This window comes from Rhodococcus sp. GQ147, from assembly GCF_059759155.1.
In genome coordinates this window covers 1-57671 of the sequence record NZ_JCAXDU010000011.1, presented here as the reverse complement: position 1 = coordinate 57671, position 57671 = coordinate 1, and the positions used below count along the sequence as shown (strand labels likewise).

55 protein-coding genes and 1 tRNA gene (1 of these 56 running past the window's edge) are annotated in these 57671 nt (G+C 68.3%); 39 read left to right on the top strand and 17 right to left on the bottom strand.

Going from position 1 to position 57671, the window contains the following annotated elements:
- On the top strand, positions 1-809 hold the 3' portion of the coding sequence (locus AC6CID_RS14195) for an NAD(P)(+) transhydrogenase (Re/Si-specific) subunit beta (protein ID WP_006552917.1). The gene continues 616 nt to the left of window position 1, outside the view; only the last 809 of its 1425 coding nucleotides appear in the window; its start codon lies off the left edge, out of view; its stop codon occupies positions 807-809.
- Between the two features lie 43 nt (positions 810-852).
- On the opposite strand, the gene AC6CID_RS14190 is transcribed toward AC6CID_RS14195, so the two are convergent.
- Genes AC6CID_RS14190 through pdhA form a run of 4 tightly spaced genes read right to left on the bottom strand, consistent with a single transcriptional unit; the run spans position 853 to position 5436 of the window.
- Positions 853-2022, bottom strand: a complete 1170-nt coding sequence (locus AC6CID_RS14190; RefSeq protein ID WP_081263462.1) for an MFS transporter — start codon at positions 2020-2022, stop codon at positions 853-855.
- Between the two features lie 31 nt (positions 2023-2053).
- Positions 2054-3349 carry a dihydrolipoamide acetyltransferase family protein gene (locus AC6CID_RS14185; RefSeq protein ID WP_498354101.1) on the bottom strand — a complete coding sequence of 432 codons (1296 nt, stop codon included), beginning with the start codon at positions 3347-3349 and terminating at the stop codon, positions 2054-2056.
- A 9-nt stretch (positions 3350-3358) separates the two neighbouring features.
- Positions 3359-4342, bottom strand: coding sequence for an alpha-ketoacid dehydrogenase subunit beta (locus AC6CID_RS14180; protein WP_006552547.1), 984 nt, complete (start codon positions 4340-4342; stop codon positions 3359-3361).
- Complete coding sequence (pdhA, locus tag AC6CID_RS14175) at positions 4339-5436, bottom strand: pyruvate dehydrogenase (acetyl-transferring) E1 component subunit alpha (protein ID WP_220666825.1); 1098 nt, start codon at positions 5434-5436, stop codon at positions 4339-4341. Before pdhA ends, AC6CID_RS14180 begins: the two co-directional genes overlap by 4 nt.
- 166 nt (positions 5437-5602) lie before the next feature.
- Here pdhA and AC6CID_RS14170 point away from each other — a divergent pair, with 166 nt between their 5' ends.
- The gene (locus AC6CID_RS14170; protein WP_019288945.1) at positions 5603-6091 is read left to right on the top strand and encodes an Lrp/AsnC family transcriptional regulator; all 489 of its coding nucleotides are present in this window, start codon (positions 5603-5605) and stop codon (positions 6089-6091) included.
- Positions 6092-6095: 4 nt separating this feature from the next.
- Here AC6CID_RS14170 and AC6CID_RS14165 read toward each other — a convergent pair whose 3' ends face one another.
- Positions 6096-6569, bottom strand: coding sequence for an acyl-CoA thioesterase (locus tag AC6CID_RS14165; protein ID WP_024103679.1), 474 nt, complete (start codon positions 6567-6569; stop codon positions 6096-6098).
- 184 nt (positions 6570-6753) lie between these two features.
- Between AC6CID_RS14165 and AC6CID_RS14160 the strand changes: the two genes are divergently transcribed.
- Positions 6754-7593, top strand: coding sequence for a sulfurtransferase (locus tag AC6CID_RS14160; RefSeq protein ID WP_006552551.1), 840 nt, complete (start codon positions 6754-6756; stop codon positions 7591-7593).
- A gap of 527 nt (positions 7594-8120) precedes the next feature.
- On the opposite strand, the gene AC6CID_RS14155 is transcribed toward AC6CID_RS14160, so the two are convergent.
- From AC6CID_RS14155 to AC6CID_RS14145, 3 genes are all read right to left on the bottom strand, one after another.
- A complete protein-coding gene (locus tag AC6CID_RS14155) occupies positions 8121-8939 on the bottom strand; it encodes a shikimate 5-dehydrogenase (protein ID WP_217579944.1) in 819 nt (272 codons plus the stop codon).
- A 317-nt stretch (positions 8940-9256) separates the two neighbouring features.
- Positions 9257-9928, bottom strand: a complete 672-nt coding sequence (locus AC6CID_RS14150) for an HNH endonuclease family protein (protein WP_006552554.1) — start codon at positions 9926-9928, stop codon at positions 9257-9259.
- A 70-nt stretch (positions 9929-9998) separates the two neighbouring features.
- Positions 9999-10922, bottom strand: coding sequence for an NADP-dependent oxidoreductase (locus AC6CID_RS14145; protein ID WP_217579943.1), 924 nt, complete (start codon positions 10920-10922; stop codon positions 9999-10001).
- Between the two features lie 49 nt (positions 10923-10971).
- Here AC6CID_RS14145 and AC6CID_RS14140 point away from each other — a divergent pair, with 49 nt between their 5' ends.
- The 8 genes from AC6CID_RS14140 to AC6CID_RS14105 all read left to right on the top strand — a co-directional run bounded on the left by AC6CID_RS14140 (position 10972) and on the right by AC6CID_RS14105 (position 20842).
- A complete protein-coding gene (locus tag AC6CID_RS14140) occupies positions 10972-13779 on the top strand; it encodes a DEAD/DEAH box helicase (RefSeq protein WP_064061218.1) in 2808 nt (935 codons plus the stop codon).
- A complete protein-coding gene (locus tag AC6CID_RS14135) occupies positions 13780-14550 on the top strand; it encodes an SWIM zinc finger family protein (RefSeq protein WP_006552557.1) in 771 nt (256 codons plus the stop codon). It begins immediately after the preceding gene.
- A gap of 108 nt (positions 14551-14658) precedes the next feature.
- Positions 14659-15210 (top strand): DUF1360 domain-containing protein, encoded by a 552-nt coding sequence (locus AC6CID_RS14130; protein ID WP_498354100.1) that lies wholly within the window; start codon positions 14659-14661, stop codon positions 15208-15210.
- 194 nt (positions 15211-15404) lie between these two features.
- Positions 15405-16937, top strand: coding sequence for a CoA-acylating methylmalonate-semialdehyde dehydrogenase (locus tag AC6CID_RS14125; RefSeq protein ID WP_120282091.1), 1533 nt, complete (start codon positions 15405-15407; stop codon positions 16935-16937).
- An 11-nt stretch (positions 16938-16948) separates the two neighbouring features.
- Entirely contained in the window at positions 16949-18103 is a 1155-nt protein-coding gene (locus AC6CID_RS14120) for an isobutyryl-CoA dehydrogenase (RefSeq protein WP_088899327.1), read from the top strand.
- Positions 18100-19164 carry an enoyl-CoA hydratase/isomerase family protein gene (locus AC6CID_RS14115; RefSeq protein WP_006552561.1) on the top strand — a complete coding sequence of 355 codons (1065 nt, stop codon included), beginning with the start codon at positions 18100-18102 and terminating at the stop codon, positions 19162-19164. The genes AC6CID_RS14120 and AC6CID_RS14115 overlap by 4 nt, the downstream gene beginning before the upstream one ends.
- Positions 19161-20069 carry a 3-hydroxyisobutyrate dehydrogenase gene (gene mmsB / locus AC6CID_RS14110; protein WP_498354099.1) on the top strand — a complete coding sequence of 303 codons (909 nt, stop codon included), beginning with the start codon at positions 19161-19163 and terminating at the stop codon, positions 20067-20069. The genes AC6CID_RS14115 and mmsB overlap by 4 nt, the downstream gene beginning before the upstream one ends.
- On the top strand, positions 20066-20842 hold the full coding sequence (locus AC6CID_RS14105; protein WP_498354098.1) for an enoyl-CoA hydratase: 777 nt from the start codon (positions 20066-20068) through the stop codon (positions 20840-20842). The genes mmsB and AC6CID_RS14105 overlap by 4 nt, the downstream gene beginning before the upstream one ends.
- Before the next feature lie 76 nt (positions 20843-20918).
- On the opposite strand, the gene AC6CID_RS14100 is transcribed toward AC6CID_RS14105, so the two are convergent.
- The 4 genes from AC6CID_RS14100 to AC6CID_RS14085 form a co-directional block, all read right to left on the bottom strand.
- Entirely contained in the window at positions 20919-21446 is a 528-nt protein-coding gene (locus AC6CID_RS14100; RefSeq protein ID WP_006552564.1) for a MarR family winged helix-turn-helix transcriptional regulator, read from the bottom strand.
- Positions 21447-21518: 72 nt separating this feature from the next.
- Positions 21519-22667 carry a sulfotransferase family protein gene (locus AC6CID_RS14095; RefSeq protein ID WP_019288956.1) on the bottom strand — a complete coding sequence of 383 codons (1149 nt, stop codon included), beginning with the start codon at positions 22665-22667 and terminating at the stop codon, positions 21519-21521.
- A gap of 12 nt (positions 22668-22679) precedes the next feature.
- Complete coding sequence (locus AC6CID_RS14090) at positions 22680-23471, bottom strand: SDR family oxidoreductase (protein ID WP_498354097.1); 792 nt, start codon at positions 23469-23471, stop codon at positions 22680-22682.
- Entirely contained in the window at positions 23468-24634 is a 1167-nt protein-coding gene (locus AC6CID_RS14085; RefSeq protein ID WP_498354096.1) for a hypothetical protein, read from the bottom strand. Before AC6CID_RS14085 ends, AC6CID_RS14090 begins: the two co-directional genes overlap by 4 nt.
- Before the next feature lie 82 nt (positions 24635-24716).
- Between AC6CID_RS14085 and AC6CID_RS14080 the strand changes: the two genes are divergently transcribed.
- The 6 genes from AC6CID_RS14080 (at position 24717) to AC6CID_RS14055 (ending at position 31075) form a co-directional block, all read left to right on the top strand.
- Complete coding sequence (locus AC6CID_RS14080; protein WP_033097987.1) at positions 24717-25658, top strand: IclR family transcriptional regulator; 942 nt, start codon at positions 24717-24719, stop codon at positions 25656-25658.
- A gap of 115 nt (positions 25659-25773) precedes the next feature.
- Complete coding sequence (cysD, locus tag AC6CID_RS14075; RefSeq protein ID WP_039587744.1) at positions 25774-26706, top strand: sulfate adenylyltransferase subunit CysD; 933 nt, start codon at positions 25774-25776, stop codon at positions 26704-26706.
- Entirely contained in the window at positions 26706-28541 is a 1836-nt protein-coding gene (gene cysC / locus AC6CID_RS14070; RefSeq protein ID WP_039587743.1) for an adenylyl-sulfate kinase, read from the top strand. Before cysD ends, cysC begins: the two co-directional genes overlap by 1 nt.
- Complete coding sequence (locus AC6CID_RS14065) at positions 28538-29665, top strand: 3'(2'),5'-bisphosphate nucleotidase CysQ (RefSeq protein ID WP_418345594.1); 1128 nt, start codon at positions 28538-28540, stop codon at positions 29663-29665. The genes cysC and AC6CID_RS14065 overlap by 4 nt, the downstream gene beginning before the upstream one ends.
- 52 nt (positions 29666-29717) lie before the next feature.
- Positions 29718-30716, top strand: a complete 999-nt coding sequence (locus AC6CID_RS14060; protein ID WP_498354095.1) for an MBL fold metallo-hydrolase — start codon at positions 29718-29720, stop codon at positions 30714-30716.
- Positions 30713-31075 (top strand): nuclear transport factor 2 family protein, encoded by a 363-nt coding sequence (locus tag AC6CID_RS14055; protein WP_039587738.1) that lies wholly within the window; start codon positions 30713-30715, stop codon positions 31073-31075. Before AC6CID_RS14060 ends, AC6CID_RS14055 begins: the two co-directional genes overlap by 4 nt.
- Positions 31076-31142: 67 nt before the next feature.
- On the opposite strand, the gene AC6CID_RS14050 is transcribed toward AC6CID_RS14055, so the two are convergent.
- The 3 genes from AC6CID_RS14050 to AC6CID_RS14040 form a co-directional block, all read right to left on the bottom strand.
- Positions 31143-31218: transfer RNA gene (locus AC6CID_RS14050), tRNA-Arg, on the bottom strand.
- 120 nt (positions 31219-31338) lie between these two features.
- Positions 31339-32046, bottom strand: a complete 708-nt coding sequence (locus tag AC6CID_RS14045; RefSeq protein ID WP_033097983.1) for a DUF305 domain-containing protein — start codon at positions 32044-32046, stop codon at positions 31339-31341.
- Positions 32047-32048: 2 nt separating this feature from the next.
- The gene (locus tag AC6CID_RS14040) at positions 32049-32870 is read right to left on the bottom strand and encodes a thioredoxin-like domain-containing protein (RefSeq protein ID WP_064061232.1); all 822 of its coding nucleotides are present in this window, start codon (positions 32868-32870) and stop codon (positions 32049-32051) included.
- Between the two features lie 155 nt (positions 32871-33025).
- Between AC6CID_RS14040 and argS the strand changes: the two genes are divergently transcribed.
- From argS to prfA, 8 genes are all read left to right on the top strand, one after another.
- A complete protein-coding gene (argS, locus tag AC6CID_RS14035) occupies positions 33026-34678 on the top strand; it encodes an arginine--tRNA ligase (RefSeq protein ID WP_064061233.1) in 1653 nt (550 codons plus the stop codon).
- On the top strand, positions 34675-36096 hold the full coding sequence (gene lysA, locus AC6CID_RS14030; RefSeq protein ID WP_024103697.1) for a diaminopimelate decarboxylase: 1422 nt from the start codon (positions 34675-34677) through the stop codon (positions 36094-36096). The genes argS and lysA overlap by 4 nt, the downstream gene beginning before the upstream one ends.
- Positions 36097-36134: 38 nt before the next feature.
- A complete protein-coding gene (locus tag AC6CID_RS14025; protein ID WP_006552579.1) occupies positions 36135-37421 on the top strand; it encodes a homoserine dehydrogenase in 1287 nt (428 codons plus the stop codon).
- Positions 37418-38509: a threonine synthase gene (thrC, locus tag AC6CID_RS14020; protein WP_006552580.1), complete on the top strand. Its 1092-nt coding sequence runs from the start codon at positions 37418-37420 to the stop codon at positions 38507-38509. Before AC6CID_RS14025 ends, thrC begins: the two co-directional genes overlap by 4 nt.
- Positions 38510-38546: 37 nt before the next feature.
- Positions 38547-39476: a homoserine kinase gene (gene thrB, locus AC6CID_RS14015; protein WP_033097981.1), complete on the top strand. Its 930-nt coding sequence runs from the start codon at positions 38547-38549 to the stop codon at positions 39474-39476.
- Between the two features lie 391 nt (positions 39477-39867).
- Positions 39868-41961, top strand: a complete 2094-nt coding sequence (rho, locus tag AC6CID_RS14010; RefSeq protein WP_072740568.1) for a transcription termination factor Rho — start codon at positions 39868-39870, stop codon at positions 41959-41961.
- 122 nt (positions 41962-42083) lie between these two features.
- Positions 42084-42317 carry a 50S ribosomal protein L31 gene (gene rpmE, locus AC6CID_RS14005; protein ID WP_230810617.1) on the top strand — a complete coding sequence of 78 codons (234 nt, stop codon included), beginning with the start codon at positions 42084-42086 and terminating at the stop codon, positions 42315-42317.
- 87 nt (positions 42318-42404) lie between these two features.
- The gene (prfA, locus tag AC6CID_RS14000; protein WP_498354094.1) at positions 42405-43484 is read left to right on the top strand and encodes a peptide chain release factor 1; all 1080 of its coding nucleotides are present in this window, start codon (positions 42405-42407) and stop codon (positions 43482-43484) included.
- A gap of 27 nt (positions 43485-43511) precedes the next feature.
- Here the strand turns inward: prfA and AC6CID_RS13995 are convergent, their stop codons facing one another.
- Positions 43512-43985: a hypothetical protein gene (locus tag AC6CID_RS13995; protein ID WP_006552585.1), complete on the bottom strand. Its 474-nt coding sequence runs from the start codon at positions 43983-43985 to the stop codon at positions 43512-43514.
- A 184-nt stretch (positions 43986-44169) separates the two neighbouring features.
- Between AC6CID_RS13995 and prmC the strand changes: the two genes are divergently transcribed.
- The 13 genes from prmC to AC6CID_RS13930 all read left to right on the top strand — a co-directional run bounded on the left by prmC (position 44170) and on the right by AC6CID_RS13930 (position 55408).
- A complete protein-coding gene (gene prmC, locus AC6CID_RS13990) occupies positions 44170-45093 on the top strand; it encodes a peptide chain release factor N(5)-glutamine methyltransferase (RefSeq protein ID WP_064062108.1) in 924 nt (307 codons plus the stop codon).
- Between the two features lie 51 nt (positions 45094-45144).
- Positions 45145-45807 (top strand): L-threonylcarbamoyladenylate synthase, encoded by a 663-nt coding sequence (locus AC6CID_RS13985; protein WP_024103704.1) that lies wholly within the window; start codon positions 45145-45147, stop codon positions 45805-45807.
- A gap of 19 nt (positions 45808-45826) precedes the next feature.
- Entirely contained in the window at positions 45827-47032 is a 1206-nt protein-coding gene (locus AC6CID_RS13980; protein ID WP_498354093.1) for an MraY family glycosyltransferase, read from the top strand.
- An 11-nt stretch (positions 47033-47043) separates the two neighbouring features.
- Complete coding sequence (locus AC6CID_RS13975) at positions 47044-47523, top strand: Cg1360 family ATP-synthase-associated protein (RefSeq protein WP_006552589.1); 480 nt, start codon at positions 47044-47046, stop codon at positions 47521-47523.
- A gap of 328 nt (positions 47524-47851) precedes the next feature.
- Positions 47852-48631, top strand: a complete 780-nt coding sequence (gene atpB, locus AC6CID_RS13970; protein ID WP_170318521.1) for a F0F1 ATP synthase subunit A — start codon at positions 47852-47854, stop codon at positions 48629-48631.
- A gap of 90 nt (positions 48632-48721) precedes the next feature.
- Complete coding sequence (locus AC6CID_RS13965; protein ID WP_006552591.1) at positions 48722-48970, top strand: ATP synthase F0 subunit C; 249 nt, start codon at positions 48722-48724, stop codon at positions 48968-48970.
- Positions 48971-48983: 13 nt separating this feature from the next.
- Positions 48984-49547: a F0F1 ATP synthase subunit B gene (locus AC6CID_RS13960; RefSeq protein WP_006552592.1), complete on the top strand. Its 564-nt coding sequence runs from the start codon at positions 48984-48986 to the stop codon at positions 49545-49547.
- A 5-nt stretch (positions 49548-49552) separates the two neighbouring features.
- Positions 49553-50368 (top strand): F0F1 ATP synthase subunit delta, encoded by an 816-nt coding sequence (locus AC6CID_RS13955; protein ID WP_024103705.1) that lies wholly within the window; start codon positions 49553-49555, stop codon positions 50366-50368.
- A 60-nt stretch (positions 50369-50428) separates the two neighbouring features.
- Positions 50429-52072: a F0F1 ATP synthase subunit alpha gene (gene atpA, locus AC6CID_RS13950; protein ID WP_006552594.1), complete on the top strand. Its 1644-nt coding sequence runs from the start codon at positions 50429-50431 to the stop codon at positions 52070-52072.
- Positions 52073-52120: 48 nt separating this feature from the next.
- Entirely contained in the window at positions 52121-53104 is a 984-nt protein-coding gene (locus AC6CID_RS13945; RefSeq protein WP_006552595.1) for a F0F1 ATP synthase subunit gamma, read from the top strand.
- Between the two features lie 6 nt (positions 53105-53110).
- Entirely contained in the window at positions 53111-54559 is a 1449-nt protein-coding gene (gene atpD / locus AC6CID_RS13940) for a F0F1 ATP synthase subunit beta (protein ID WP_016692470.1), read from the top strand.
- 6 nt (positions 54560-54565) lie between these two features.
- Entirely contained in the window at positions 54566-54934 is a 369-nt protein-coding gene (locus tag AC6CID_RS13935) for a F0F1 ATP synthase subunit epsilon (protein WP_006552597.1), read from the top strand.
- A 39-nt stretch (positions 54935-54973) separates the two neighbouring features.
- Complete coding sequence (locus AC6CID_RS13930) at positions 54974-55408, top strand: DUF2550 domain-containing protein (RefSeq protein ID WP_024103706.1); 435 nt, start codon at positions 54974-54976, stop codon at positions 55406-55408.
- Between the two features lie 10 nt (positions 55409-55418).
- Here the strand turns inward: AC6CID_RS13930 and AC6CID_RS13925 are convergent, their stop codons facing one another.
- Positions 55419-55991: a cob(I)yrinic acid a,c-diamide adenosyltransferase gene (locus AC6CID_RS13925; RefSeq protein WP_019288973.1), complete on the bottom strand. Its 573-nt coding sequence runs from the start codon at positions 55989-55991 to the stop codon at positions 55419-55421.
- A gap of 58 nt (positions 55992-56049) precedes the next feature.
- On the opposite strand from AC6CID_RS13925, the gene murA reads away from it, so the two are divergent.
- Positions 56050-57330 carry a UDP-N-acetylglucosamine 1-carboxyvinyltransferase gene (gene murA, locus AC6CID_RS13920; protein ID WP_019288974.1) on the top strand — a complete coding sequence of 427 codons (1281 nt, stop codon included), beginning with the start codon at positions 56050-56052 and terminating at the stop codon, positions 57328-57330.
- Positions 57331-57671: the final 341 nt, after the last annotated feature.

Below are 57671 nucleotides of genomic sequence, written 5' to 3'. Positions count from 1 at the left end.
CCGGTCTGATGGGTCTGTTCGTCGTGCTGCCGATCGGTGGCGCCGACATGCCGGTCGTCATCTCGCTGCTCAACGCCCTGACGGGTCTGTCGGCAGCAGCTGCCGGTCTCGCGCTGAACAACCAGGCCATGATCGTCGCGGGCATGATCGTCGGTGCTTCGGGCACGATCCTGACCAACCTCATGGCCAAGGCCATGAACCGGTCGATCCCCGCGATCGTCTTCGGCGCCTTCGGTGGCGGCGAGGCGGCCGCCGGTGTGGCCTCGGCGTCGGGTGGCACGGTCAAGGCCACCTCGGCCTCGGACGCCGCCATCCAGATGGCGTACGCCAACCAGGTCATCGTCGTTCCCGGCTACGGTCTGGCCGTCGCCCAGGCGCAGCACGCCGTCAAGGAGATGGCAGCGCTGCTCGAGGACCGCGGTGTCGAGGTCAAGTACGCGATCCACCCGGTCGCCGGTCGTATGCCCGGCCACATGAACGTCCTGCTCGCCGAGGCCGACGTCGAATACGACGCGATGAAGGAGATGGACGACATCAACGGCGAGTTCGGCCGCACCGATGTCACCATCGTCATCGGCGCGAACGACGTCACCAACCCGGCTGCCCGCCTGGACTCGACGAGCCCGATCTACGGCATGCCGATCCTCAACGTCGACCAGTCGAAGTCGGTCATCGTGCTCAAGCGCTCGATGAGCTCCGGTTACGCCGGTATCGACAACCCGCTGTTCACCGCCGACAACACGTCGATGCTGTTCGGTGACGCGAAGAAGATGGTCTCGGAGGTCACCGAGGAACTGAAGGCCCTGTAGGCCTTCCGGACCTGTCGCTGCTCCGTCACGGCGCCCACGCGGATCACCGCGTGGGCGCCGTCGGCGTCAGTACGGGAGCCAGCAGTGCGGCGAGGAGCACGCATGCGAGCGGTACGACCATCGCCGTCGTGAGGGAGGTCGCCTCGGCGATCCACCCGATGCACGCAGGGCCGGCCAGGAAACCCAGATAACCCAGACCGACGACGCGGGACATGTTCGCGCCGGGGGATCCCGAATCGAGATTGCCCGCGGCGCTGAACAGCTGCGGGAGGGCACCGGACAACCCCAGGCCGAACAATGCCCATCCGGCGAGTGTGAGGACCAGCCACGGCGACAGTGCCACGGCGCCGATCCCGACCGCGGCGACCAGCGTTCCGTATCGGATGACGGCGGCGCTGCCGAACCGGGCGGTGACCCGGTCGGCGACGAAGCGCCCGATCGTCATGGTCGCCGAGAACGCACCGAACGCGAGCGCGGCCACCGACTCCGGGCTGCCGAGCCGTTCCTGCACCTGCAGCGCGCTCCAGTCGTTCGCGACCCCCTCGCACAGCATCAGCGCGAACGCCACACCTCCGAGCAGCACCACGCGGCGCGAGTAACCGGCCCGGGGCCCCGGTGACGACGATCGGATCGGCGGCTCCGTCCGGACGAGGCGCGGCCCCGCCCGGCCCACCACCGCGGCCGCGACGACCCCGGCGACCGCGAGCGTGAGCGCGGGGCGAACCCCGGCGGCCAGGGCGGCCGCGCCCACCAGCGACCCGGCGATCCCGCCCGCGGAGAACAACCCGTGGAAGGCCGACATGATCGGTCGCCGGTACCGCTGTTCGACCACGACCGCCTGGGAGTTCATCGACACGTCCAGCGCGCCGTTCGCGAAACCGAACACTGCGAGAGCGAGTCCGAGCTGCCACGGCGCCGCGGCCAGGCCCGGCCCGACCACCGTCAGGGACAACATCAGAGCGAAGACGATCGTCGTGCGGTGGCTACCGATCAGGTCGGCGAGCCGACCCGTCACGTGCATCCCGCCGAGCGCCCCGAGGGCGAGCAGCAACAGCAACGATCCGAGTGCCGCGTGATCGATGCCCACCCGTTCCCGGATCGCCGGGATGTGGACGACCCACAGGGCGAGCAGGAAGCCGTTGAGCCCGAAGATCGCGAACACCGCCGCCCGGGCGTGCGTGAGCCGGTCCGTCGTCCGTTGCGAATCCACCACGTGGAGGCACGCTACCGAGCGTTCGCGGCCCCTACGTATCGGCGAGCAGCATGGGCACGGGATCGCCGAGGAACGCACCGATCGTCGCGAGTGCCCGTCCCGCCTGCTCCCCGTCGACGAGCCGATGGTCGAACGACAGCGACAGCGTGACCACCTTCCGGATCGCGAGAGCACCGTCCACGACCCACGGGCGGTCGGAGATCGCGCCGACGGCGAGGATCGCCGACTCGCCGGGATTGAGGATCGGTGTTCCCCCGTCCACCCCGAACACCCCGACGTTCGTCACCGAGACCGTCGAACCCGTCAGCTCGGGCGGCGTGGAGCGGCCCGTCCGCGCGCGGTCGGCGACCTCGGCGATCGACCGGGCCAGGCGCGGCAACGACAGGCGCTGGGCCTCCCGCACCACGGGAACCTTCAGGCCGTCCGAGGTCGCAGTGGCGATCCCGAGATGCGCGTCGTGGTGGAGCACGATCTCGCCCGTGTCGTCGTCCCAATGCGCATTGAGCGACGGCTCGTCGGCGATCGCGTGCAACAGCGCGCGGGAGACGATGCTCAGCGCCGTCGGACGGACGCCTTCGAAGGCCGGCGACGCGCGCAGGGTCGACACCAGGTCGACGGTGGCGGTCGCGTCGCACGTGAGGAAGACGCTCGCGTGCGGGGCGGTGAAGGCGCTGCGGGAGACTGCCTCGGCGGTCCGCTTGCGCACCCCTCCGACGGGTATCCGTGTGGTCCGTTCGGGGGACGCCTCAGGGGCGGGTGAGTGTGGTCGTTCGGCGGTAGGTTCGTCGCCGTGTCCGGCGGTGCGCCGCACGTCGTCGCGCGTGATCACACCGCCGCGGCCGGTGCCCGTCACCGTGTCCAGATCGACCTCGAGGAGAGCCGCGAGTTTGCGTGCGCCGGGCTTCGCGTCGGGTCGTGCGGGAGGGGGATCACCGTCGCGGGCACGACCGGCGTCCGCCGAGATGCGGCGGGTCGCGCGTCTGCTCTGCGGGGCGTCGCCGGGTCCGTATCCGACGAGCACCGACGGTCGGGACGGGCCGTCGCTGTCACCGGCCGGTTCGGCGGGCCCGTCCTCGGTGGCGATCCGCAGCAGGGGTGCCCCGACCGGCACCGTCTGTCCCGGCTCGACCAGCAGTTCCTCGACCGTGCCGCCATAGGGCGACGGCAGTTCCACCGTGGCCTTGGCGGTTTCGACCTCCCCGATGACCTGGTTGAGTTCGACACGATCGCCGACCGCGACGACCCAGTGCACCCAGTCCGCTTCGGTGAGTCCCTCACCGAGATCGGGGAGACGGAATTCCTCTACTGCGCGTGTGGGATTCGTCATCGGTGCGCCTCACGCTGCGAGTGCGCGGTCGACCGCGTCGAGGATGCGATCCGGGTCGGGACGGTGGTGGGATTCGAGTTTGGCCGGGGGATAGGGGATGTCGAATCCGCCGACCCGCAGGACCGGTGCCTCGAGCTGGTAGAAGCACCGCTCGGTCGTGCGGGCGGCGATCTCCGCCCCGATGCCGCAGAAGACCGGCGCCTCCTGCACGACGACGAGCCGGCCGGTTCGCCGCACCGACGCCTCGATCGTGTCGAAGTCGATGGGGGACAGCGACCTCAGATCGACGACCTCGAGCGAATGTCCTTCCGCTTCGGCGATGTCGGCTGCGCGTAGCGCGGTAGCGACCAGCGCACCGAAGGTCACGATCGTCGCGTCCGAACCGGACCGGACGACCCGCGCGGACGTGAGCGGCAGGTCGGGTGCGGTCTCCGTGTCGATCTCACCGCGTTCCCAGTAGCGGTGCTTCGGTTCGAGGAAGATCACCGGGTCGTCGAGCGCGACGGCCTGCTGGATCATCGAGTACGCATCGGACGGGGTACTCGGGCTCACGACCCGCAGACCCGCGGTGTGGGTGAAGTACACCTCCGGTGATTCCGAATGATGTTCGACCGCACCGATGCCGCCGCCGTAGGGGATCCGGACGGTGAGCGGGGCCACCACGGCACCGGCCGTGCGGTAGTGGATCTTCGCGACCTGCGAGACGATCTGGTCGAAGGCCGGATAGACGAAGCCGTCGAACTGGATCTCGCACACGGGTCGGTAGCCGCGCAGCGCCATCCCGAACGCCGTTCCCACGATCCCGGATTCGGCGAGGGGAGTGTCGATCACACGACCTTCACCGAAATCCTTCTGCAGGGTGTCGGTGATGCGGAAGACGCCGCCGAGGGTGCCGACGTCTTCACCCATGATGACGACCTTGGGGTCGCGTTCGAGTGCGCGGCGGAGTCCGGCGTTGAGGGCACCGCCGAGGGTCATCGTCGTGGTGGTCATCGTCGCGCCTCCTCCGTGGGGCCGAAACTCGCCAGATATTCGGCGTAGTCCGCGCGTTCCTGTTCGACGAGCGGATGCTCGGTGGCGTAGACGTGGTCGAACAGGGCGGCGGGTTCGGGGTCGGGCATCCCGAGCGTGCCGCGCCGGAGTCGCATCGCGGCATCGTCGGCAGTGGTCCGGACCTCGTCGAAGAAGTCGTCGTCGGCGTGCCCTTCGCGTTCGAGCAGTCGTCGCAACCGATCGATGGGGTCGCGTGCCTGCCACTCCTCGAGATCGGCGGGTGTGCGGTAGCGGGTGGGGTCGTCGGAGGTCGTGTGCGGGCCCATGCGGTAGGTGAGTGCCTCGATGAAGAACGGACCGGCACCCTCGCGGGCATGCCGGACGGCACGCCGGGTCACCGCCAGGACTGCGAGGACGTCGTTGCCGTCGACCTGCACGGCCGGCATCCCGAATCCGGCGGCGCGCCGGGCGAGGGGGACCGGACTCTGCACGTGGGTGGGCACGCTGATCGCCCAGTGGTTGTTCTGGCAGATGAACACCACGCCGACACCCCAGCTGACCGAGAAGACCATGGCCTCCGAGAGGTCGCCCTGGCTCGTGGCGCCGTCGCCGAAGTACACGACGGTGGCGATCTCGGCTCCGTCGAGCTTCGCGCCCATCGCGTAACCGGTGGCGTGCAGGCCCTGGGCTCCGACGACGATGGCTGGGTTGGTGGTGGCGACCGTCTGCGGATCCCATCCGGACAGTCCGCACCCACGCCACAGGCGGGTCATGTCGGCGGGGTCGACGCCGCGGCACAACGCGACGGCGTGCTCGCGGTAGCTGGTGAAGACGTAGTCGTCGGGCGCGAGTGCCCGGGCGGAGCCGACCTGCGCGGCCTCCTGGCCCTGGAGCGGCGCCCAGAGGCCGAGCTCACCCTGCCGTTGGAGCGCCGTGGCTTCCGCGTCGACGCGTCGCGCGACGACCATGTCGCGGTAGAGCCCGCGCAGTTCGTCGGGGCCGACGTCGGCGACGAGTGGGCCGTACTCGGTGTCGAGGACGCGTCGCCCGTCGGGTTGGATCAACTGGACCGGATAGACGGTCGGTACAACCATCGGATCACCTCGTCGGTGCGGATCCAGCGTGCCCTCGTGAGGCCCGACCGGATGATGTGTGCCGTACATCACATCATCCGGGCAATTCGCGCGTGCGCAATCGATCCGCTCCCAACCGTGCAGAAAGCACGGTTTCGGGGTGCTCCTAGCTGGCAGACTGCGGAAAATGACCAGTCTGGATGCCACCGATGCGCGTCTGCTGCTCGAACTCACGCGCACACCACGGGCCACGGGAGTCGAGCTGGCGCAGCGTCTCGGGTTGTCCCGCAATACCGTCCAGGCGCGCCTTGCCCGATGGGAGGCCGAGGGCGTGCTCGCCTCGTTCGACCGGCGGGTGGATCCCGTCAGCCTGGGTTATCCGCTTGCCGCCTACGTGGCGACCCGGGTCGATCAGCACCGTCTCGACGAGGTCGTCGACGAACTCGCACAGATCCCCGAGGTCACCGAGGTCTACGGGCTGACCGGGCAGATCGACCTGTCGGTGAAGGTGGTCGCCCGTGACGCCGACGACCTCTATCGGCTCGCGGGCCGGATCCTGAAGATCCGCGGCGTCGAGCGCACGGACATGTCGCTGGTAATGCAGGACCTCGTCCCGCAGCGCACAGCTCCGCTGCTGAACCGGGCGGCCGGGCGCAGCGGAGACGAGGCGACGTAGGGCGTCAGCGGCCCGCGTTCGGGGTGGCCAACTGGGCGGCGGCCTTGCGGATCTGATCGGGGATCGGGACGGGGCGGCGCGTCTGCGGATCGACGTAGACGTGGACGAACCGGCCGGTCGCCGCCGGGATCAGGGTGTCGTCGGCCTCCCGGAAGATTGCGAGCGAATAGGTGATCGACTGTGTGCCCAGACGTTCGACCGCCAGTCCGACCTGCAGGCGGTCGGGGAAGGACAGCTCGGCGAGATAGCGGCAGGAGGTCTCGGCCACGACCCCGATCGCGTCGAGTTCGCGGATGTCGACACCGGTGGTGGAGATGAGCCACCCGTTGACCGCCGAGTCGAAGTACGAGTAGTACGTGACGTTGTTGACGTGGCCGTAATGGTCGTTGTCGGCCCAACGCGTCTGCATGGGCCACAACACCGGGAACTGCTCCGGCTCAGGCGGGGCGGCTGGGCTCGTCGGTTGGCGGTTGCTCACGTCTCGACGATAGTGCTCTCCGCACGTCAAATCAGACCAACCCCCACGCCAATCCCGAACCGAGACGCAAAACCCCCGAATCGGACGTGCACAGGGCGTGTCCGCCCGCCGGGGTCGTCCCGGCACGCACGGCGTGTCGCCCCAAAGCCGGAACGGCGTGTGCCGTTCGTGTCAGGATCGGGTCATGTCCGATACCCCCGTTCTTCTCTCCACCGTCGAACTCGCCGAGATGATCGAGCAGGGCCGGTCGCCGGTGATACTCGACGTCCGCTGGGCACTCGGCGACAGACACGGACGGGACCGATTCCATGAGGGGCACATCAGCGGAGCGGTCTACGTCGACCTGGACGAGGATCTCGCCGATCCGCCCGCACCCGAGCTCGGTCGTCATCCGCTGCCCGACATCGACCGTTTCCAGGCCATCGCACGCCGGTGGGGGATCGACGACGGTGCTCTCGTCGTCGCATACGACGACAGCGGCGATCTCGCCGCGGCCCGCGCGTGGTGGCTGTTGCGCTGGGCGGGGCACTCCGAGGTGCGATTGCTCGACGGCGGACTGCAGGCGTGGATCGCCGGCGGGCACCCTCTCGCCGCGGGACCGGGCGGCGAGAAGAAGCCCGGCAACGTGACGTTGAGCCCCGGCCACATGCCCACCATCGGTCCCGATGAGGCCGCGACCTACGCGACCCACGGAGTTCTGCTCGATGCGCGCGCCCACGCACGGTACCGCGGCGACGAGGAGCCGGTGGATCGCCGGGCGGGCCACATCCCCGGCGCAGTCAGCGCGCCGACCACCGAGAACCTCCGTCAGGACGGGTCGTTCCTGCCCGCGGATCAGATCGCGCACCGCTTCTCGACGCTGGGCGTGAAGCGCACCGACGTCGCCGTGTACTGCGGATCGGGAATCAACGCCGCACACGAGATCGCCGCGCTCGAGATCGCGGGCATCGACGCCGCGCTGTATCCGGGTTCGTGGTCGCAGTGGTCGGCGGATCCGAAGCGGGAGGTCGCCACCGGCAGTTGAGCGGCGATCCGCCGGCCGATGCGCAGTTCTCGTCGACAATTCGTAACATCGCCGACGAGAACTGCACTCCGGAGGCGGGACCACCGGTCGTGAATGGGACTCGCGGAGCATCCCGGAGAAACGGCCGGCAAATTAACGCAAATGAAACATTTCGCCCGAGGTCGTACGGCTGCCACGGTAGGTGCTGCAGTCCTGGCGACCCTGCGCGGAGCGATCGTCGCCCACCTCGTCGAGGCCGCACCGGTGATCGCCGGCGAGTGCGAGGCGACCTACGGCGTCGACCTCGGCCCGTTCTTCACCGGCTGGTTCGTCGGCGACCTGGGGGGCGACACCGAGACCACCACGTTCGTGTTCCAGTCGGCGCGAACGGCCGCGTGGGTCAACAACTTCGATCTGCAGAACCCCCGCCACGCACGACATCACCCGCGTCGAGATGACCGTCGCGGTCGATGCCGCCGCCGTGGTGCTCGACGGTCTCGAACAGGGCCATATCGTCTGACGGCCGAGTCCTCCTCGGTCCCGACCGTTCAGGAACGGGAGTACTCCGACGCGCGGCGCACCTGCTCGCGCGTCGGGGTCACTCCCGTGTAGAGCTCGAACTGCAGTGCCGCCTGCAGCGCGATGACCTCGTCGCCCGTGATCACAGGGATGTCGTGCTCGCGGGCGAATCGGACGAGTGGGGTGTCCGGCGGGACGGCCACGACGTCGAAGACCCTCGACGCTGCGGCCACGAAGTCGTGGGGCAGTGGCAGGTCGTCCGCTTCGGCGCCGCCCGCCATCCCGATCGGAGTGGCGTTGACGATCAGCCCGGGTGCGACGTCGCTCGTGTCGGCGCGCCATTCGTAGCCGTACTTGCGTGCGAGCGGTCGTCCGGTGTCCCCGTTGCGCGCGACGATCGTTCCGTCGGTGAATCCGTTGTGGCGCAGCGCCGCTGTCACCGCCTTCGCCATGCCGCCGCTGCCCACTACCGTGACGGGGAGGGCGGAGTCGACGCGGTGCTCGACGAGCAGATCGCTCACCGCCTGATAGTCGGTGTTGTAGGCGTGCAGGACGCCGTCGTCGTTGACGATCGTGTTCACGGACTCGATGGCCCGCGCCGAATCGTGCAGCACGTCGACGAGGGGCAGCACGGCTTCCTTGAACGGCATCGACACCCCGGCGCCGCGGATGCCCAGGCCGCGTATCCCCGCCACGGCGTCCTCGATGTTCGCGGGCGCGAACGCCTTGTAGACGAAGTCGAGGCCGAGTTCCTCGTAGAGATGGTTGTGGAACCGGGTGCCGATGTTGCTGGGACGGCCGGACATCGAGATGCACAGCCGGGTGTCCTTGGAGATGCGCTCGAGCATTTGCTCACCGTAGACCCTACATGTTCGGAAACAGAGATTTTCTCAGGAGAGCACGTTGTTCTCACAACAAAGAACAAGATACTGTCCGATGCAAGGGAGACGATCTGGGTGCAGGAGGACTGAGATTCGAACGGGAAGGCGCGATCGTCTGGTGCATCATCGACCGGCCCGCAGCGCGCAACGCGTTCACCCCGGCGATGTACTGCGGACCCGAACGTGCGGTGCGACTGGTCGATTCCGATCCCGCCCTCGCCGCCCTCGTCATCTCCGCCGTCAACGGCATCTGCCAGGCGGGGAGACTGCTGGTCGCGATGATGTCACGGGCACGACTCCGCCGCGCCCACCAAGGCACGGTGGTCGTCGACCGTGATCGGCAACGCGTAGCGCACCGCCACGGTCAGGTACCGGCCGGCGAACCAGCAGCGGTAACCGGGAGCCGGTGGCAGCCACTGGGCCGGCGTGCCGTCGCGCTTGTCGAGGTTGGCCTGCCCGTCGACAGCGACGAGGTTGTAGGTGATGTCGTTCGCGAACCGGAGTCGACGTTCGGCGGGCCATGCGGCGGCACCGAGATCCCAGGCCGCGGCGAGCGGATAGATGTGATCGATGTGCACGGCGTTCGCCTCGGCACGCCGGAACTCCACGCGCGCACCGGTGTACGGATCGTTCAGGACCCCGCTCGTCACGACACAGTCGTCGGTGCCGGCCCGGAAGGTGGGGGAGGTGAGGTCGCGCGCGAGGACGTTGTTGCGGGTGTCGCAACCGTCGTGTCCACCGGCCCCGGGATGGTCGTCGGACCAGGCCGGACCGAACACGCATCGCTCGCCCGCGCCGCAGCCCCGCTGATAGCCGGGAACCTTCCGGCGCTGATCGACCACCGTCACCTGCTCGAGCAGGAGATGCACCTCGGCTCGGGTGGGGCTGCCCGGCACCGTCCCGGACCCCGGCGCGGTGCGGTCCCACAACCAGGACACCGCCACCGCGACCACCACTGCCGCCACCCACCACGTCGCGTTCCCCCCACGCACGCGGCGATCCTGACATGCCCTGCCGACAGGATCTTCAGGGCACGGTGACGACGATCTTCCCGCCGGCGTGCCCGGACTCGACGAGTTCCAGCGCAGCCCCGGCCTCGGTGAGCGGAAAGGTCCGCTCGACGCGCGGCGTCAGAACACCACGCTCGACGAGCGCCACGACCTGCTCGAACACCTCCCGGGTCCGTCGCCGCGTGATTCCCGAACCGCCCAGCTCCTCCGCGCGTGCCGGATCGGCGACACTCACGACCCGTTCCGGTGCCCGCGTCAGCGCGACCGCCCGCTCGAGCACGTCGCCACCGACGAGGTCGACGACCGCGGTCACCGCCCCGCACCGTTCCGCGGTGGCCGCGACCCGCGCGTCGAACCCGTCACCGGACTCGATCCACAGACCGCCGCACGATTCGACGAGATCCCGTTTCCCCGCACTCGCCACACCGAGGACGGCGGCGCCGGCGTTGTGCGCGAGCTGCGTCGTCGCCGACCCGACACCACCACCGGCACCCAGGACGAGGACGGTGTCCGCATCGACGATCTCGAGATACTCGACGATGTCGAAGGCCGTTCCGGCCGCGACCGGAAGGGTCGCCGCCACCTCGAACGGCACCGACTCGGGCACGAGCGCAGCAGCCCGCGCGTCGACGAGGGTGTACTCGGCGTAGCCGCCGTAGCCCTCCGCGGCGGCCCCGAAGACGGCGTCGCCCGGCCGGAAGCCGGTGTCCGGACCGGCGGCCTCCACCACACCGGCGACCTCCCGGCCGAGGACCGCCGGGAAGTGCACCGTGACGCTGCCTGTGCGCCGTCCGGACCGCACCTTCCAGTCGGCGGGGTTCACGCCCGCGGCCCGGACTGCCACGAGGAGCTGCCCCGGACCGGGCGGTGGGACGGGGGTGTCGAACAGCTGCTGTGTCTCCGGACCGCCGTACTCCACGAAGCCGTATACGCGTGCCATGGGACCCAGCCTGCCATCGGGGTCGGGTGCGGCTGGCACGATAGTGGGCATGTTGCACGGGCTGTGGTCACCGGGATCCGGCCTGATGCTGTGGTGGGACCCCGCCGCAGAGCCCGATCCCGACGCGCTGCCGTCTGCGCTGCGCCGGTGGATCGACCGCCCGTTCCGCCATCGCGTCACCCTCACCTTCCCTACGGAGACCGAGCCGAGCACGCTGCCCGCCGTCGCGGTCGCACCGGCGGACGCAGCCGAGCTTCTGCTGGACATGCCGCGGCGTCCCGGGGGTGTCGGCGGCGATCTGCGATATCTCGCGCACGTCGCCCGTGGCATCGAGAGGTGGGCGCAGGCCGGCCGCGTCGCACCGGAGCTCGTGCGTGTCGAGAAGCAGTGGTGGGCGCGGTGGCGCCTGCTCGGCGGCGAGAAGACGCGGGCCTGGTCCGCCGAACTCGCGGCCGCGATGTCTCCCGCGCAACGACAGCTCGGACGGCCCGTCGATCTCCTCGACGATCTGTGCCGCGAACTGACCGACCCCATCGTGCGCACCCTCCACGGCTCGTCGACCTCGCTGCACCCCCTCGTCGCTGCACTGGCCGAGGGCAGTCCCCATCCCCGTGGCACCCAGCGCATGGCCGATGCGCTCGAGGAATGGCGCGCCAGCCTCGCCGGATACGAACCCGACCTCGTGCTGCGCCTCGTCGAACCGGACGACGTCGACGACGGGGTCGGAGCCGACTCCATCTGGCGGCTCGAGGTGTGCCTGCGTCCGGAGGGACAGTCCCCGACGCCGCTGCCCGTCGAGGACACCGACCCGCACCTGCTCCAGATCGGCGTGCGCAAGCTCGGGACCGCGCTCCAGGCCTATCCCCGCCTGCAGGACGTGCCCCGCGATCCCGACAGTCTCGACCTTCTGCTGCCCACCCCGGTCGTCGTCGATCTCGTCGAGCACGGCGCCCGGGAGCTCGACGCCGCAGGCATCGCGGTGCTGCTACCGCGCGCTTGGACCCGGGTCGATCCGTCCCTGCGTCTGCAGGTCGAGTCACCCGTCGCCCCCGTGAGCGCCGACGACAGCGTCGTCGGGATGAACGCGATCGTCTCGTACGAATGGCAGCTCGCCGTCGGCGACATGCTGCTCACCCCGTCGGAGATGGAAGAGCTCGTCGCGGCCAACAGCGACCTGGTCAAACTGCGCGGCAAATGGGTGCGGGCCGATGCCGAGGCGCTGGCCCGCGCGGCCCGGTACGTCACCGCGCATTCCGCCGAGGACGCGACCCTCGGGTCGTTGTTCGCCCAGTTCACCGGCGACGATGCTCCGCCCGCGGAGGTCACCGAGATCTCCGCCTCCGGCTGGGTCGAGATGCTGCTCGACGGGCAGGCGCACCCCGAGCCTGTCCCCGTGCCGGCGGGATTGAACGCCGAACTGCGTCCCTACCAGCAGCGCGGCCTCGACTGGCTCGCGTTCATGAGCCGGCTCGGTCTCGGCGCCGTGCTCGCCGACGACATGGGCCTGGGCAAGACCATCCAGGTGCTCGCGCTGCTCGCCCATGAACGAGAGTCGGGCCTGCGGAACGCCCCGACCCTGCTGGTCTGCCCGATGTCGGTGGTGGGCAACTGGCAGCGTGAGGCCGAACGGTTCGTGCCCGACCTGCGGGTGCACGTCCACCACGGCGCCCAGCGGCTGAGCGGACCGGCGCTCGCCGCCGCTGCCGCCGACCACGATCTCGTGGTGACGACGTACGCCATCGCCGCCCGCGACGTCGCGCAGCTCGCGACGCTGACCTGGCAACGCGTGGTCCTCGACGAGGCCCAGCACGTGAAGAACACCGCGACCGCGCAGTCCCGCGCCACGCGCGCCGTGCCCGCGGCGCACCGGATCGCGCTCACCGGCACACCGGTGGAGAACCGGCTCGAGGAACTGCGCGCGATCCTGGACTTCGCGAATCCGTCCCTGCTCGGCACCGCGGCGTCCTTCCGGGCCCGCTTCGCGGTGCCGATCGAGCGCGACCACGACGCCGTCGCTGCGGCGCGGTTGCGGGCGCTGTCCGCACCGTTCGTGATGCGCCGCGTCAAGACCGACCCCGACGTGATCTCCGATCTGCCCGAGAAGTTCGAGCAGACCGTGCGCGCCAACCTCACGGCCGAGCAGGCCGCCCTGTATCGGGCCGTCGTGGACGACATGATGCGCCGGATCCGGGACAAGGAGGGCATGGCCCGCAAGGGCGCGGTGCTCGCGGCGCTGACCCGGCTCAAGCAGGTGTGCAACCACCCCGCGCACTATCTGGGCGACGGCTCGCCCGTCCTGCGTCGCGGACGGCACCGCTCGGGCAAACTCGGCCTGGTCGAGGACATTGTCGAGTCGGTGCTGGCCGACGGCGAGAAGGTGTTGCTGTTCACGCAGTTCCGCGAGTTCGGTGAGCTCGTCGTGCCCTATCTCGAGGAGCGGTTCGCCACGACGGTGCCCTTCCTGCACGGGGGAGTGTCCAAGGGCCGGCGCGACGCGATGGTCGACGGCTTCCAGAGCGAGGGCGGACCGCCGATCATGGTGCTCTCGCTCAAGGCGGGCGGCACCGGACTGAACCTCACCGCCGCCAACCACGTCGTGCATCTCGACCGGTGGTGGAATCCGGCGGTGGAGAACCAGGCCACCGACCGTGCGTTCCGGATCGGGCAGCGTCGCGACGTCCAGGTCCGCAAGCTCGTCTGTGTGGGAACGGTGGAGGAGCGTATCGACGAGATGCTCACCGGCAAGCAGGAACTGGCCGAGATTGTGGTCGGGGCAGGGGAGAACTGGATCACCGAGCTGTCCACCGATCAGCTGCACTCCCTGCTCACCCTCGGCGACGACGCGGTGGGGGACTAGATGGCACGGGGCAACGTACGCCGCTACGGCACGGCCCGCCGGATCGACGGCGGCATCGAGGCGCGCACCAAGCGGGGCTCGATCGGCCGCAGCTGGTGGTCGAAGGAACTGATCTCGGCGATGGAGGAGGTCGCCGAGAAGGGGCGACTGACGCGGGGCCGTGCGTATGCACGCGCCGGCCAGGTGATCTCCATGCGGCTCGAACCCGGAGCGGCCGTCGGCGACGTGCAGGGCAGTCAACTCACCCCGTTCACCTCGGCGGTGCGGGTGCGCACGCTCGACGAGGAGGCGGTGGGAGACCTCGTCTCGCTCGTCCGCTCGTCGCCGGGCATGCTGGCGCGACTTGCGGCGGGCATCCTTCCCGAGGAACTCGGATCGGCCCTCCTCCCGCGACGCGCGGGTGAACTCGACTTCGACTGCACCTGCCCCGACGACGGGTGGCCCTGCAAGCACGCCGCGGCCGTCGCCTACCTGCTCGCAGAACACGTCGACGACCAACCGTTCGCGGTCCTGACCCTGCGCGGGGTGGACCTCGCGACGCTGATCGGCGGCGTCGACGATGCGGGCGCCGACGAAGAGGTGGCCGCGGCGCGGGACTTCTACGGCGACGACACCGAGTTGTCCGAGCTGCCCACGGAGCGGTTCCGTCCCGCGCTCGAAGACCTCGATCCGATGCTGCTGCGCCGCGCGTTGCGGGCCGGCGGAACCGACGAAGCCGTGGTGATCCGGGGGATCATCGACCTCGAGGATCTCTACCGCCGCATGCGTTGACCTCGATCGGTCGCCGGTGGTTGTGTCGTCCGTCCCCGGGGTATGCCGCCCGTGAAGGTGACGGCTCCGGTCGCGCCACCGACAGCACATGCCACGAGTGGAGGATTCATGCGGACTCCGGAAGCATCGTCGACAGCGCGGGAGAACGCCGAACGTGCGGTCGATGCGGTCCAGCAGGAGGCCGACACCTATCGGAACGGGGAGGATCGACCCCTCGGTGGATATGCGGTGCTCATGTCCGTGTACCTCACCACTGTCGGCACGCTCGGCGCCGTCGCGGCAAAGCGCGGGTGGCCGATGCCGAAGCCCGATGCCGGCGATCTCGTGGTGACCGCGCTCGCGAGCCACAAGGTCTCCCGGATCGTGAGCAAGGCGGCGGTGACCAGTCCCGTCCGCGCACCGTTCACGAAGTTCGACGGCCCCGGTGGTCCGGCCGAGGTGATGGAGCAGCCCCGCAAGTCGTCGCGGGTCCGTCACGCCGTCGGGGAACTGCTGGCCTGCCCCTTCTGCCTCGACCTGTGGACGGTGACGGCGATGGTCTTCGGCCGCGTCTACGCTCCGAATCTCACGCGTCTGGTGGCGGGTTCGTTCGCGGCGTTGACCGGAGCCGACTTCCTGCACCTGGCGTACGCGAAGGCGCAGCAGATCGCCGAGGGCTGATATCGGCCCCTCGAGCATCGACCCCCTCGCGCATCGACCGTGCGTGAGGGGTGCCGGCCGATCCGGTCCGGTGTGACGGTAGACATACGTGGACTTCCAACTATAGGATGAGCGAAGACTTCGGGCCTTCGCCCGTTCGCGCCGAAAATCGCACATCCCACGTCATCGCACACCAGTAAAGGACGGGATCGGACATGAGCGTTCGAGAATTGACCCACTTCGTCGGCGGGCAGCACGTCGCCGGCACCTCCGGCCGCTTCGCCGACGTCTTCGCCCCCAACACCGGAGAGGTCCAGGCCCGCGTGCCGCTCGCGGCCGACTCCGAGGTCGACGCCGTCATCGCCAACGCCGCCGAGGCGCAGAAGGTGTGGGCGTCCTGGAATCCTCAGAAGCGCGTGCGCGTGCTCATGAAGTTCGTGTACCTGGTGCAGGAGAACATGGACGAGCTCGCCCACCTGCTGTCGAGCGAGCACGGCAAGACCGTCCCCGACGCGAAGGGTGACATCCAGCGCGGCCTCGAGGTGATCGAGGTCGCCATCGGCGCCCCGCATCTCCTCAAGGGTGAGTACACCGAGTCCGCAGGCGGCGGAATCGACGTGTACTCGATGCGTCAGCCCCTCGGCGTCGTCGCCGGGATCACCCCGTTCAACTTCCCGGCCATGATCCCGCTGTGGAAGGCCGGCCCGGCGCTCGCTGCCGGAAACGCGTTCGTGCTCAAGCCTTCCGAGCGCGACCCCTCCGTGCCGCTCCGTCTGGCCGAGCTGTTCCTCGAGGCCGGCCTGCCCGCCGGTGTGTTCAACGTCGTCAACGGCGACAAGAGCGCCGTCGACTACCTGCTCAACGACCCGCGCATCAAGGCGATCGGCTTCGTCGGTTCGACCCCCATCGCGCAGTACATCTACGAGACGGCCGCGAAGAACGGCAAGCGCGCACAGTGCTTCGGTGGTGCGAAGAACCACGCGATCGTCATGCCCGACGCCGACCTCGACCAGGTCGCGGACGCACTCGTCGGCGCCGCCTACGGCTCGGCCGGTGAGCGCTGCATGGCGCTGTCCGTGGCCGTCCCCGTGGGCGAGGAGACCGCGGATCGCCTCGTCGCCAAGCTCACCGAGCGCATCGCCGAACTGCGTATCGGCACCAGCTTCGACGAGAAGGCCGACTTCGGTCCGCTCGTGACCGCTGCCGCCCGCGACCGCGTGCACGGCTACATCGCCCAGGGCGTCGAGGAAGGTGCCGAGCTGGTCGTCGACGGCCGCGACTTCGTCCTCGAAGGTCACGAGAACGGCTTCTTCTCCGGCGCAACCCTGTTCGACAAGGTCACCCCCGAGATGTCCATCTACAAGGAGGAGATCTTCGGCCCCGTGCTCACCGTGGTGCGTGCGCGTGACTACGAGGACGCCCTGCGCCTGCCCACCGAGCACGAGTACGGCAACGGCGTCGCGATCTTCACCCGCGACGGCGACACCGCCCGCGACTTCGCGGCCCGCGTCGAGGTCGGCATGGTCGGCATCAACGTCCCGATCCCCGTTCCGATCGCGTACTACACCTTCGGTGGCTGGAAGGCCTCCGGCTTCGGCGACCTCAACCAGCACGGCCCCGACGCCTTCCGCTTCTACACCAAGACCAAGACGGTCACGCAGCGCTGGCCGTCCGGTGTCAAGGAAGGCGACATCGAGGGTGCGCACGTGGCCGACACCGACCACTTCGTCATCCCGACGATGAACTAGGCGGTCCATCGATGTTCGTTCTCACCGACGACGACCGGGCGATCCGCGACACCGCCCGCGACTTCGCCACCGAGTATCTGGCCCCGAACGCGGTCGAATGGGACCAGAGCAAGCACTTCCCCGTGGACGTGCTGCGCAAGGCCGCCGAACTGGGCATGGGCGGGATCTACGTCCGCGAGGACGTGGGCGGATCGGGGCTGCGACGCCTCGACTCCGTCCGCATCTTCGAGGAGCTCGCGAAGGGCTGCCCGTCCATCGCCGCCTACATCTCCATCCACAACATGGTCACGTGGATGATCGACAAGTTCGGCAACGACGACCAGCGCAAGCAGTGGATCCCGAAGCTCTGCACGATGGAGCACCTCGCGAGCTACTGCCTCACCGAGCCGGGCGCCGGATCCGACGCAGCGGCCCTGAGCACCAAGGCCGTTCGTGACGGCGACGAGTACGTGCTCACCGGAGTCAAGCAGTTCATCTCCGGCGCCGGCACGTCCGACGTCTACGTGGTCATGGCCCGCACCGGCGACACCGGCGCCCGCGGCATCTCGGCGTTCATCGTCCCGAAGGACACCCCCGGGCTGTCCTTCGGCGCCAACGAGAAGAAGATGGGCTGGAACGCGCAGCCCACCCGCCAGGTCATCCTCGACGGCGCCCGCGTGCCCGCCGAGAACCTCCTCGGCACCGAGGGCGGCGGCTTCCGGATCGCCATGCACGGCCTCAACGGCGGCCGCATCAACATCGCCGCGTGCTCGGTGGGCGGCGGCCAGACCGCCCTCGACCGGGCGGTCGCCTACCTCGCCGAGCGCAAGGCATTCGGCGAGCGGCTGCTCGACTCGCAGGCGCTGCAGTTCCGCCTCGCCGACATGCGGATCGAACTCGAGGCCGCACGCACGATGCTGTGGCGTGCCGCCGACGCGCTCGACCGCGGCGCCGACGACGTCGTGGAGCTGTGCGCGATGGCCAAGCGCTTCGCGACCGACACCGGTTTCGAGGTCGCGAACGAGGCGCTGCAGTTGCACGGCGGATACGGTTACCTTGCCGAGTACGGGATCGAGAAGATCGTCCGCGACCTGCGCGTGCATCAGATCCTGGAAGGAACCAACGAGATCATGCGGGTGGTCGTCGCGCGGAGCGTGGTGGCCGCAGCGCAGAACGGAGCGGCATGACCGGGCAGGAACCCGAGATCCTCATCGACGTGAAGGACGGCATCGGCCGTATCACGCTCAACCGACCCAAGGCCATCAACGCGCTCAACCACGCCATGGTCCTCGAGATGTCGAAGGCCCTGAGCGCGTGGGAGAACGACGATTCGGTGCGTGCGGTGCTGGTGCGCGGTGCCGGTGAGCGCGGCCTGTGCGCCGGCGGCGACATCGTCTCGATCTACCACGACGCCAAGGACGGCGGCACGGGGTCGCAGGACTTCTGGCGCGACGAGTACATCCTCAACGCCGCCATCGGTCGCTACCCGAAGCCGTACATCGCGATCATGGACGGCATCGTCATGGGCGGCGGCGTCGGGATCTCGGCGCACGGCAACGTCCGGATCGTCACCGAACGCTCGAGCATCGCGATGCCCGAGACCGGAATCGGATTCGTTCCCGACGTCGGCGGCACCTACCTGCTCTCGCGCACCCCCGGCGAGATCGGCACGCACATCGCGCTGACCACCGGACGGATGAAGGCCGGCGACGCCGTCACCCTGGGCTTCGCCGACCACTACCTGCCGTCCGAGTCGCTCGACAAGTTCGTCGCCGCACTCGAATCCGGCCCGCTCGAGGACGCGCTCGCCGAATACTCGCAGCCCGCACCGGAATCGGCGCTGCTCGGGCAGCGCGAATGGATCGACGCGGCGTACTCCGCCGACACCGTCGAGGAGATCGTCGAACGCCTTCGGGCTTCCGATGTTCCGGAGGCACGGGAGACCGCCGGCCAGGTGCTCGCGAAATCGCCTGTCGCGCTGAAGGTGACCCTCCGCTCGCTGCGTCACGCCCGGCAGCTCGGCAGCCTCGAAGAGGTGCTGAACGAGGAGTTCCGGGTCTCGACCGCCTCGCTGAAGTCGCACGACCTCGTCGAGGGCATCCGCGCACAGGTCGTCGACAAGGACCGCAACCCGCAGTGGTCGCCGGCGACCCTCGCCGATGTCACCGAGGCCGACGTCGACGCCTACTTCCAGCCGCTCGGCGATCTCGAACTCGGGCTCGCCGCTCCCAAGGAGAACGACCGATGAGTGAACTTCCCACCGTCGCCTTCCTCGGCCTCGGACACATGGGTGGGCCGATGGCCGCGAACCTCGTCCGCGCCGGGTACACAGTCAACGGTTACGACCCGGTTCCCGCTGCGCAGGAAGAGGCCACGAAGAACGGCATCACCGTCGCCGAGGCCGCGACCGACGCGATGCGCGGCGCCCAGGTCGTGATCACCATGCTGCCCAACGGCAAGCTCGTCCTCGACCTGTACGACGAGATCCTGCCTGCGGCCGAGGCGAACACGTTGTTCGTCGACAGCTCGACCATCGACGTCGCCGATGCCCGCGCGGCGGCGGACAAGGCACGCAAGGCCGGTCACCGTGCCGTCGACGCCCCGGTCTCCGGCGGTGTCGCCGGTGCCGCCGCAGGCACCCTCGCGTTCATGGTCGGCGGCGGCGAGGACGACTTCGCCACCGCGAAGCCGCTGCTCGAGGCCATGGGACGTAAGATCGTCCACTGCGGCGGGTCGGGCAACGGCCAGGCCGCGAAGATCTGCAACAACATGATCCTGGGCATCTCGATGATCGCCATCAGCGAGGCATTCGTCCTCGGTGAGAAGCTGGGCCTCGACAACCAGGCACTGTTCGACGTCGCGTCCAACGCGTCCGGTCAGTGCTGGGCGCTGACGAGCAACTGCCCGGTGCCGGGCCCCGTCCCGACCACCCCCGCGAACAACGACTACACGCCGGGCTTCGCGGCCGCGCTCATGGACAAGGATCTCGGACTGGCCGCGAACGCGGTGCGCGCCAACGGTGTCGAGGCCGAACTCGGACTGCGTGCAGCCGAGCTCTACCATCGTTTCAACACCGAGGGTGGTGGAGGACTCGACTTCTCCGCCATCATCACCGACATCCGAGACCGCTCGACCGTGAAGGACAGCCAGTGACCGATTTCGAGACCATCCTGCTCGACCGCAAAGGCCGCGTCGGCATCGTCACCCTCAACCGGCCGAAGGCGCTCAACGCCCTCAACAGCCAGTTGATGCGTGAGGTCGTCGCCGCCGTCGAGGAACTCGACGCGGACGACGAGATCGGTGCGATCCTGCTCACCGGCTCGGAGAAGGCGTTCGCCGCCGGCGCCGACATCAAGGAGATGGCTCCGAAGACCTTCGCCGAGGTCTACGCGGAAGACCTGTTCTCGCAGTGGGATCGGCTCTCGTCCGTCCGCAAGCCGATCGTCGCTGCGGTGTCGGGCTACGCGCTCGGTGGCGGTTGCGAGCTGGCGATGCTGTGCGACTTCATCATCGCGTCCGACACCGCCAAGTTCGGTCAGCCCGAGATCAAGCTCGGCGTCATCCCGGGCATCGGCGGATCGCAGCGTCTCACCCGCGCCGTGGGCAAGGCCAAGGCCATGGACATGTGCCTGACCGGCCGCAACATGGACGCCGAGGAGGCCGAGCGCGCCGGACTCGTCTCGCGCATCGTTCCCTCCGCCGAACTGTTCGACGTGGCGCTCGAGACGGCGACGACCATCGCGTCGATGTCGCTGCCGGTTGCGATCATGGCGAAGGAGGCCGTCAACCGGTCCTTCGAGACGACGCTGGCCGAGGGTGTGAAGTTCGAGCGCCGCGTGTTCCATTCGACGTTCGCCACCGCCGACCAGAAGGAAGGCATGGCGGCCTTCGTCGAGAAGCGCGCGCCGGAGTTCAAGCACGCCTGATCCGCACCACCCGTACACGACGAAGGGCCGCCCCGGACGGGGCGGCCCTCCTCGTTTCTCGGCAATCTCTCGCGCCTCACCACTTGGAAGGCGCACCGCCGGTGTCGAAGTCGCCAGCGTCGTGCCGCATCGTCGCGATGATGCGCAGCAGTGTGTCGATGTGCTCCTCCGGAATGCCGGGCCGGGCGAAGACCTCCGTGTTGAGCTTCTCCGTCGCCTGGATCGCCAATGCCCGTCCCTCGTCGGTGAGTTCGATGAGTGTGGCCCGTCGATCGCTCGGATGCGGGGTACGCCGGACCAGTCCGGCCTTCTCGAGCCGGTCGACGGCATTGGTGACGCTGGTGGGGTGCACCTGCAGGCGCGCGCTGGCCTTCGCCATCGGCAATGCTCCCGACCTGGTGAAATGCAGCAGCGTGAGCAGTTCGTAGCGGGCGAAGGTCAGGCCGAAGGGCTTGAGCACCTCCTCGACCCGCGCCATCATGATCTGCTGTGCCCGCATCACCGAGGTGACCGCGGCCATGCCGTCCGCGACTTCGCCCCAGCCGTGGGCGGTCCACTGGCGGTGGGCTTCGGCGATGGGGTCGAGGGGGAGTGGTGCGGGCATGCCTCCATCATCCCACGGACGAACGCGCAGGTAGCCAGGGCACACCGGTTTCCGGTGCCTTTCCTGCCGGGTTCAGCGGTACGCGTAGTCGCGGAAACGTTCGTCGACCTCGCCCACACTCAGCCCGAACTCCTCGAGCGTGTACCGGTGCGCGGGTTTCCTTGCCCCGCTGCGGCTTTCTTCGTGCAGGTCGGCCATCGCGCGTTCGGCCTCCGCGGTGAACGGCAGACCGAACCGGTCGTACAGGCCGCCGACGGTGCCGAGTGGATCGGCGACGAAATCCCGGTAGTCCACGTCGACGAAACGGGCGGGATCGTGCCGGCGGCGCACCTCGGTGAAATGATCGAAACCCCGTGCCCAGAGGTCGAGCTGGCTGCGCCCGATCGTCTCACCGACGAACGCGTCGGACCATCCCTCTGTGGCCTGCGCCGCGAGGCTGCACACCGACGGGATCACGGTGCGCGGATCTCGATGGGTGACGACGACGAGCGCGTCCGGATACACCGTGAGCAGTTCGTCCAGTGCGAACAGATGACTGGGATTCTTGAGCACCCACCGCTTGTCGGCGTCCGGCAGTCCGATGAGCTGCAGATTCCTCCGGTGCCGGGCATAGGCCGCGGTCCAGTCCTGCTCCGCGAGCCACTGCGAATAGGTGGGCAGGTGGGCCAGGCACTCGTAGGAGATCGAGCGGAACGACTGGCGCAGCAACTGCCAGCATTCCTCGACCTCGGCGGCCGACATGTAGTGCACACCCATGAATTCGGGATGCTCGACGTGGTGCTGTGCGAATCCGGCCTCGATCCCGGCGAAGACGGGATTCTCCGCCCAGGTCTCGCGAGGAGGTCGCGGTTGCGGCATCTCGGTCAGCCACATCTCGAGCCCCTGATGGGCGGGATCCGCGGCGAGTAGGCGGTGCAGTGCCGTCGTGCCGGTACGGGGCAGGCCGGTGACGAAGATCGGCCGGGTGACCGGGACGTCCGCGTGCTCGGGATGGGCAGCCCAGGCAGATTCCGACAGCAACCGCGCCACGAGGGCGCCGCGCAGGAAGACCCGTGACATCTTGCTGCCGAGCGGGGTGAGCTTCTCGTCCCGCGCATACGACTCGAGCAGGACCTCGAGCCCGTCACGGTAGTCGTCGTCGCCGAGATCGGTCAGGCCCGTCAGGCGGGTCGCGGAAGCGTGCAGATCCTCGACGCTGCCGACGGTGGTGCGTTCGCTCATGTGCTTTCCCGTTCAGTGGTGGTATTCGCCGCAGTTGACGTCGAGGCACTGGCCGGTGATCGCCGACGCCATCGACGAGGCCAGGAAGATCACCGCATCCGCGATTTCCTCGGTGGTCGGGAGACGCTTCAGATCGGAGGCGGCGGCGGTGTGCTCGTAGATCTGTTCGACGGTGGTGCCGTACTTTCCCGCCTGGTGTTCGAAGTACCCCTGCAGGAGCGGCCCCCAGATGTGCCCCGGTGCAACGGAGTTCACCCGGATTCCCTGCGGTCCGAGTTCCGTCGCCAGGGACTGCGACATCGCCAGCAACGCCGACTTCGCGAGTTTGTAACTGCCGTAACGTTCCTGGGAGTGCCGCAGCACCATCGAATTGATGTTGACCACCGCGCCGGCCGACTCGGCGAGGGCGGGGGTGAACAACTGCGTGAGCCGCAGCGCGCCGAGGACGGTGAGCTCCACGCTGTCCCGGATCTGCTGGAAGTCGGTGCGCGCCAACAGTTTCATCGACGGAACGGAGAACGCGTTGTTGACGAGCACGTCGACACCACCGAACTCCGAGACCGCAGACTCGACAAGGGCGGCGGCGGACTCGTCGTCGGTGATGTCGGTGGGCACGACCAGGGCCCGGCGGCCCGTGCTCTCGACTTCCGCTGCAACCTTCTCGAGCCGCTCCCGGGTCCGGGCGGCGAGCACCACGTCGGCGCCGTGTTCGGCGCACCGCAGCGCGAGGGTGCGCCCCAGTCCCGGGCCGACACCGGAGATCACGACGACGCGGTCGCGGAGCAGTCCCGCTGCCGCGCTCATGCGAGCATCCGATCGGCGACGCCCCGCTGACGGTCCGCGATGCGCTGCGCCCAGGCCTCGGGAGTGATGCGGTTCGAATCGTGGAAGGGCAGGACCTCGGAGAGCCGGTCGAACGGCACCACCTCGGCGGTCGGGCCGTCGGCTGCGGTGAGTTCGCGATCGAGGCGCTGCCAGCGGAACTGCAGGATCCCGCGGCTGCGGCCGAGGGTCTCGACCCAATTGGTCAGCCCCGGATCGCGGGCCGAGACCACGATCCGGACCATCCCGTCGGGATCGACCTGCGCCTGACTGTTGTTCAGGGAGGTCTGGTGGTGGATGTAGTCCAGGGAGATGTACCAGAGGCTGCCGATCTGGAAGCCCAGATAGGGCGCGTCGCTCGCCGGGAGGGTCAGGACCATCGCCTCGTCGTCGCCGAGTTCGTAGTGCCCGACGGATGAGTACTGCGTGTCGAGACCACCTGGGGTGCGGCGCGGCTCGGTGACCGTGTTCACCGGCAGCTTCAGGTAGAACCACTCGGGGAACTGCAGCCAGGTCTTCACCCGCGAGACCAGTGCGCGACCGGCGCGTTCGTAACGGGTGACCGCGTCCTGGTGGGTGGGTTCGGGTGCCGGGGTGCCGAGACTGTCGAGCCGGTGGATGCTCAGCATGCCGCGGCGCTGCGTCCAGTCGCTGTAGACCTCGCGGACCACGAGCTGCGACGAGCCGGGCGCGAGCGGGAAGTAGTTACGTTCCGGGTCTCGTGGGCGGGGTCCGAACCGCACCTGGAAGGTGCCGTCGTCGGCGATGGTCAACGCGCGGTCGTCGAAGGCCGTGACGTTGCCGGGCACCTCGGCGTCGGTGTAGTTGCCGGCCAGCACCTGGAAACTGAGATCGCAGGTCGTGCCGCGGCGCCCGGCGACGACGTACTCGGCGTCGTCGCGTATCGATGCGCCCCAGTACAGGGTGTCGGGATTGTCGAGGCCCATCTTCGCGTAGGGGCCGGTGCCGGTGACGAAGACCGGATGGGATCGGCTGTACGCGAAGGTGGCGTGGACGCACGCCGAGATCCCGCCCGCCAGATATCCGTATCCCTCGACGAGGTCCTGTTCGGTGCGGATGTGCGGGGCTGTGGCGACGAGCTTCTCGGCCTCGGCTATCGCCGCGGTGAGCGGATCGGTGAGCACTACGATCTCCTGTGGTCCAAATATGTACCGCTGCGGTAGTCTTCCGTTGCGCCGAGAGTAGAACGTGTTCCAGGGAGGGTCAATGGCTCGTCGCGAGACCGAGACACTCGGGAAGCCGACCGCCGGGGCGGGAGCCGCCCGCCGGTCGCCGCCCACGGAACGCGTCGTGCAGGTCCTCGACCACCTCGTCGCGCGACCCGGCGTCCGGTTCGGACTGTCGGAACTGGCGCGCGAACTCGATCTGAGCAAGCCCACCTGCTTGGGCATCCTCACCGTGCTCGCCGACGCGGGTTATCTGATCCGCGACCCCGTCGACAAGACCTACGGTCTCGGGCCGGCACTGATCGTCGCGGGACGCGCAGCCCAGCGCGGCTTCGCGTCCGGGCCGGTCGCCCACCGGCATCTCGCCGCCCTCTCCGAGGAGTTCGCCGTGATGTGCTCTGCGTCGGCGGTCGTCGGCGACCGGATCGCGGTGCTCGACGTCATCGGTGGCCACGGCACGGCCGCGGCGGCACGCGTGGGGGAGGTGTACCCCTTCGCGCCCCCGGTGGGGCTGATGTACGTGCTGTGGGACACCGACGAGCGCATCGAACAGTGGCTGCGGCGAGAGCCGACCCTGCCCGTGACCGTCGACCGCGACGAGCTGTGGCGGATCGTCACCGAATGTCGCCGGACAGGTTATCTGGCGGAGTCCCTCACTCCCGGCGGCCGTCGCCTGTACGCGCTCATGGCGGGAGTGGTCTCGCACGACCTCGCGCCCGAGATGAGGGAGATGCTGGCGGAACTCGTGGCCAGCCCCGGCGAGCGCGTGCTGCTGCCCGACGCCTTCGCCGCGGGGGAGAAGCGGGCGGTCAACCTCGTGGCCGCCCCGGCCTACGATCCCGACGGCCACCAGTCGCTCGTGCTCACGCTGCACCTCGAGCGGGAAGTGGACGCCGCCGGGATCGAACGGTACGGCGCGGCACTCGTGGCGGTCGCGGATGCGATCACCGCAGATCTCGGCGGACACCGGCCACCGCGCTGACGGAGGGCTGCGGAGACCACCCGTTGACCTGGAATTGAAACTCGTTCTACTGTTGCGCAGTAATCTTCGACCGCATCGGTACACATGTGTACCGAGCCGGGTGAGAGGGGCGCGAGTGACCACGGTGCCACCGCAACGACCACCGACCTACGAACTTTCGCTGCTCGGTGCGCTCGAAGCCGAGTCCGTGCACATCTTCCGCGAGGTCGCCGCGACCTTCTCCCGTCCCGTCCTGCTGTTCTCGGGTGGTAAGGACTCCGCGGTGATGCTCCACCTCGCGGCCAAGGCGTTCTGGCCGGCGCCGCTGCCGTTCCCCGTCCTGCACATCGACACCGGGCACAACTTCGACGAGGTGATCGACTTCCGCGACCGCACCGTCGAGCGCCTGGGGATCCGGTCGATCGTCGCCTCGGTGCAGGACGACATCGATGCCGGGCGTGCCGTCGAGGACGACGGACCGCACGCGACCCGCAACCGGCTGCAGACCGGAACCCTCCTGCGCGCGTTGCGGGAAGGGGGATTCGACGCCGTCTTCGGGGGTGCTCGTCGCGACGAGGAGAAGGCCCGCGCGAAGGAACGCGTCTTCAGCCTGCGCGACGAGTTCGGGCAGTGGGACCCGAAGGCGCAGCGACCCGAACTGTGGCAGCTGTACAACGGCCGGCACCGCCGCGGCGAACACATGCGGGTCTTCCCGCTGTCCAACTGGACCGAACTCGACATCTGGCGCTACATCCGCGACGAGGGCGTCGACCTGCCGTCCCTGTACTACGCCCACCGGCGACCGGTGATCGAGCGCGACGGAATGCTGCTCGCGCACAACCGTTTTCTTACCCTCCTCCCCGGGGAGACTCCGCGCGAGAGCCTCGTCCGGTTCCGCACCGTCGGTGACGCGACGTGCACCGGCTGCGTCGAATCCGCCGCCACCACCGCGGACGAGGTGGTCACCGAGGTCTCCGCCAGCAGGGTCACCGAACGCGGCGCCACGCGGGCGGACGACCGGATCTCCGACGCCGGAATGGAAGACCGCAAGAGGGAAGGCTATTTCTGATGTCCCCCCTGCTGCGCATCGCCACCGCCGGCAGCGTCGACGACGGCAAGTCCACGCTCATCGGCCGATTGCTGTTCGACTCGAAGGCCGTCTTCGAGGACCAACTCGAGGCGGTGACCCGCACGAGCCTCGACCGCGGCGCCGACCGCGCCGATCTCGCGCTGCTCACCGACGGCCTGCGCGCCGAACGCGAACAGGGCATCACGATCGACGTCGCCTATCGCTATTTCGCCACGGCGCACAGAACATTCGTCATCGCCGACACTCCCGGTCACGAGCAGTACACGCGCAACATGGTCACCGGGGCGTCCACCGCAGACCTGGCACTCGTCCTCGTCGACGCCCGCAACGGCATCGTCGAGCAGACCCGCCGGCACGCCTTTCTCGCGTCGCTGCTCGGGGTGCGGCACGTGGTGCTGTGCATCAACAAGATGGACCTGGTGGACTGGTCGCAGAGCCGGTTCGACGAGATCTGCGACGAGTTCCGGAATCTCGCGGCGAAGCTCGACATGCCCGACCTCGCCTTCGTTCCCGTCTCCGCCCTGCACGGCGACAACGTCGTCTCCCGCACCGCGAACATGCCGTGGTACGAGGGGACTTCGCTGCTGCACCATCTCGAACAGGTCCACATCGCGTCGGACACCAACCTCATCGATGCCCGACTGCCCGTGCAGTACGTCATCCGGCCGGGCGAGGGTGAGCACCGCGACTTCCGCGGCTACGCCGGGACGGTCGCCGCCGGCGGATTCGCGCCCGGCGATGAGGTGGTCGTTCTCCCTTCCGGTTTCGGAACGCGGGTGCGAACGTTGTGGGGGCCGGGCGGGACGGAACTCGAGCACGCCTTCGCCGGTGCGGCGGTGTGCGTCGAACTCGAGGACGACCTCGACGTCGGACGCGGCGACATGCTGTGCCGCCCCAACAATCGTCCGCTCGTCGGCCACGAGATCGACGCCATGGTGTGCTGGTTCGACGAACGCTCCGCCCTCGATCCGGACGCCCGCTACGCCCTGCTGCACACCACGCGCTCGACCACCGCGCGGGTCGCGCGGCTGGACTACCGCCTCGACGTCAACAGCCTGCACCGCGACGAGGCCGCGACGACGCTCGGTCTCAACGAGATCGGCCGCGTGCAATTGTGGACGCAACAGCCGCTGCTGTTCGACCCCTACCGGCGCAACCGCACCACCGGAAGCTTCGTGCTCGTCGACGAACGTACCGGCAACACCGTCGCGGCCGGAACGATCACCGGCCCGACACTCGCCGACACGGCGGTGGTCTGGCACTCGGCGGCGGTCTCACGGCCCGAACGGGGGACGGCCGGGGCGACGGTATGGCTCACCGGGCTGTCCGCCTCCGGCAAGTCCACCCTCGCCGTCGAACTCGAACGACGACTGCTCGCCGAGGGCATCCCCGCCTACCGCCTCGACGGCGACAACCTCCGGCACGGCCTCAACGCCGACCTCGGCTTCGGTCCGGAGGACCGCGCGGAGAACGTCCGCCGCGTCGGTGCGGTCGCACAGCTGATGGCCGACGCCGGACTCGTCGCGATCTGCGCGCTCATCAGTCCCTACCGTCAGGACCGCGACCGCATCCGCCGGCAGCACGAGGAGTCCGGGATCCGGTTCGTCGAGGTCTTCGTCGATACGCCGCTCGCCGACTGCGAGGCCCGCGACCCGAAGGGCATGTACGCGCGGGCACGTGCCGGTGAGATCACCGGTTTCACCGGCGTCGATGATCCCTACGAACCACCGTCCGATCCCGAGCTGGTCGTGCGCCCCCACGACGGCACGCCTGCCGTGCAGGCGGGCCTCGTCGTGGAATTGTTGAGGCCATGACGCACGACAACAGCGACGACGCTCGGCTCGCGGCCGAGACGGCTTCCGGCGCAGGTGAACTGCTGCTCACGGTCCGCGCCATCGAATCGGATGCCCTTACCGGGCGCGAGCTGGGCCGGCGCGGCGACCACGCCGCCAACACCTACATCCTCGAACGGCTGGCGACCGCGCGGCCCGGCGACGCGGTGCTCTCGGAGGAATCCGCGGACGATCCGGCCCGGGTCGGCGCCGACCGCGTCTGGATCATCGACCCGCTCGACGGGTCGAAGGAGTACGGGATGCCCGACCATGTCGACTGGGCGGTCCACATCGCGCTCTGGGAGGCAGGACGAGGGCTCACCGCCGCCGCGGTCGCGCAACCGGCGATCGGCGTCGTCCACAGCACCGCAGATCCGGTCCCGGCGCCGCGGCCGGCCCGCCGTCGCCCCCGCATCGTCATCAGCGGGAGCAGGCCGCCCACCTTCGTCTTCGATCTGGCCCGCGATCTCGGTGCCGATCTGATCCGGATGGGGTCGGCCGGTGCCAAGGCCATGGCGGTGGTCCGCGGGGAGGCCGACGCCTACATCCACGCCGGAGGTCAGTGGGAGTGGGATTCGGCGGCGCCGGTCGCGGTCGCGCGCGCTGCGGGTCTGCACTGCGCGCGGATCGACGGCAGCGAACTCGAATACAACCGGCCGCACCCGTATCTGCCCGACCTCGTGATCTGCCGCGCAGACTGGGCACCGGAGGTGATGGCCGCGCTGGCCGCGCACGCCACCGGGCCGACCGACAGCCCCCGCGCCGCGATGGCACGCGCATACATCCGATCCCTGGTCAGCCACGACGCGTCCCACGTCCGGCTCGCCGAGGACGCCTGGCGGGTCGAGAACGGGGAACGCACCGGCGACAGCGGCATCGAGATCCGCGACCGCCTCGAGAACGGCCCGGAATACCGGCCCATCCGCCGCGTCCGCGACCTGCAGTTCCGCGAATGGCACCACAGTGTCGTCGCGCGGTTCGTCCTGGACATCGCAGCACGTCCGGGCGCCGAGACGTCGGTCGCGGTGACCGAGCACTTCGACATCCCGGCGGGGGAGATCCGATCGATCGTGGCGATCATCGAGCCCGCGCAGGGTAATAGTTGAATTCATTGTTGTAGCTTTCGAACGAAAGTCATCATGATCGAGAGGCATCACCATGGCCGAAGCGCGTGATATCGGGGACGGCATCCACGTCGTTCCCGTCCCGGTGGCGGACCTGCCGGTCGGCGACACCCAGGTCTACGTGATGGAATCCCCGCGTGGCGTCGTCCTCGTCGACGTCGGCTGGAACGACGACCGGTCGTGGGCGGCGCTGCAGGACGGCCTGGCCACCGCAGGCCTGTCGGTCACCGACGTCGAGGGCGTGGTGGTCACCCACTTCCATCCCGACCACGTCGGGCTCACCGGACGCATCCGGGAGGCCTCCGGGTGCTGGGTCGCGATGAACGAGGCCGACTTCGCCCACCTCGAGGTCATGCTCTCCGACGACGATCGCCGTCCCCAGGAAGCCGAACTGCTGCGCCGCGCAGGGGCACCCGAGGACGCGATCGAGGAGTCGCTGGCCACCCTTGTACCGGCGGTCGGCCGTCCCGACGCGCTGCCCGACCGCAAACTCGGTGCCGACGAGACGATCCCGCTGACGGGACGATCCCTGCGCACCGTGCTGACCCCCGGCCACACCGCCGGCCACGCGTGTTTCCTGCTCGAGGAACACGGCGTGCTGTTCAGCGGCGACCACGTCCTCGCGACCACGACCCCGCACGTCGGCGAGTTCGATTTCCCTCTGCCGCAACGCGACGCGCTGGGGGAGTACCTCGACTCGCTGCGCGCGGTCGCCGGCCTGCCCGTGCGACGCGCACTGCCCGCGCACCGGCAGCAGATCGACGACCTGCCGCACCGCGTCGGCGAATTGATCGCCCATCACGACCAGCGCCTCGACGATCTCTACGACGCGTTCGGCGACGAGGAACTCACGCTGTGGGAGGCCACCGCCCGCATGCGCTGGTACCGGCCGTGGGACGAGACCCCCCTGCACGGCAAGAGGATGGCGCTCGCAGAAGGCTCGGCGCACGTCCGGCAGCTCATCGAGCGGGGACGGGTCCGTCGCGTGCCCGGTGCGGAACCCGCCCGCTTCGCGCGCGTGCAGACCCGATGAGCCCCGACGAGCTGGTCACCGAGTTCTGCCGTCGCTGGGCCGATCCCGATCCTGCCGAGCTCGCGGCCTTCTTCGCCGAGGATGCGGTCTTCCACAACATCCCGATGGAACCGATCCGCGGCCGCGCGGCGATCGAGGAGTACATCGCGGGCTTCGTGACGTCCTTCGGGGCCATCGACTACCGCATCCACCACCAGGCGGTCTCCGGCAACGTCGTGCTCAACGAACGCACCGATGTGTTCACGATGAACGGCCGGACGATCGAGCTGCCCGTCACGGGCGTCTTCGAGATCGTCGACGGGAAGATCGCGGCCTGCCGCGACTACTTCGATCCCACACCCTTCACCACCGGAAACTGACCGGCTCTGGGACACCGAAGGCCCCTGGAACACCGAAGGCCCCGCTTCGTGAGAAGCGGGGCCTTCGTGGTGCCCTCGGCAGGATTCGAACCTGCGACTTCTTGCTCCGGAGGCAAGCGCTCTATCCCCTGAGCTACGAGGGCATCCGGACCACCGGATGACCGGAGGTGCGGGAGTTAGCCTAGCGCATCGAGCGCTCAACTCCACATCGCCAGGTCAGAGCCGGTTTTCGGCCCGAAGTCGCAGTTTCGCCGCGCGAAGGCTCAGTTGAGGGGCAGCGGTTCGGCGCCGCGCTCGGCGAGCAGCGACCTCATCAGATCCGATTCGCCCTGCTGCGTCGCGACCATCGTGCCCGCCAGATTGCGCACCGCCGAGGTGCTCGCGTACTGCTCGCCGTACTCCATCATCGGCAGACCACCCTCGTGGTGGCGCAGCATCAGCTGGAGGAAGAGCACGTCCAGTTCGGGACCGCGCGCGGCCCGGAGATTCGCGAGATCCTCGGAGGTCGCCATACCCGGCATCAGGTGCGAGCCGTCCGAATCCTCGGACTCGGCGGTCGTGCCGTGATCACCGTGCCCGTGACCCGTCTCCGTCATCCACTCCATGTACTCGCCCGTCGGCAGCGCCGGCTGTCCCCACAGCGACAACCAGCCCTGCATCTGACCGATCTGGTTCTGCTGGGTGGTGAGGATGTCGTACGCGATGTTGCGGATCCGATCGTCCTCCGAATTGGAGACCACCACGGCGGCCATCTCGACGCCCTGGTCGTGGTGCACGATCATGTCCTGCGCGAATCCGACGTCCACCGAGCCGGCCTCCGGCGCCGCCTGCGCGGAGTCCTCGAAGGGGATCCGGGACAGGAACCCCGCGAGGAAACCGACGGCGACCGCAGCGACGGTGAGCAGCACCAGCAGCAGCCGGTTGTGCCCACCGCGCTCTGGGGTGGAGATGTCCGAGGAGGTCTCGCTCATCGTCAGCTCCCGGCCGGTGCTTGCTGCATGTCGCCGGCGGTCTCCGCGTTCATCGGCACCGCGTCGGGGCCGGGCTCGGAAGCGTCGAAGGCCGGCGGGTTCGCCGGATCGAACGAACCGGGGATCGTCGAGCAGCTCGCACCCACCTCGGGGTAGGTGTACTGGTTCAGGCGCAGCGCGCTGATGAACTGGTCGATGCGCTCGTCGTCGACGCTGTCGACCTCGAGCCGGTGACCCCACGACTGCAGTGAGACGGGAGCCTCGAGTCCCGGATACGGTGACATCACCATGTAGGTGCGGCCGTCGACCTTCGCGCGGAGCGTGTCGACCGCGGCGTCGTCGAGCAGATCGGGGTTGTATGCCACCCACACGGCGCCGTGCTCGAGCGAATGCACCATGTTCTCGTTCCGCACAGGCTGCTCGTAGACCGTTCCGGTGCAGGTCGCCCAGACGGAGTCGTGAGGGCCACCGAACGGCGGCGACTGGTCGTACGCGACGCGCTGGCCCGGCGCGACGTGCACACCGGCCGGGTACTCCATCTTCAGCACGCCCTCGATGTCGTCCGACGGGTCCTGGTTGGACTCCGACGGCGTCCACGCCGACATCTCCTGCTGGTTCTGATACTTCGGGATGAGGCTCACAGCGATCACGGCGACCAGCACGACGACCAGGGCCACGCCGCCGATCGTCAACCACGGGATCTGGCGCTGCCCGGAGACCCCGGGAGCGCCGCCGCTCTTCTTCTTGGCGGCCTGAATGGCCTTCGACGACTTGGCTCCGGTCTTCTTGTTACCGGAGCCGCCACTAACCGAACCGCTGGGCATCGCTGTGTGCTCTTTCGACGGGTGGACAGGCGGACGCGCGCCCATCGGGCGCACAAACACCCACAACTCTACGGGCGTGCTCTCGCGCGGTGCCCCGACCTGCCGGTAGGGGGAGCGTCGGCGCCGCGATCGACCAGCCAATAGGATGGACACCTGTGACTCCCTCCGACCTTGCTCAGCTGCTCCGCGGAACCGCCGCCGGTGTCCTCACCGACCGTGGTCTCGACGCGTCCGTTCTTCCCGAGACCCTCACCGTCGAGCGCCCGCGCAATCCGGAGCACGGCGACTACGCGACCAACGTCGCGATGCAGGTTGCGAAGAAGGTTGGCGTCAATCCCCGCGAACTCGCCACCTGGCTCGCCGAAGCCTTGACCGCCGCCGACGGCATCGACTCCGCCGAGGTCGCGGGCCCCGGCTTCCTCAACATCCGGCTCGCCGCCGACGCCCAGGGAGCGATCGTGGCGAAGGTGCTCGCCGAGGGCGCCGCCTACGGCACCGGCAGCGACCTCGCGAACACGAGGATCAACCTCGAGTTCGTCTCCGCCAACCCCACCGGCCCGATCCACCTCGGTGGCACCCGCTGGGCCGCGGTCGGCGACGCGCTCGGACGCATCCTCACCGCCCAGGGCGGCGAGGTCACCCGCGAGTACTACTTCAACGACCACGGCGCGCAGATCGACCGCTTCACCCGGTCGCTCATCGCCTCCGCACTCGGACAGCCCGCCCCCGAGGACGGCTACGCCGGCGCGTACATCATCGACATCGCCTCCTCCGTGCTCGAGCAGCGCCCCGACGCCCTCGAGCTCCCCGAGGACGAGCGGCACGAGACGTTCCGCTCGATCGGCGTGGACCTGATGTTCGCGCACATCAAGCGCACCCTCCACGAGTTCGGCGTCGACTTCGACGTGTACTTCCACGAGAACTCCCTCTTCGAGAGCGGAGCCGTCGAGAAGGCCGTCGAGACCCTGAAGGCGTCGGGCAATCTGTACTTCGACGACGGCGCGTGGTGGCTCAAGAGCACCGATTACGGCGACGACAAGGACCGTGTCGTCATCAAGTCCGACGGCAACGCCGCCTACATCGCCGGCGACATCGCCTACTTCCAGGACAAGCGCTCGCGCGGCTTCGACCTGTGCATCTACATGCTCGGTGCCGACCACCACGGCTACATCGCGCGTCTGAAGGCCGCCGCGGCGGCGTTCGGCGACGACCCCGACACCGTCGAGGTGATGATCGGCCAGATGGTCAACCTCGTCCGTGGCGGCGAGGCCGTGAGGATGAGCAAGCGGGCCGGCACCGTGATCACCCTCGACGACCTCGTCGAGGCGATCGGCGTCGACGCCGCCCGCTACTCGCTCGTGCGTTCCTCGGTGGACCAGAGCATCGACATCGACCTCGAGCTGTGGGCGAGCACCACGAACGAGAACCCGGTCTACTACGTCCAGTACGCCCACGCACGACTGTCGTCGATCGCGCGCAACGCCGCCGATCTCGGCCTGACCGCCGAGGGCGCCGACTTCTCGCTACTCACCCACGAGCGCGAGGGCGACCTCATCCGCACCCTCGGCGAGTACCCCCGGGTGCTGGCAAAGGCGGCCGAACTGCGCGAACCGCACCGCGTCGCCCGCTATCTCGAGGAACTCGCGGGCACCTACCACCGCTTCTACGACGCCTGCCGGATCCTGCCGCAGGGCGACGAGGAGGCCGGACCGCTGCACACCGCGCGACTCGCGTTGTGCGCGGCCGCACGCCAGGTCCTCGCCAACGGCCTCGGCCTGCTCGGCGTCACCGCCCCGGAGCGGATGTGAACGCGCACCCCGCGGGACCGCGTCACGCCCAGATCCCGCACGCCCCCAACCTGCCCGAGCGCCCGGCCGACACCGCGGCGCTCAACGCGCTGGCCCCGCACGTGTGGCCCCGCAATGCCGCGCGCGGCGAGGACGGCGTCATGCGCATCGCCGGTATCCCGGTGACCGAGCTCGCCGAGAAGTACGGCACCCCGCTGTTCGTCGTCGACGAAGACGACTTCCGCTCCCGCTGCCGGGAGATCGCCGAGGCCTTCGGCCCGTCGGCGAAGGTGCACTACGCATCGAAGGCGTTCCTGTGCAGCGAGATCGCACGGTGGGTTCATCAGGAAGGGCTCTCGCTCGACGTCGCGTCCGGCGGTGAGCTCGCCGTGGCCCTGCACGCCGGATTCCCCGCCGGGAAGATCGCGATGCACGGCAACAACAAGTCCGTCCGCGAACTGCAGGCCGCCGTGACCGCCGGGGTCGGGCACATCGTGCTCGACTCGCTCGCCGAAATCGACCGGCTCGACGCGGTCGCCGGTGAGGCCGGTGTCGTCCAGGACGTGCTCATCCGCGTGACCGTGGGCGTCGAGGCCCACACCCACGAGTTCATCTCCACCGCGCACGAGGACCAGAAGTTCGGGCTCTCGCTCGCCGGTGGCAACGCCATGCAGGCCGTGCGCCGCGTCTTCGCGGCCGACAATCTCCGCCTCGTCGGCCTGCACAGCCACATCGGCTCGCAGATCTTCGATGTCGACGGCTTCGAACTGGCCGCCCACCGCGTCATCGGCCTGCTGCGCGACATCGTCGCCGAGTTCGGTGTCGACAAGACCTCGCAGATGAACATCGTCGATCTCGGCGGTGGTCTGGGCATCTCGTACGTGCCGAGCGACGACCCGCCGCCGGTCGCCGACCTCGCGGCGAAGCTGGGCGACATCGTCCGCACCGAGTCCGCGCTCGCCGGGCTGCCGGCCCCGACCCTCGCGGTCGAACCGGGCCGCGCCATCGCCGGACCGGGCACAGTGACGCTCTACGAGGTGGGAACCCTCAAGGACGTCGAGGTCGGTTCCGGGCACGTCCGCCGCTACATCAGCGTCGACGGCGGCATGAGCGACAACATCCGCACATCGCTGTACCAGGCGGAGTACGAGTCGCGCCTCGTCTCCCGCGTGAGCGACGCCGAGCCGGTGGTCTCGCGCGTCGTCGGCAAGCACTGCGAGAGCGGCGACATCGTCATCCGCGACGCTTGGATGCCCGCAGACGTCGCAGCCGGTGATTTACTGGCGGTCGCGGCGACGGGTGCATACTGCTACTCGATGTCGAGCAGGTACAACCTGCTTCCTCGCCCCGCCGTCGTGGCGGTCAAGGACGGCGTCTCGCGCGTTCTGCTGCGCCGCGAGACCCTCGAAGATCTGCTCAACTTGGAGGTTTCGGAGTGACCAGTGTAACGGCGACCGATGCTTCGGGCCGGCGTCCGGTGGGTGTGGCGGTTCTCGGACATGGCACCGTCGGTGCCGAGGTCGCGCGGATCATCCGCGAGGACGCCGCGGATCTCGAGGCGCGCATCGGTGCCCCCCTCGAGCTGAGGGGCGTCGCCGTGCGCGACGCCGCCCGCGACCGGGGTCTCCCCGCGGAACTGGTCACGACGAACGCCGAGGCGCTGATCCGCCGCGACGACGTCGACATCGTCGTCGAGCTCATCGGTGGCATCGAACTGCCCCGCAAGCTCGTGCGCACGGCGCTCGACGCCGGCAAGTCCGTCGTCACCGCCAACAAGGCACTGCTCGCCGCCTACACCGGCGAACTGGCCGAGGTGGCCGAGGCCCGCAACGTCGACCTGTACTTCGAGGCGTCCGTGGCCGGCGCGATCCCGGTGATCCGCCCGCTTACCCAGTCGCTCGCGGGCGACAAGGTCAACCGGGTCGTCGGCATCGTCAACGGCACCACGAACTACATCCTCTCGGCCATGGACGAGACGGGCGCCGACTACGGCGAGACGCTCGCCGAGGCGGGCCGCCTCGGATACGCCGAGGCCGATCCCACCGCCGACGTCGAAGGCTTCGACGCCGCCTCGAAGGCGGCGATCCTCGCGTCGATCGCCTTCCACACCCGCGTGACGGCCGCCGACGTCTACCGCGAGGGCATCTCCTCGATCACCGCCGCCGACCTCACCTCGGCGCGCGCGCTCAACTGCACGATCAAGCTGCTCGCGCTGTGCGAGCGCGTCCCGTCCGTCGACGGCAAGGACCGCGTGTCCGCCCGGGTCTACCCGGCCCTCGTGCCCCGCGAGCACCCGCTGGCCTCGGTCAACGGTGCGTTCAACGCCGTCGTCGTCGAAGCGGAGTCCTCGGGTCGGCTCATGTTCTACGGCCAGGGTGCCGGTGGCGCCCCCACCGCCTCCGCCGTGATGGGCGATCTCGTGATGGCCGCCCGCAATCGGGTGCAGGGCGGTCGTGGTCCGCGTGAATCGAAGTACGCGCAGCTGGAAATCGCGCCCATGAGTGACATCCTCACCCGCTACTACGTCAATCTGAAGGTCGCCGACCGCGCCGGCGTGCTCTCCGCGGTCGCCGCCGAGTTCGCCACGCGGGGCGTGAGCATCGCAGCGGTCCGCCAGGAAGGCGCGGGCGACGCTGCCCGTCTGGTGGTACTCACCCATCAAGCCACCGACCGTGCGCTGGCGGATACCGTCGCAGCGCTCGACAAACTCGAATCCGTGATCGCTGTGACCAGCGTCCTGAGACTGGAGGGATCCGCCGAATGAGCGCGGCCGAGAAGAACACCACCCCCGTACACACGCCGTGGCCGGGCCTGATCGAGGCGTACCGTTCGCGCCTGCCGATCGGTGACGACTGGAAGACGGTCACGCTGCGCGAGGGTGGCACGCCGCTGCTCCCGGCTCCGCGCCTGTCGGAGATCACCGGCTGCGAGGTGCATGTCAAGGTCGAGGGTCTCAACCCCACCGGCTCGTTCAAGGACCGCGGTATGACCATGGCGGTCACCGAGGCCCTCGCGACCGGCAAGCAGGCGGTGCTGTGCGCGTCCACCGGCAACACCTCGGCCTCGGCCGCCGCCTACGCCGCGCGCGCCGGCATCGGCTGCGCGGTTCTCGTCCCGCAGGGCAAGATCGCGATGGGCAAGCTCGCCCAGGCCGTCATGCACGGCGCGAAGATCGTGCAGGTCGAGGGTAACTTCGACGACTGTCTGGAACTGGCACGCAAGACCACCGCGGAGTTCTCCACCATCGGTCTGGTCAACTCCGTGAACCCGGTGCGTATCGAGGGCCAGAAGACTGCCGCCTTCGAGATCGTCGACGCGCTCGGCGACGCCCCCGACGTGCATGTGCTGCCCGTCGGCAATGCCGGCAACATCACCGCCTACTGGAAGGGCTACAGCGAGTACGCCGCCGACGGCCTCAGCACGCGCCGCCCGCGCATGCTCGGCGTCCAGGCCGCTGGTGCCGCGCCGCTCGTCCTCGGCCATCCGGTGAAGGATCCCGAGACCATCGCGACCGCCATCCGCATCGGCGCTCCCGCATCGTGGAACGGCGCGGTGGCCGCCAAGGAGGAGTCGAACGGCGCATTCCGTGCGGCGACCGACGAAGAGATCCTCGAGGCGTACCGGCTGCTCGCGAAGTCCGAGTCGATCTTCGTCGAGCCGGCCTCGGCCGCCTCCATCGCAGGTCTGCTCGCCGCGAGCAAGGAAGGCTGGCTCGAGCGCGGCCTGAAGGTCGTGTGCACCGTGACCGGCAACGGTCTCAAGGACCCCGATACGGCCCTGCGCGACGTGCCCGTGGTCGAGCCCATCCCGGTCGACCCGGTCGCGGTCGCCTCCGCGCTCGAGTTGGCCTGAGTTGACCGCCACGCCTTCCTCCGTTGGGAATCAGGACATGACGCAGACGTTGCCCGTGGGGCTTTCGGTGACGGCACGGGTTCCCGCTTCGAGCGCGAATCTCGGTCCCGGCTTCGATTGTCTGGGTCTCGCCCTCGGTCTGTACGACGAGATCACCGTCACGACAACGGCTTCCGGGCTCGACGTGAAGGTGGAGGGGGAAGGCGCCCAGGAGGTTCCGTGGGGACCCTCCCATCTCGTGGTCCGTGCCGTCGAGCGGGGACTCGAGGCCGCCGGTGTGTGGGCGGACGGACTGGACGTCGTGTGCCACAACGTCATCCCGCACTCGCGTGGCCTGGGATCCTCCGCCTCGGCGGCGGTGGGAGGGCTGGCAGCGGCCAACGGGCTCGTCCGCAAGATCGCTCCCGAGCGCGTCCTCGACGACGAGCAGCTCGTGCAGCTCGCCTCCGAGTTCGAGGGCCATCCCGATAACGCCTCCGCGAGCGTCCTCGGTGGGGCAGTGGTGTCGTGGACCGAGGTCGAAGTCGACTCCGAACAGCGGACCTACCGCGCGGTGAGCCTGCGTGTGCACCCGGACATCAAGGCGTACGCCTTCGTCCCGTCGGTCCGTTCGTCGACGGCCCACACCCGGGGCCTGCTGCCCGAACTCGTCCCACATCGGGACGCGGCGTTCAACGTCAGCCGAGCGGCTCTCGCGGTCGTCGCGCTCACCGAGCGGCCCGAGCTGCTGATGCCGGCAACGCAGGATCTGCTCCACCAGGCCCAGCGGGCACCCGCACTCCCGCTCACCACCAAATGGGTGGCCGCACTGCGCGAGGCGGGCATCCCCGCCGTCGTCTCGGGTGCCGGGCCGACCGTGCTCGCGCTCACGACCTCCGCGCTGCCCGACGAACTGCGGGCCGCCGCCGAGGCCGACGAACTGACGGTGCTCGAACTCGAGATCGCCGAGGGCGTCCAGGTCGACTGAGTAGACGCGCAGTGCTGGGGGACCGACGGATGGTGCCGGATGGAGGTCGACGGGTGGTGCAACACACACGTCCCATCTGGCACGGCGATTCTTGCTCTACGTACAGATCGTCGCTATTCTGTGGGGTGTCCGCACGTCGTGCGTATCAGTCGCCGGATTCTCCAGGGTAATCACTCCAGCTCCATCGGGGCGTCGAGCCTGGATCGATCCTCACCTGCTCCCGGATCCGGGAGGGGGACAGACCGCACCTACCGGATTTCGGTGTGGTGGCGGACGTGCCGACCGTTCGTTTTCCCTGAACTCGTACGGCAAATCCCAGCTCAGTGGACGAACTGATCTGCGGGACGAACCCTCTGCTGCGCATGAGCGAGCGAGGGAAGGAAGGATCTCCGTGACAGATACGGACCTGATCACTACACCTGCTCTCGACATTCCCGAGGCCGGTAGCCGGACGACCACGCGCGGTCGCCGCGGAGCAGGCCTTTCGGGCATGGTGCTTGCCGAGTTGCGGACTCTTGCCGCCGAGCTCGGAATCAAGGGCACCTCCGGGATGCGCAAGGGTGATCTCATCGCTGCGATCAAGGAGAAGCAGGGAGGCGGCGCCGCCGCACCTGCCGAGCAGCCTGCAGCCGAGAAGACCGCTGCCCCCGAGAAGACCGACGCGGCAGCGAAGACCGAGACGGCGGGGAAGCCCGAGACTGCCGACAAGCCCGAGGGAGCACCCTCGCGTGGCACCCGCGGTCGCCGTGGCCGTGCCGCCACCGACGAGACCGCCGCGCCCGAGCAGAAGGCCGACGCCGCACCGGCCGAGCAGAAGGCCGACGCCGAACAGGCCGAGCAGAAGGCCGACGTGAAGCACGGTGAAGAAAGCTCGCAGGAGAAGCCGCAGGGCGGCCAGACCCCCAGTGGCGACAACGAATCCGACGGTAACCGCCGCGGCCGTGGCCGTCGCGGACGCCGCGGTGGCGACAACGCCGACCAGAACCAGCAGACCGAGGGTGCCGACGCGTCCGAGGACGGTCGCCAGGATCGCGACTCGCAGCGCGACAAGGTCCAGGATCGCGACTCGCACCGCGAGCGTGGCCAGGACCGTAACTCCGGCGACGGCTCCTCGCGCCGCGACCGTAACCAGGGCGACCGTAACCAGGGTGACCGCAACCAGGACGCCGGCGATCGCGACGGCGGTAACCAGGGTCCGCGCCAGGGCCAGGACAACCGTGGGGGAGACGACGAGGAAGGTGGCCGCGGTCGTCGGGGTCGTCGCTTCCGTGAGCGTCGTCGTGGACGCGACCGCGGCGAGAGCGGTTCGGACTCGCGCGAGCCCGAGATCCGCGAGGACGACGTCCTGCAGCCGGTCGCCGGCATTCTCGACGTCCTCGACAACTACGCGTTCGTCCGCACCTCCGGCTACCTCGCCGGCCCGAACGACGTGTACGTGTCGATGAACATGGTGCGCAAGAACGGCCTGCGCCGCGGCGACGCCATCACCGGCGCCGTGCGGGTCCCCCGTGAGGGCGAGCAAGGCAACCAGCGTCAGAAGTTCAACCCGCTGGTTCGTCTCGACACCGTCAACGGCCGCGAGGTCGACTCGGCCAAGCGCCGCCCCGAGTTCAACAAGCTCACGCCGCTGTACCCCAACCAGCGACTGCGCCTCGAGACCCAGCCGAACATCCTCACCACGCGCGTGATCGACCTGGTCATGCCGATCGGTAAGGGTCAACGTGCACTCATCGTGTCGCCGCCGAAGGCCGGTAAGACCACCGTCCTCCAGGACATCGCGAACGCGATCGCCGTCAACAACCCCGAGTGCTACCTGATGGTCGTGCTCGTCGACGAGCGTCCCGAAGAGGTCACCGACATGCAGCGTTCGGTGAAGGGTGAGGTCATCGCCTCGACCTTCGACCGGCCGCCGTCGGATCACACCTCGGTCGCCGAGCTCGCCATCGAGCGTGCGAAGCGTCTCGTGGAGATGGGCCAGGACGTCGTGGTGCTCCTCGACTCCATCACCCGTCTCGGCCGCGCGTACAACAACTCGTCGCCGGCATCCGGACGCATCCTCTCCGGTGGTGTCGACTCGACCGCGCTGTACCCGCCGAAGCGTTTCCTCGGTGCCGCCCGCAACATCGAGAACGGCGGATCGCTCACGATCATCGCCACCGCGATGGTCGAGACCGGTTCCACCGGCGACACAGTGATCTTCGAGGAGTTCAAAGGCACGGGTAACGCCGAGCTCAAGCTCGACCGGAAGATCGCCGAGCGGCGCGTGTTCCCGGCGGTCGACGTCAACCCGTCCGGTACCCGCAAGGACGAGCTGCTCATGAGCCCCGACGAGTTCGCCGTGGTGCACAAGCTCCGCCGCGTGCTTTCGGGCCTCGATTCGCACCAGGCGATCGATCTGCTCATCGACCGGCTCAAGAAGTCCAAGACGAACATCGAGTTCCTCATGAATGTGGCGAAGACCGCACCGGGGGCACTCGACGACTGACGTCGGCGCCCCGGGGAATTTCCTCCCGGGGCCCTACGTTTGGCATAATCGGCAGGCTCAGTCCGGCTCCGGTTCACGTCTTCGACCCGCGAAGGCGACCCGGCGGCCATGAAAGGGACACCATGAAGGCAGGAATCCACCCCAACTACGTGACGACGACCGTCGTCTGCGGTTGCGGTAACACGTTCGAGACGCGCAGCACCAAGGAGTCGGGACGTATCAACGTCGAAGTCTGCTCCAACTGCCACCCGTTCTACACCGGCAAGCAGAAGATCCTCGATACCGGTGGACGCGTCGCGCGCTTCGAGGCTCGCTACGGCAAGCGTGCTCCGAAGAAGGCCGCTTCCGACAACTAGCTGTCACGCCGACGCCCGGTACTGCCCTCGTGCAGGCCGGGCGTCGGCTTTTTCATTGCAAGACCGAAATCAGAGCGGAGCACACTCATGGCGGGGCAGACCAAGCCGTCGGCCATCGACGACATCCTGGCCGAACACGCGGGTCTGGAGCAGCAGCTGTCCGACCCGTCGCTGCACGACGATCCTGCAGCAGCGCGTCGGGTGGGCAAGCGGTTCGCCGAACTCGCCCCCGTGATGTCGACCTACAACGCTCTGAAGCAGGCCCGCGAGGACCTCGAGGCGGCGCGCGAACTCGCCGCCGACGACGCGACTTTCGCATCCGAGGTCGACGACCTCGAGGCGCAGGTCGCCGAGCTCGACCGCTCGCTCACCGACCTGCTCGCCCCGCGCGACCCGCACGACAGCGACGACGTGGTCCTCGAGGTCAAGTCCGGTGAGGGCGGCGAAGAATCCGCCCTGTTCGCCGGCGATCTCACCCGGATGTACACGCGCTACGCCGAACGTGCCGGTTGGCGCGTCGAGGTCCTCGGTGCCACCTACTCCGATCTCGGCGGCTACAAGGACGTCACGCTGTCGATCAAGTCGCGGACCGACGTGCGCGACGGCGTGTGGTCCCGCCTGAAGTTCGAGGGCGGCGTGCACCGCGTCCAGCGTGTGCCCGTCACCGAGTCGCAGGGACGTGTGCACACCTCCGCGGCCGGCGTCTTCGTCTACCCCGAGCCCGACGAGGTCGAGCAGGTGCAGATCGACGAGAGCGACCTGCGCATCGACGTCTACCGGTCGTCCGGCAAGGGTGGTCAGGGTGTCAACACCACCGACTCTGCCGTGCGCATCACGCACCTTCCCACCGGCATCGTGGTGACCTGCCAGAACGAACGCTCGCAGCTGCAGAACAAGGCCCGCGCGATACAGGTCCTCGCGGCGCGCCTGCAGGCAGCGGCCGAAGAAGCTGCCGAGGCCGAGGCGTCAGCGGGTCGCGCCAGCCAGGTCCGGACCGTCGACCGGTCGGAGCGCATCCGCACCTACAACTTCCCGGAGAACCGGATCACCGATCACCGCATCGGCTTCAAGTCCCACAACCTCGACGCGGTGCTCGACGGCGAACTCGACGCGCTGCTCGACGCCCTGGGCGCCGCAGACAGAGAGGCCCGGCTCGCGGCGGAGTAACCGCGAACCGGGCTCGTCGCCAGGGGATCAGGCAGGAGTGTCGTCGCCCTGACCGGCCTCGCCGTCCTCGACCGCCGCCGGTGGAACGTTCGTGAGATCGACGCCCGGCAGCAGGAAGCAGCCCTCGCCGCCGGCGTTCTGATGGGCACCCCAGACTGCGCTGACGACGAGTCCGTCACCGGTCTGGAGAGCGACGGCAGGTTCCTCCTCGTCGATTGCGTCCGGAAGGACACCACCACCCAGCTGCAGCGTCCTCAGGTTCACCCAGCTGATCTGGCCTCCTCCGCTGCCCTCCTGCTCGATCTCGTACTCGATCTGGCCGGGCTCCGCGTCCTCCTCGGCGAGAGCGGTCTCCGTGTCGACCACGCCGATACCCGCCGGGCATCCGATGGGGATCGGCTGGAAGTCGATGGGCTCGGCACTCGCGAGAGCAGGGGCCGCGAAGGCGGTCGCACCCGCAGCGGCAAGGACGGTGATTCCACGCACAGTCCGCGTCTTCATGGAGCAATCCCTTTCTGTCGATGAAACCGACCGGAAGGTATCGGTCCTCGTTCGGGTGCCCATCCCGCCGTGCCGTCAATCACGTTGTCGGAAACACCCTCGATGTCCGGTCCGGGTGTTCTGCGTGCAATGCGAGGGCTACCTCGGCGTAGTGCAGGTACGAGGTCGTGGCACGCTGTAAGGCGTGAGCCGTCAACCTCTGCGCCTGGCCATCATCGAAGCGGCATCGGTCCTCGAGGAAGCCGGAGTCCCGAGTCCCCGGGTCGACGCCGAACTTCTCGCAGCGCACCTGCTCGGCATCGAGCGCGGGCGACTCGGTCTGGTCCCGCTCGTCGAGGCGACGACCATCGACGCCTACCGCTCGATGGTCGAACAGCGGGCGAAGCGGATTCCTCTGCAGTACATCACCGGCACCTCGCCGATGGGGGAGATCGACCTGGCAGTGGGGCCGGGGGTGTTCGTCCCGCGACCCGAGACGGAACTGCTGCTCGGCTGGGCGCTGGCCTTCCTCGAACGACACGGCAGCCGCAACCCGGTCGTCCTCGACCTGTGCACCGGATCCGGCGCGCTGGCGCTGGCGATCGCGCATGCGCGTCCCGACGCCGAGGTCCACGCCGTCGAACTCGAAGCGAAGGCTCTCGCCTGGGCGCGTCGGAACGCCGAGACCCGCGCGGAGGAAGGGGACTCCCCGATCCGGCTGTACCAGGGCGATGTCACCGACCGCATGCTGCTCACCAACCTCGAAGGCAGTGTCGACCTGGTGGTCGCCAACCCGCCCTACATCCCGGAAGGAGCCGACCTCGAACCCGAGGTGGTCGAACACGATCCGCACTCGGCGCTCTTCGGGGGAGCGGACGGACTGTCCGTCATCCGGCCCATGGTTTCCAACATTGCGCGGTGGCTGCGGATCGGGGGAGCGGCAGCGGTTGAGCACGACGACACGCACAGCCTGCTGGTCGCCGAACTGTTCGAGCAGCGTCGGGTGTTCGGCGACGTCGTGCGGCACCCCGACCTCGCCGGGAAGGCCCGCTTCGTGACCGCGCACCGTGTTCCCACGGCGGTGGAGGCCGACCGCATGAAGTCGGTACGGTCTGCGGCGGACGGCTGACGGGCAGGACCCGTCCGGTGCCGATTGCGGCCGAAGTGGAAGGATGAGCGCGTGAGCACCGTGTACGACTGCAACAACGAAGCTTCGCGCGCCGCCGGACTCAACGCGGCGCGCGGCGCACTCAAGGCCGGACGACTCGTCGTCGTACCCACCGACACGGTGTACGGCATCGCTGCCGACGCCTTCGACTCCGACGCCGTAACGGCGCTCCTGCGCGCGAAGGGGCGCGGCCGCGACATGCCGGTGCCGGTCCTCGTCGGCTCCTGGACGACCATCGACGGTCTCGTCGCCTCGGTGCGTCCCGAGGCGCGGGAGTTGATCCGCGCGTTCTGGCCGGGCGGACTCAGCCTCGTGGTGCACCAGGCACCGTCCCTGGCCTGGGATCTCGGCGACACCCGCGGCACCGTCATGCTCCGCATGCCGCTGCACCCCGTCATCCTGGAACTGCTGCGCGAGGTCGGTCCGCTCGCGGTCTCCAGCGCCAACGTCTCCGGTCGGCCCCCCGCCACGAACGTCACCGAGGCGCGCGAGCAACTCGGAGCATCGGCGAGTGTCTATCTCGACGGTGGCCCGGCAGAGCACGGGGTCGCATCGACGATCGTCGACCTCACGGGCGACCGCCCGCGCATCCTGCGCGAAGGCGCGGTGACGGCCGAAGCACTCGCGGAGGTGCTCGGCGACGATCCCGAGCGCCTTCGGTCCGGCGGGGAGTAGCGGCGGAGGAACGGAGCACGTGACTGCAGCCGACACCACCGCCGTACTGCTCGCCCAGGCCGGGCGCGGCGCCGGCGTTCCCATCCGGGAGCTTCTCCTCGTCCTGCTCACCGCCGCGGTGGTGACCTTCCTCGCGACCGGTGTGGTGCGGATCCTCGCGCTGAAGTTCGGAGCGGTCGCCGTTCCCCGCGACCGCGACGTGCACGTGACCCCGACCCCGCGGATGGGTGGGGTCGGCATGTACATCGGCCTCGTCGCGGGAATCGTCTTCGCTCAGCAATTGCCTGCCCTGACAAGGGGTTTCGAATTCACCCCGGATATGGGGGCGGCGCTCGCCGCGGCCTCGATCATCGTCGTCGTCGGCATCGTCGACGACCGCTGGGGACTCGACGCGCTCACCAAGTTCGCCGGCCAGGTCACCGCGGCCGGCGTGCTCGTGATCATGGGCGTGAGCTGGATCGTCATCTACGACCCGTTCAGTGCCTCGACACTCGTACTCGACCAGCTCCAGGGCGGTCTCATCACCGTCGCCGTCGCCGCGGTGACGATCAACGCGATGAACTTCGTCGACGGGCTCGACGGACTCGCGGCCGGACTGGGTCTCATCGCCGCACTCGCGATCTGCGCGTTCTCCGTGGGTCTGCTGCTCGATCAGGGCGGCGACGTCTCCGCCTACCCGCCGGCCCTCATGGCCGCGGCCCTCGCCGGCGCCTGCCTCGGCTTCCTGCCGCACAACTTCCAGCCCGCCAAGATCTTCATGGGCGACTCCGGGTCCATGCTCATCGGTCTCATGCTCGCCGCAATCTCCACAAGCGCCTCGGGCCTCATCCCGCTCAGCGCCTACGGTTCGCGCGACCTGCTCGGTCTGCTCTCGCCGCTGATCCTGGTCGGTGCCGTGATGTTCATCCCGATCCTCGACCTGCTCCTCGCGATCGTGCGGCGCACCCGGGCCGGCGTCAGCCCCTTCAGCCCCGACAAGATGCACCTCCACCACCGCCTGCTGCAGATCGGGCACTCGCACCGTCGCGTGGTGCTGCTGCTCTACCTGTGGGTCGGAATCCTGGCCTTCGGGGCTGTCGGTTCCTCGCTGCTCGACCGGCGGGCGGTGGTGTTGATCCTCGCAGGCGGTCTCGTGTTCGCCCTCGTCGTGACCGCTGTGCCGTCGCTGCGGCGGCACGACGAGTCGGGGGAGACGCCGCCGGGGCACTCCCGAGAGGTCGGTTAGGCTCGGATATCGTGACGAACCCGGATCATCCCGAACCCGACCACGGCCTGCCCTCGCTGCCCGACCCGATCGCGCCGATGCGCGCGGCCGTGCGGTACGGCGCCCTCGGTCTTCTCGCGCTCGCCGTCGTGGCGTCGGTGATCTCGGTGCTCGTCGCCGGGATGCCCGGTCTGTGGGGTGCACTCATCGGAGCGGCCGTCGGCGGAGGGTTCATCCTCTTCACCGCACTCGGCGTTCTCCTGACGTCGAAGATGCCGGCGATGACCGCCGGAGCCGTACTTCTCGGCACCTGGCTGCTGAAGCTGATCCTCGCCATCGTCGTGATGGGCTCGCTCGACTCGCTCGACTTCTACAACCGCAACGCGCTCGTCCTCACCATCGTGTTCGCCCTGGTCATCGTTCTGGGAGCCGAGACCTACGGGGTGCTCTCGCAACGTGCCCTGTACGTCGATCCCCAGGCGTCGTCCGGATCCGACAACGACGATCGGTAGTAGCACCGCTTGTCCATAACCCCCCACGTAGGAACCCACCTACGCACTGTCGTAGAGCAGTTGGTAGGGTGAGTTCTACGAGAGTGACGCTGCCCGCATCGGGTTCGAAGAGGGTGCGCAGTTGTGACTTCGTAGGCGGTCGTGTTCAAATGGCCGCCGAGTCGACGAGAGTCGCCGACACCGGCAGGAAGCGGGACCGTTCACGCGGTTCGGACCACTGGCGAATACGCGAGCCGACCTGGTCGACTTCTGGATCGTCAATGTCCGATCGAACCGCAGACGGCATGCCTGCGGCCGACTACGGGAGAGAGCGCTGAGCGTCACCACCTTGGCAGCCGGAGAATTCCACGCGCCGTCACTAGCTGATTTTTTCCCACCGGCAGTCCTGTTCGAAGGAACCCCCTTCGAGATGGACCGGTTGATGCTCATCCGCGTCGCCGTCGCCCTGATCGTCGCGCTGTTCTTCTTCTTCGCGTTGCGGAGTCCGAAGATCGTGCCGCGGGGCGTGCAGAACGTCGCCGAGATCATGCTCGACTTCGTCCGGATCCACATCGCCGAGGACATCCTCGGTAAGGAACAGGGACGCCGGTTCCTCCCGGTGATCGTCACCATCTTCTTCCTGGTGGTCGGTCTGAACCTGACATCGGTCATCCCGTTCCTCAACATCTCGTCCAACGCACGAATCGGTATGCCGATCGTGCTCGCGGCACTCGCCTACATCGTCTTCAACTATGTGGGCATCAAGAAGTACGGATTCTTCCGCTACGTCAAGAGCAGCATCGTCATCCCGAACCTGCCGCCCGCTCTCCACGTGCTGGTGATCCCGATCGAGTTCGTCTCGACGTTCATTCTGCGGCCGTTCACACTGACCATTCGTCTCATGGCCAACATGCTGGCCGGTCACATCATGCTCGTGCTGTTCTTCAGTGCCACGCAGTTCTTCTTCTTCGATTCCGACGGCTTCATGAAGGTGTTCGGCATCGGTTCTCTCATCGGCGGAATCGCGTTCACCTTCTTCGAGCTCCTGGTGATCGTCCTGCAGGCCTACATCTTCGCGCTGCTCACCGCGGTGTACATCGACCTGGCCCTGCACGCCGAAGAGCACTAGCTCGACGAACGGCACGACCCACATCTACACAAAGACTGACTCGGTTGCCGACTCCCGGGGCCGAGCCACAAGAAAGGGAATGGAACACCAATGAGCGTTGCGCTTCAGGCAGCAGACGTCCTCGCCCAGGAGACCACGATCTCGGGTGCAGGCGCCATCGGCTACGGCCTCGCCGCCATCGGCCCCGGCATCGGCATCGGCATCGTCGTCGGCAAGGCGATCGAGGGCATGGCTCGTCAGCCCGAGATGGCCGGCCAGCTGCGCACCACGATGTTCCTCGGTATCGCCTTCACCGAGGCCCTCGCGCTGATCGGCATCGTCGCCGGCTTCATCTTCTGATCCGACGATCACAATGGCTGACAGCATCCTGATCCTCGCGGCAGAGGAAGGGGAGACTCCCAATCCCCTTCTCCCCGCGACATACGACATCGTCTGGTCGCTGGTCGCCCTGATCCTCGTCGGATTCGTCTTCTGGAAGTTCGTGCTTCCGATGTTCCAGAAGGTGCTCGACGAGCGTTCGGAGCTGATCGAAGGCGGCATCAAGAAGGCAGAGGAAGCTCAGGCGGAGGCTGCGGCCGCGCTCGAGCAGTACCGTAGCCAGCTCGCCGAGGCTCGCACCGAGGCGGCGCAGATCCGTGAAGAGGCCCGTGCACAGGGCCAGCAGATCATCGCCGACATGAAGGCGCAGGCCCAAGAGGAGAGCGACCGTATCGTCGCCGCCGGTCACAACCAGCTGCAGGCCCAGCGCCAGCAGATCGTGGCCGAGCTGCGTAGCGATCTCGGACGCAGCTCCGTGGATCTCGCCGAGAAGATCCTCGGCGAAGCGCTCGCGGACGACGTGAAGCGTGCCGGCTCGATCGATCGGTTCCTCGACGAACTCGACTCCCTCAGCGCTGACTCTGCATCCGGAAAGTGAGCACCATGTACGCAGCAAGCCGTGAGGCACTCGCTCATACGCGTTCCGCGTTGCAGTCCGCCCTGGGCTCGGGTGCCGCGACTGCCGCTGCGGCTCAGGCCGGTTCCGAACTCTTCTCGGTGGTCGAGGCGCTCGACAGCCAGCGCGCCCTCCGGACCGCGCTGGCCGACGCCTCGGCCCCGGCTGCCGTTCGCGAGCGGCTGGCCGAGCAGGTCTTCGGCGGCAAGGTTTCGGCCCAGACCCTCGCGACCGTCAAGGCCGCAGCGGGACAGGACTGGTCGGCACAGTCCGACCTGACCGACTCGCTCGTCCAGCTCGGCCGTGAGGCACTGCTGAAGGCCGCAGCGGACCAGGACCAGCTCGACACCGTCGAGGACGAACTGTTCCGCCTCGGTCGCATCGTGGCAGGCGACCCGGAGCTCGAGCAGACGCTCTCGGATCGCAGCACCCCGGCTTCGGCCAAGCGTGATCTGCTGACGCGCCTGCTGTACGGCAAGGTCACCGCAGTCACCGAGGCGCTGGCGGTCCACGCGGTCGGTCGGCTGAGCAAGTCGCCGGCCGAGACGTTCGACGAGTTGTCGGCGCTCGCCGCGGCCCAGCGGGACCGTGCCGTCGCGCACGTCCGCAGCGCGGCACCGCTCGATGCGAAGCAGGAGGAGCGGCTCACCGCGACCCTGACCCGCATCTACGGGAAGCCTGTGACGGTTCACGTCGAGGTCGATCCCGAGCTTCTCAGTGGATTGGTCGTCCGGGTGGGCGACGAGGTCATCGACGGTAGTGCCGCGGGTCGACTCGCTGCAGTGCGCAAGAGCCTCACGTAGTCCACTACCGAACACACACATAGATCTTTTCGAAGACCAGATACCGAGAGCAGGAAGAACATGGCGGAGCTGACGATCTCCTCCGACGAGATCCGTAGCGCGATTGACAATTACACCGCGAGCTACTCCCCGGAGGCCTCCCGCGAGGAGGTCGGCGTGGTCGTCGACACCAGTGACGGCATCGCGCACATCAGCGGTCTGCCGTCGGCGATGGCCAACGAGCTGCTGGAGTTCCCCGGTGGCGTCCTCGGCGTGGCCCTCAACCTCGAGGCCACCGAGATCGGTGCCGTTATCCTGGGCGACTTCCAGACCATCGAGGAAGGCCAGGAAGTCAAGCGGACCGGCGACGTTCTGTCGGTGCCGGTGAGCGACAACTTCCTCGGTCGAGTCGTGAACCCGCTCGGTCAGCCGATCGACGGCCTCGGCGACATCGAAGCCGATGAGACCCGCGCCCTCGAGCTGCAGGCCGCGACCGTGCTGGAGCGCCAGCCGGTCGAGGAGCCGCTGCAGACCGGCATCAAGGCCATCGACGCGATGACCCCGATCGGCCGTGGCCAGCGTCAGCTCGTGATCGGCGACCGCAAGACGGGCAAGACCGCCGTCTGCATCGACGCGATCCTGAATCAGAAGGCGAACTGGGAGACCGGCGACCCGAAACAGCAGGTCCGCTGCATCTACGTCGCGATCGGCCAGAAGGGCTCGACCATCGCGGGTGTCAAGCAGGCACTCGAGGAGAACGGCGCGATGGAGTACACCACCATCGTCGCGGCTCCGGCCTCCGACTCCGCCGGCTTCAAGTGGCTCGCCCCCTACACCGGTTCGGCCCTCGGCCAGCACTGGATGTACCAGGGCAAGCACGTCCTCATCGTGTTCGACGACCTGACCAAGCAGGCCGAGGCCTACCGCGCCATCTCGCTGCTGCTGCGTCGTCCGCCGGGCCGCGAGGCATACCCCGGCGACGTCTTCTACCTGCACTCGCGTCTGCTGGAGCGCTCCGCCAAGCTCTCCGACGAGCTCGGTGGCGGCTCGCTGACGGCCCTGCCGATCATCGAGACCAAGGCGAACGACGTGTCGGCCTACATCCCGACCAACGTCATCTCCATCACCGACGGCCAGGTCTTCCTCGAGTCCGACCTGTTCAACAAGGGTGTCCGCCCCGCCATCAACGTCGGTATCTCGGTTTCCCGAGTCGGTGGCGCCGCCCAGACCAAGGGCATGAAGAAGGTCTCCGGTTCGCTGCGTCTCGAGCTCGCGCAGTTCCGTGAGCTCGAAGGCTTCGCCGCCTTCGCCTCCGACCTCGACGCCGCGTCGAAGGCTCAGCTCGAGCGCGGTCAGCGTCTCGTCGAGCTCCTCAAGCAGGACCAGTACGCGCCCATCGCAGTCGAGGACCAGATCGTGTCGATCTACCTCGCCGGCGAAGGTGTCTTCGACTCGGTTCCGGTCGAGGACGTGCGTCGCTTCGAGACCGAGCTCCTCGAGGATCTGCACCGCAACGCCGCAGGCGTCTACGAGCAGATCGCCGGTGGCAAGGCCCTGTCCGACGAGTCGATCGAGGCCCTCCGCGCCGCGACCGCCAAGTTCAAGGAGGGCTTCATCGCCTCCGACGGCAGCCGTGTCGTGAACGAGGCAGAGGCCGAGGCCCTCGGTGCCGACGAGATCCAGCAGGAGCAGGTCTCCGTCAAGCGCACCACCGTTCGCAAGTGAGCGGGGAGTCCATGACCCAGCGTCCAGTGAAGGGAGTGTGATCGACGAATGGCGAACTTGCGCGAACTGCGCTCGCGGATCAAGTCGGTCAACTCGACCAAGAAGATCACCAAGGCGCAGGAACTGATCGCGACGTCGCGTATCACGAAGGCCCAGGCCCGAGTGGCAGCGTCCAAGCCGTACGCCGAGGAGATCACCAAGGTGCTCTCCGAGCTGGCGAGTGCGTCGGCCTCGTTGGATCACCCCCTGCTCAACGAGCGCGAGAACCCCAAGCGTGCCGCAGTGCTGGTCGTGACCAGCGACCGCGGTATGGCCGGCGGTTACAACTCCAACGTCCTCAAGGAAGCCGAGGAGCTGCGTCAGCTGCTCCTCAGCGAGGGCAAGGAGCCTGTGCTGTACGTGATGGGCGGTAAGGGCCTCGGCTACTACACGTTCCGTGAGCGTGAAGTGGCCGCTGCCTGGACGGGCTTCTCGCAGGACCCCCGTTACACGGACGCCGCGAAGGCGAGCCGTCACCTGGTCGAGCTGTTCATGGCGGGTTCGGGCACCGAGGTGCCCGCACCGAACGGCGAGGGCACCATCGAGGGCGTCGACGAACTGCACATCGTCTACACCCGCTTCGTGTCGATGCTGACCCAGACCCCCCAGGTTCGCAGAATGGCTCCGCTCGAAGTGAGCATCACCGAGGACGAGATCGACCTCGGCGAGGACATGCTCACCGACGGACGCCGCGCCACGGACAACGAGGGACCGCAGGCCGTGTACAACTTCGAGCCGGAGGCCGGAGTTCTGCTCGAGGCTCTCCTGCCGAAGTACATCAGCACGCGCATCTACGCGTCGCTGCTGGACGCGGCGGCCTCCGAGTCGGCAGCCCGTCGTACCGCCATGAAGGCCGCGACGGACAATGCCACGGAATTGGTGAACACCCTCAGCCGTCAGGCGAACCAGGCCCGGCAGGCCCAGATCACCCAGGAAATCAGCGAGATCGTCGGCGGTGCCGGTGCGCTCGCCTCGAGTGCAGGAAGTGACTGAACCACAATGACCGCAGCAGTAACCGACAACAACGCCGGTGCGGCGTCGGCCCTTGCCGGGCGCGTCGTCCGCGTCATCGGCGCCGTCGTCGACGTGGAATTCCCGCGTGGCGCCGTGCCCGAGCTGTTCAACGCCCTGCACGCAGAGGTCACTCTGCCGTCCGTGGCGAAGACCCTGACCCTCGAAGTCGCGCAGCACCTGGGTGACAACCTGGTCCGCACGATCTCGATGCAGCCCACCGACGGCCTGGTGCGTGGCGCCCCCGTCAGCGACACCGGCAAGCCGATCTCGGTTCCCGTCGGCGACGTCGTCAAGGGCCACGTGTTCAACGCGCTGGGCGACTGCCTCGACGCGCCGGGCACCGGACGCGACGGCGAGCAGTGGGGCATCCACCGCAAGCCCCCGGCCTTCGACCAACTCGAGGGCAAGACCGAGATCCTCGAGACCGGCATCAAGGTCATCGACCTGCTGACCCCGTACGTGAAGGGCGGCAAGATCGGTCTGTTCGGTGGTGCCGGTGTCGGCAAGACCGTTCTGATCCAGGAGATGATCACCCGTATCGCGCGTGAGTTCTCCGGTACGTCGGTGTTCGCCGGCGTCGGTGAGCGCACCCGTGAGGGCACCGACCTCCACCTCGAGATGGAAGAGATGGGCGTCCTCCAGGACACCGCCCTCGTCTTCGGCCAGATGGACGAGCCGCCGGGCACGCGTATGCGCGTCGCCCTGTCGGCCCTGACGATGGCGGAGTACTTCCGCGACGTCCAGGGACAGGACGTGCTCCTGTTCATCGACAACATCTTCCGCTTCACGCAGGCCGGCTCGGAGGTTTCGACCCTCCTCGGCCGTATGCCGTCGGCCGTGGGTTACCAGCCCACGCTCGCGGACGAGATGGGTGAGCTCCAGGAGCGCATCACCTCGACGCGTGGCCGCTCGATCACCTCGCTGCAGGCGATCTACGTGCCCGCCGACGACTACACCGACCCCGCGCCGGCCACGACGTTCGCTCACCTCGATGCGACCACCGAGCTCTCGCGTCCGATCTCGCAGATGGGTATCTACCCCGCTGTGGACCCGCTGACGTCGACCTCGCGAATCCTCGAGCCGGGCATCGTCGGTGCCGACCACTTCCGGGTGGCCAACGAGGTCAAGCGCATCCTGCAGAAGTACAAGGAACTGCAGGACATCATCGCCATCCTCGGTATGGACGAGCTCTCCGAAGAAGACAAGGTCACGGTCGCCCGTGCCCGTCGTCTCCAGAAGTTCCTCGGCCAGAACTTCATCGTCGCCGAGAAGTTCACGGGTCAGCCGGGTTCGGTCGTGCCGCTCGCCGACACCATCGAGGCCTTCGACCGCGTGTGCAAGGGCGAGTTCGACCACCTGCCCGAGCAGGCGTTCAACAGCTGCGGTGGACTCGACGACGTCGAGGCTGCAGCCAAGAAGATCGCCGGAAAGTAGGCCACCGTGGCTGAGATGAGCGTGGACATCGTTGCCGTCGAGGAGCGTGTGTGGTCCGGATCGGCGACTCTCGTCACCGCCCAGACCACCGAGGGCGAGATCGGCATCATGCCCGGTCACGAGCCCGTGCTCGGCCAGCTCGTCGAGGGTGGCGTCGTGTCCGTCAGGACCGCGGACGGTGAGCGGATCGTCATGGCCGTCCATGGCGGATTCCTCTCGGTGACCGCGACGACGGTGACGGTGCTCGCCGAAGCCGCCGACCGCGTGGAGGACATCGACGTCGAGGCAGCCAAGTCGACTCTGAACGATGCAGATCGTGACGAGTCGGAGATCGCAGCGGCCCGCGGCCGCCTGCGGGCTGTCGAACGAGCCTGATCGTCGAACAACGAGAAGCCGCGACGGAGCCGACGAGCAGTGTCACCTGGATTTCTGATTCTCAGTATCCTTGTGGTGCTGCTCGCGGTCTCCGTCGCGGCTTTGTTGTACCGCCTCTTTGCCCTGCGCGGCGGGGGTACCGCCGCCATTCTGCGAGTGATGCCTCAGAACGAGGGTTCCGGCTGGAGGCACGGAATCGTTCGGTACGGCGACGAGACACTCGCGTTCTACAAGCTTTCGAGCCTTCGGCCCGGACCCGACGTACGACTGACCCGTCAGGGCATCGATGTGCGTTCGCGACGGAAGCCGGAAGGCAGTGAATTCGACATCATGACCGAGGACATCGTGATCCTCGATGTGATCGACCGCGACGACTCGTACGAGATCGCGCTCGACAGCGGCGCTTTGATGGCCTTCATGTCCTGGGTCGAATCCAGGCCCGACGGCCGGTCGCAGCGCCGCCGCCCCCTCTAGAGGGACTTCTTCACGCGCCCGCTCCCGGCTTCCACAGCACGTCGCCGTCCGGGTTCGCGATCCGGCCCAGGATGAACAGCAGATCCGAGAGCCGGTTCAGGTACTTCGCGGGCAGGACGTTCGTGTCGTCCGGAGCCGCGTCCACCGCCGCCCACGCCGACCGTTCCGCACGTCGTGCCACCGTCCTGGCGGTGTGCAACAGAGCCGCCCCCGGCGTGCCGCCCGGAAGAATGAACGAGTTGAGCGGTTCCAGCTCCTCGTTGAATTCGTCGCACCAGCCCTCGAGCCGGTCGATGTACTGCTGGGTTATCCGCAGCGGCGGGTACTTCGGGTTCTCGACCACGGGCGTCGACAGATCCGCGCCGGCATCGAAGAGATCGTTCTGAATCTGTCGGAGTACCGGGACGAGCCGTTCCGGGAGCGCTCCCAGTGCGAGGGCCACACCGATCGCCGCGTTGGTCTCGTCGCAATCGGCGTAGGCGACCAGACGAGGATCGTTCTTCGAGACGCGCGAGAAGTCGCTGAGCCCCGTTGTTCCGTCGTCTCCGGTGCGCGTATAGATCCGTGTCAGGTGGACTGCCATGCGCGTCACGGTACCGGCTCTGCTCTTCCCGCGGACACGCCCGTTACGCTGTGTCGTTGTGAGTGAACGCTTTCTTGTCACAGGTGGGAACCGCCTTTCCGGCGACGTCGTCGTCGGGGGTGCCAAGAACAGCGTCCTCAAGTTGATGGCTGCGGCGCTGCTCGCCGAGGGCACCACCACGATCACCAACTGCCCCGACATCCTCGACGTGCCCCTGATGGCCGACGTCCTGCGTGGACTCGGCTGCGAGGTCGAACTCGAAGGCGACGCCGTACGCATCACGACGCCTGCCGAACCCGAGTACCGCGCAGACTTCGCGGCAGTGCGGCAGTTCCGGGCGTCGGTCTGCGTACTCGGCCCGCTGGTTGCACGCTGCCGCAAGGCGATCGTGGCGCTGCCCGGCGGCGACGCCATCGGCTCCCGTCCGCTCGACATGCACCAGGCGGGTCTGCGACTGCTCGGCGCCCATTCGTCGATCGAGCACGGATGCGTCGTCGCGGAAGCGGACGATCTGCACGGTGCCACCATCCGTCTGGCGTTCCCTTCGGTGGGAGCGACAGAGAACATCCTCATGGCCGCGGTCCTCGCCAAGGGGGATACGACCATCGACAACGCGGCCCGCGAACCCGAGATCGTCGACCTGTGCAACATGCTCGTCCGCATGGGGGCACGGATCACCGGTGCGGGCAGTACGACGCTGCGGGTCTCGGGAGTCTCGTCCCTCCGTCCCACCGAGCACCGGTGCATCGGCGACCGGATCGTTGCGGCGACGTGGGGGATCGCAGCTGTGATGACGCGGGGCGATATCGCCGTCCGTGGCGTCAATCCGAAGCATCTCGCGTTGGTGCTGGACAAGTTGCGCAGTGCCGGCGCCGAAGTCATGCCGTTGGCAGACGGATTCCACGTCGTGCAGAAGGAGCGGCCCCGTGCCGTCAACTTCGCGACGTTGCCGTATCCGGGATTCCCCACCGACCTGCAGCCCATGGCCATCGGTCTCGCGGCCATCGCCGACGGGACGTCGATGATCACCGAGAACGTCTTCGAAGCACGGTTCCGGTTCGTCGAGGAGATGGTGCGTCTCGGAGCGGACGCCCGCACCGACGGCCACCACGCGGTCGTGCGGGGAGTGGAGCAGTTGTCGAGTGCTCCCGTGTGGGCATCGGACATTCGTGCGGGCGCAGGTCTGGTGCTCGCCGGCCTGTGTGCGGACGGGGTCACGGAAGTGCACGACGTCTACCACATCGACCGTGGTTATCCGCGGTTCGTCGAGATCCTCCAGGAGCTCGGCGGAACCATCGAGCGGGTGGGTGTCGAGGAAGGCCGACTTCTGTCTCACTAGGGAGGAAACCCTGTTCGGGCCCTGTGTCCGGCGTCACCGGAAGCGATTTCGGTCCGGTCGGCGCCTCTCGGAGACATTCACCTGGGCTTTTCTCAAGGACTACCCCCTCTGAACAGGCGATTTGGCAGGGAGTTGATCCTCGCGTAACTTATTCCAGGTCAGAGCGACACGGACACCGACCCGGGCCGAGAGGAACGGGACAACGAGGTTGGACGAAGGCGCCTGAACTTGGTTACGAGCCCCCGATTCTTCTGGTAAGGTCGGTGGCCCCGGAGGTCGAAGAGACCTCTTGATGGACAATCACCCCGGAGTGAACGAATCGGAAGGTTCGGGAGCGATGG

Bases quoted from the DNA above. Each gene is read 5' to 3' on its own strand.
- AC6CID_RS14125 (WP_120282091.1), top strand. From the start codon at position 15,405: ATGAGCGTTCGAGAATTGACCCACTTCGTCGGCGGGCAGCACGTCGCC.
- AC6CID_RS14120 (WP_088899327.1), top strand. From the start codon at position 16,949: ATGTTCGTTCTCACCGACGACGACCGGGCGATCCGCGACACCGCCCGC.
- AC6CID_RS14155 (WP_217579944.1), bottom strand. From the start codon at position 8,939: ATGCTCGAGCGCATCTCCAAGGACACCCGGCTGTGCATCTCGATGTCC.
- cysC (WP_039587743.1), top strand. From the start codon at position 26,706: ATGTCCCCCCTGCTGCGCATCGCCACCGCCGGCAGCGTCGACGACGGC.
- AC6CID_RS14090 (WP_498354097.1), bottom strand. From the start codon at position 23,471: ATGAGCGCGGCAGCGGGACTGCTCCGCGACCGCGTCGTCGTGATCTCC.
- atpD (WP_016692470.1), top strand. From the start codon at position 53,111: ATGACCGCAGCAGTAACCGACAACAACGCCGGTGCGGCGTCGGCCCTT.
- AC6CID_RS13960 (WP_006552592.1), top strand. From the start codon at position 48,984: ATGGCTGACAGCATCCTGATCCTCGCGGCAGAGGAAGGGGAGACTCCC.
- AC6CID_RS14135 (WP_006552557.1), top strand. From the start codon at position 13,780: ATGGCACGGGGCAACGTACGCCGCTACGGCACGGCCCGCCGGATCGAC.
- AC6CID_RS14095 (WP_019288956.1), bottom strand. From the start codon at position 22,667: ATGAGCGAACGCACCACCGTCGGCAGCGTCGAGGATCTGCACGCTTCC.
- AC6CID_RS14115 (WP_006552561.1), top strand. From the start codon at position 18,100: ATGACCGGGCAGGAACCCGAGATCCTCATCGACGTGAAGGACGGCATC.
- AC6CID_RS14170 (WP_019288945.1), top strand. From the start codon at position 5,603: ATGACCAGTCTGGATGCCACCGATGCGCGTCTGCTGCTCGAACTCACG.
- atpA (WP_006552594.1), top strand. From the start codon at position 50,429: ATGGCGGAGCTGACGATCTCCTCCGACGAGATCCGTAGCGCGATTGAC.
- AC6CID_RS14080 (WP_033097987.1), top strand. From the start codon at position 24,717: ATGGCTCGTCGCGAGACCGAGACACTCGGGAAGCCGACCGCCGGGGCG.
- thrC (WP_006552580.1), top strand. From the start codon at position 37,418: ATGAGCGCGGCCGAGAAGAACACCACCCCCGTACACACGCCGTGGCCG.
- AC6CID_RS13955 (WP_024103705.1), top strand. From the start codon at position 49,553: ATGTACGCAGCAAGCCGTGAGGCACTCGCTCATACGCGTTCCGCGTTG.
- thrB (WP_033097981.1), top strand. From the start codon at position 38,547: ATGACGCAGACGTTGCCCGTGGGGCTTTCGGTGACGGCACGGGTTCCC.
- AC6CID_RS14145 (WP_217579943.1), bottom strand. From the start codon at position 10,922: ATGGCACGCGTATACGGCTTCGTGGAGTACGGCGGTCCGGAGACACAG.
- AC6CID_RS13995 (WP_006552585.1), bottom strand. From the start codon at position 43,985: ATGAAGACGCGGACTGTGCGTGGAATCACCGTCCTTGCCGCTGCGGGT.
- pdhA (WP_220666825.1), bottom strand. From the start codon at position 5,436: ATGGTTGTACCGACCGTCTATCCGGTCCAGTTGATCCAACCCGACGGG.
- mmsB (WP_498354099.1), top strand. From the start codon at position 19,161: ATGAGTGAACTTCCCACCGTCGCCTTCCTCGGCCTCGGACACATGGGT.
- AC6CID_RS14065 (WP_418345594.1), top strand. From the start codon at position 28,538: ATGACGCACGACAACAGCGACGACGCTCGGCTCGCGGCCGAGACGGCT.
- AC6CID_RS14055 (WP_039587738.1), top strand. From the start codon at position 30,713: ATGAGCCCCGACGAGCTGGTCACCGAGTTCTGCCGTCGCTGGGCCGAT.
- AC6CID_RS13945 (WP_006552595.1), top strand. From the start codon at position 52,121: ATGGCGAACTTGCGCGAACTGCGCTCGCGGATCAAGTCGGTCAACTCG.
- AC6CID_RS14185 (WP_498354101.1), bottom strand. From the start codon at position 3,349: ATGACGAATCCCACACGCGCAGTAGAGGAATTCCGTCTCCCCGATCTC.
- rpmE (WP_230810617.1), top strand. From the start codon at position 42,084: ATGAAGGCAGGAATCCACCCCAACTACGTGACGACGACCGTCGTCTGC.
- AC6CID_RS14160 (WP_006552551.1), top strand. From the start codon at position 6,754: ATGTCCGATACCCCCGTTCTTCTCTCCACCGTCGAACTCGCCGAGATG.
- AC6CID_RS14140 (WP_064061218.1), top strand. From the start codon at position 10,972: ATGTTGCACGGGCTGTGGTCACCGGGATCCGGCCTGATGCTGTGGTGG.
- AC6CID_RS14060 (WP_498354095.1), top strand. From the start codon at position 29,718: ATGGCCGAAGCGCGTGATATCGGGGACGGCATCCACGTCGTTCCCGTC.
- AC6CID_RS13965 (WP_006552591.1), top strand. From the start codon at position 48,722: ATGAGCGTTGCGCTTCAGGCAGCAGACGTCCTCGCCCAGGAGACCACG.
- prfA (WP_498354094.1), top strand. From the start codon at position 42,405: ATGGCGGGGCAGACCAAGCCGTCGGCCATCGACGACATCCTGGCCGAA.
- AC6CID_RS14045 (WP_033097983.1), bottom strand. From the start codon at position 32,046: ATGAGCGAGACCTCCTCGGACATCTCCACCCCAGAGCGCGGTGGGCAC.
- AC6CID_RS14100 (WP_006552564.1), bottom strand. From the start codon at position 21,446: ATGCCCGCACCACTCCCCCTCGACCCCATCGCCGAAGCCCACCGCCAG.
- AC6CID_RS13925 (WP_019288973.1), bottom strand. From the start codon at position 55,991: ATGGCAGTCCACCTGACACGGATCTATACGCGCACCGGAGACGACGGA.
- AC6CID_RS14130 (WP_498354100.1), top strand. From the start codon at position 14,659: ATGCGGACTCCGGAAGCATCGTCGACAGCGCGGGAGAACGCCGAACGT.
- AC6CID_RS14040 (WP_064061232.1), bottom strand. From the start codon at position 32,870: ATGCCCAGCGGTTCGGTTAGTGGCGGCTCCGGTAACAAGAAGACCGGA.
- AC6CID_RS14180 (WP_006552547.1), bottom strand. From the start codon at position 4,342: ATGACCACCACGACGATGACCCTCGGCGGTGCCCTCAACGCCGGACTC.